The organism is Kitasatospora sp. NPDC088742, from assembly GCF_055584905.1.
This window is the reverse complement of the sequence record NZ_JBVJLD010000028.1, coordinates 1-56709: the sequence shown is the minus strand read 5'-3', so window position 1 is coordinate 56709 and position 56709 is coordinate 1. Positions and strand designations below refer to the sequence as shown.

47 protein-coding genes (1 of these 47 only partly in view) are annotated in these 56709 nt (G+C 71.9%); 21 read left to right on the top strand and 26 right to left on the bottom strand.

Features of this window, described 5'->3' with window-relative positions; genetic code table 11:
* Positions 1-290, top strand: partial view of a plasmid stabilization protein gene (locus tag ACZ6ZR_RS22040; RefSeq protein WP_465644746.1) — the 3' portion only. Its footprint begins 34 nt before the window's first position; only the last 290 of its 324 coding nucleotides appear in the window; the start codon falls outside the window, past its left edge; its stop codon occupies positions 288-290.
* 4 nt (positions 291-294) lie between these two features.
* On the opposite strand, the gene ACZ6ZR_RS22035 is transcribed toward ACZ6ZR_RS22040, so the two are convergent.
* From ACZ6ZR_RS22035 to ACZ6ZR_RS22025, 3 genes are all read right to left on the bottom strand, one after another.
* On the bottom strand, positions 295-588 hold the full coding sequence (locus ACZ6ZR_RS22035) for a hypothetical protein (protein WP_465644744.1): 294 nt from the start codon (positions 586-588) through the stop codon (positions 295-297).
* Between the two features lie 129 nt (positions 589-717).
* Positions 718-1158, bottom strand: a complete 441-nt coding sequence (locus tag ACZ6ZR_RS22030) for a hypothetical protein (protein WP_465644742.1) — start codon at positions 1156-1158, stop codon at positions 718-720.
* 115 nt (positions 1159-1273) lie between these two features.
* The gene (locus tag ACZ6ZR_RS22025) at positions 1274-1447 is read right to left on the bottom strand and encodes a DUF6479 family protein (protein ID WP_465644740.1); all 174 of its coding nucleotides are present in this window, start codon (positions 1445-1447) and stop codon (positions 1274-1276) included.
* Between the two features lie 114 nt (positions 1448-1561).
* Here ACZ6ZR_RS22025 and ACZ6ZR_RS22020 point away from each other — a divergent pair, with 114 nt between their 5' ends.
* Together ACZ6ZR_RS22020 and ACZ6ZR_RS22015 are read left to right on the top strand one after the other, a co-directional pair.
* Positions 1562-2224: a HemK2/MTQ2 family protein methyltransferase gene (locus tag ACZ6ZR_RS22020; protein WP_465644738.1), complete on the top strand. Its 663-nt coding sequence runs from the start codon at positions 1562-1564 to the stop codon at positions 2222-2224.
* A gap of 25 nt (positions 2225-2249) precedes the next feature.
* The gene (locus ACZ6ZR_RS22015) at positions 2250-2495 is read left to right on the top strand and encodes a CDGSH iron-sulfur domain-containing protein (protein ID WP_465644855.1); all 246 of its coding nucleotides are present in this window, start codon (positions 2250-2252) and stop codon (positions 2493-2495) included.
* 140 nt (positions 2496-2635) lie between these two features.
* Here ACZ6ZR_RS22015 and ACZ6ZR_RS22010 read toward each other — a convergent pair whose 3' ends face one another.
* From ACZ6ZR_RS22010 to ACZ6ZR_RS21995, 4 genes are all read right to left on the bottom strand, one after another.
* Positions 2636-3136, bottom strand: a complete 501-nt coding sequence (locus ACZ6ZR_RS22010; protein ID WP_465644736.1) for a hypothetical protein — start codon at positions 3134-3136, stop codon at positions 2636-2638.
* A 160-nt stretch (positions 3137-3296) separates the two neighbouring features.
* A complete protein-coding gene (locus ACZ6ZR_RS22005; RefSeq protein WP_465644735.1) occupies positions 3297-4289 on the bottom strand; it encodes a hypothetical protein in 993 nt (330 codons plus the stop codon).
* Positions 4290-4439: 150 nt separating this feature from the next.
* Positions 4440-5843 (bottom strand): non-reducing end alpha-L-arabinofuranosidase family hydrolase, encoded by a 1404-nt coding sequence (locus tag ACZ6ZR_RS22000; RefSeq protein ID WP_465644853.1) that lies wholly within the window; start codon positions 5841-5843, stop codon positions 4440-4442.
* A 148-nt stretch (positions 5844-5991) separates the two neighbouring features.
* On the bottom strand, positions 5992-7467 hold the full coding sequence (locus ACZ6ZR_RS21995; RefSeq protein WP_465644733.1) for a glycoside hydrolase family 10 protein: 1476 nt from the start codon (positions 7465-7467) through the stop codon (positions 5992-5994).
* Positions 7468-8047: 580 nt separating this feature from the next.
* Between ACZ6ZR_RS21995 and ACZ6ZR_RS21990 the strand changes: the two genes are divergently transcribed.
* The 6 genes from ACZ6ZR_RS21990 to ACZ6ZR_RS21965 all read left to right on the top strand — a co-directional run bounded on the left by ACZ6ZR_RS21990 (position 8048) and on the right by ACZ6ZR_RS21965 (position 15693).
* Complete coding sequence (locus ACZ6ZR_RS21990) at positions 8048-9394, top strand: extracellular catalytic domain type 1 short-chain-length polyhydroxyalkanoate depolymerase (RefSeq protein ID WP_465644731.1); 1347 nt, start codon at positions 8048-8050, stop codon at positions 9392-9394.
* A 267-nt stretch (positions 9395-9661) separates the two neighbouring features.
* A complete protein-coding gene (locus ACZ6ZR_RS21985) occupies positions 9662-10762 on the top strand; it encodes a sugar ABC transporter substrate-binding protein (RefSeq protein ID WP_465644729.1) in 1101 nt (366 codons plus the stop codon).
* Between the two features lie 82 nt (positions 10763-10844).
* Positions 10845-11624, top strand: a complete 780-nt coding sequence (locus ACZ6ZR_RS21980; RefSeq protein WP_465644727.1) for an ATP-binding cassette domain-containing protein — start codon at positions 10845-10847, stop codon at positions 11622-11624.
* Entirely contained in the window at positions 11621-12922 is a 1302-nt protein-coding gene (locus ACZ6ZR_RS21975; RefSeq protein WP_465644725.1) for a sugar ABC transporter permease, read from the top strand. The genes ACZ6ZR_RS21980 and ACZ6ZR_RS21975 overlap by 4 nt, the downstream gene beginning before the upstream one ends.
* A 12-nt stretch (positions 12923-12934) precedes the next feature.
* The gene (locus tag ACZ6ZR_RS21970) at positions 12935-14155 is read left to right on the top strand and encodes an ROK family protein (protein ID WP_465644723.1); all 1221 of its coding nucleotides are present in this window, start codon (positions 12935-12937) and stop codon (positions 14153-14155) included.
* 107 nt (positions 14156-14262) lie between these two features.
* Complete coding sequence (locus ACZ6ZR_RS21965) at positions 14263-15693, top strand: glycoside hydrolase family 43 protein (protein ID WP_465644721.1); 1431 nt, start codon at positions 14263-14265, stop codon at positions 15691-15693.
* 84 nt (positions 15694-15777) lie between these two features.
* Here ACZ6ZR_RS21965 and ACZ6ZR_RS21960 read toward each other — a convergent pair whose 3' ends face one another.
* From ACZ6ZR_RS21960 to ACZ6ZR_RS21925, 8 genes are all read right to left on the bottom strand, one after another.
* Complete coding sequence (locus tag ACZ6ZR_RS21960; RefSeq protein WP_465644719.1) at positions 15778-17484, bottom strand: ABC transporter substrate-binding protein; 1707 nt, start codon at positions 17482-17484, stop codon at positions 15778-15780.
* Between the two features lie 56 nt (positions 17485-17540).
* Entirely contained in the window at positions 17541-18566 is a 1026-nt protein-coding gene (locus ACZ6ZR_RS21955) for an ABC transporter ATP-binding protein (protein ID WP_465644717.1), read from the bottom strand.
* The gene (locus ACZ6ZR_RS21950; RefSeq protein WP_465644715.1) at positions 18563-19600 is read right to left on the bottom strand and encodes an ABC transporter ATP-binding protein; all 1038 of its coding nucleotides are present in this window, start codon (positions 19598-19600) and stop codon (positions 18563-18565) included. Before ACZ6ZR_RS21950 ends, ACZ6ZR_RS21955 begins: the two co-directional genes overlap by 4 nt.
* Positions 19597-20541 carry an ABC transporter permease gene (locus ACZ6ZR_RS21945; RefSeq protein ID WP_465644713.1) on the bottom strand — a complete coding sequence of 315 codons (945 nt, stop codon included), beginning with the start codon at positions 20539-20541 and terminating at the stop codon, positions 19597-19599. Before ACZ6ZR_RS21945 ends, ACZ6ZR_RS21950 begins: the two co-directional genes overlap by 4 nt.
* Before the next feature lie 2 nt (positions 20542-20543).
* On the bottom strand, positions 20544-21533 hold the full coding sequence (locus tag ACZ6ZR_RS21940; protein WP_465644711.1) for an ABC transporter permease: 990 nt from the start codon (positions 21531-21533) through the stop codon (positions 20544-20546).
* A 4-nt stretch (positions 21534-21537) separates the two neighbouring features.
* The gene (locus tag ACZ6ZR_RS21935; RefSeq protein WP_465644709.1) at positions 21538-22656 is read right to left on the bottom strand and encodes a LacI family DNA-binding transcriptional regulator; all 1119 of its coding nucleotides are present in this window, start codon (positions 22654-22656) and stop codon (positions 21538-21540) included.
* Positions 22657-22698: 42 nt separating this feature from the next.
* The gene (locus tag ACZ6ZR_RS21930) at positions 22699-24159 is read right to left on the bottom strand and encodes a GH1 family beta-glucosidase (RefSeq protein WP_465644707.1); all 1461 of its coding nucleotides are present in this window, start codon (positions 24157-24159) and stop codon (positions 22699-22701) included.
* Between the two features lie 235 nt (positions 24160-24394).
* Entirely contained in the window at positions 24395-25414 is a 1020-nt protein-coding gene (locus ACZ6ZR_RS21925; RefSeq protein ID WP_465644705.1) for a LacI family DNA-binding transcriptional regulator, read from the bottom strand.
* 262 nt (positions 25415-25676) lie between these two features.
* Between ACZ6ZR_RS21925 and ACZ6ZR_RS21920 the strand changes: the two genes are divergently transcribed.
* The 5 genes from ACZ6ZR_RS21920 to ACZ6ZR_RS21900 all read left to right on the top strand — a co-directional run bounded on the left by ACZ6ZR_RS21920 (position 25677) and on the right by ACZ6ZR_RS21900 (position 32188).
* Positions 25677-26648: a glycoside hydrolase family 6 protein gene (locus ACZ6ZR_RS21920; protein WP_465644703.1), complete on the top strand. Its 972-nt coding sequence runs from the start codon at positions 25677-25679 to the stop codon at positions 26646-26648.
* Positions 26649-26778: 130 nt separating this feature from the next.
* A complete protein-coding gene (locus tag ACZ6ZR_RS21915; RefSeq protein WP_465644701.1) occupies positions 26779-28062 on the top strand; it encodes a glycoside hydrolase family 6 protein in 1284 nt (427 codons plus the stop codon).
* 97 nt (positions 28063-28159) lie between these two features.
* Complete coding sequence (locus tag ACZ6ZR_RS21910; protein WP_465644699.1) at positions 28160-30769, top strand: RICIN domain-containing protein; 2610 nt, start codon at positions 28160-28162, stop codon at positions 30767-30769.
* A 103-nt stretch (positions 30770-30872) separates the two neighbouring features.
* Positions 30873-31403 carry a SigE family RNA polymerase sigma factor gene (locus tag ACZ6ZR_RS21905; RefSeq protein WP_465644697.1) on the top strand — a complete coding sequence of 177 codons (531 nt, stop codon included), beginning with the start codon at positions 30873-30875 and terminating at the stop codon, positions 31401-31403.
* Positions 31400-32188, top strand: coding sequence for a hypothetical protein (locus ACZ6ZR_RS21900; protein WP_465644695.1), 789 nt, complete (start codon positions 31400-31402; stop codon positions 32186-32188). Before ACZ6ZR_RS21905 ends, ACZ6ZR_RS21900 begins: the two co-directional genes overlap by 4 nt.
* A 49-nt stretch (positions 32189-32237) precedes the next feature.
* Here the strand turns inward: ACZ6ZR_RS21900 and ACZ6ZR_RS21895 are convergent, their stop codons facing one another.
* Both ACZ6ZR_RS21895 and ACZ6ZR_RS21890 read right to left on the bottom strand, forming a co-directional pair.
* Complete coding sequence (locus ACZ6ZR_RS21895; protein ID WP_465644693.1) at positions 32238-33719, bottom strand: glycoside hydrolase family 10 protein; 1482 nt, start codon at positions 33717-33719, stop codon at positions 32238-32240.
* Positions 33720-33846: 127 nt separating this feature from the next.
* Positions 33847-34914: a LacI family DNA-binding transcriptional regulator gene (locus tag ACZ6ZR_RS21890; RefSeq protein WP_465644691.1), complete on the bottom strand. Its 1068-nt coding sequence runs from the start codon at positions 34912-34914 to the stop codon at positions 33847-33849.
* Between the two features lie 183 nt (positions 34915-35097).
* Here ACZ6ZR_RS21890 and ACZ6ZR_RS21885 point away from each other — a divergent pair, with 183 nt between their 5' ends.
* From ACZ6ZR_RS21885 to ACZ6ZR_RS21865, 5 genes are all read left to right on the top strand, one after another.
* On the top strand, positions 35098-36390 hold the full coding sequence (locus ACZ6ZR_RS21885; RefSeq protein WP_465644689.1) for an ABC transporter substrate-binding protein: 1293 nt from the start codon (positions 35098-35100) through the stop codon (positions 36388-36390).
* Positions 36387-37283 (top strand): carbohydrate ABC transporter permease, encoded by an 897-nt coding sequence (locus ACZ6ZR_RS21880; RefSeq protein ID WP_465644687.1) that lies wholly within the window; start codon positions 36387-36389, stop codon positions 37281-37283. Before ACZ6ZR_RS21885 ends, ACZ6ZR_RS21880 begins: the two co-directional genes overlap by 4 nt.
* A gap of 35 nt (positions 37284-37318) precedes the next feature.
* Positions 37319-38137 (top strand): carbohydrate ABC transporter permease, encoded by an 819-nt coding sequence (locus ACZ6ZR_RS21875; protein ID WP_465644685.1) that lies wholly within the window; start codon positions 37319-37321, stop codon positions 38135-38137.
* Positions 38134-40566: a beta-xylosidase/alpha-l-arabinosidase gene (locus tag ACZ6ZR_RS21870; protein WP_465644683.1), complete on the top strand. Its 2433-nt coding sequence runs from the start codon at positions 38134-38136 to the stop codon at positions 40564-40566. The genes ACZ6ZR_RS21875 and ACZ6ZR_RS21870 overlap by 4 nt, the downstream gene beginning before the upstream one ends.
* A gap of 76 nt (positions 40567-40642) precedes the next feature.
* Positions 40643-41107 (top strand): hypothetical protein, encoded by a 465-nt coding sequence (locus ACZ6ZR_RS21865; RefSeq protein ID WP_465644681.1) that lies wholly within the window; start codon positions 40643-40645, stop codon positions 41105-41107.
* Between the two features lie 643 nt (positions 41108-41750).
* Here the strand turns inward: ACZ6ZR_RS21865 and ACZ6ZR_RS21860 are convergent.
* The 6 genes from ACZ6ZR_RS21860 to ACZ6ZR_RS21835 form a co-directional block, all read right to left on the bottom strand.
* Positions 41751-42314: a hypothetical protein gene (locus ACZ6ZR_RS21860; protein WP_465644679.1), complete on the bottom strand. Its 564-nt coding sequence runs from the start codon at positions 42312-42314 to the stop codon at positions 41751-41753.
* A 113-nt stretch (positions 42315-42427) separates the two neighbouring features.
* Positions 42428-44125 carry a glycoside hydrolase family 27 protein gene (locus tag ACZ6ZR_RS21855; RefSeq protein ID WP_465644677.1) on the bottom strand — a complete coding sequence of 566 codons (1698 nt, stop codon included), beginning with the start codon at positions 44123-44125 and terminating at the stop codon, positions 42428-42430.
* A gap of 201 nt (positions 44126-44326) precedes the next feature.
* Positions 44327-45271: an expansin EXLX1 family cellulose-binding protein gene (locus tag ACZ6ZR_RS21850; RefSeq protein WP_465644675.1), complete on the bottom strand. Its 945-nt coding sequence runs from the start codon at positions 45269-45271 to the stop codon at positions 44327-44329.
* Between the two features lie 209 nt (positions 45272-45480).
* The gene (locus ACZ6ZR_RS21845) at positions 45481-46365 is read right to left on the bottom strand and encodes a polysaccharide deacetylase family protein (protein ID WP_465644851.1); all 885 of its coding nucleotides are present in this window, start codon (positions 46363-46365) and stop codon (positions 45481-45483) included.
* 152 nt (positions 46366-46517) lie between these two features.
* Positions 46518-47513, bottom strand: a complete 996-nt coding sequence (locus tag ACZ6ZR_RS21840) for a glycoside hydrolase family 11 protein (protein WP_465644673.1) — start codon at positions 47511-47513, stop codon at positions 46518-46520.
* A 333-nt stretch (positions 47514-47846) separates the two neighbouring features.
* Positions 47847-48623, bottom strand: a complete 777-nt coding sequence (locus ACZ6ZR_RS21835; protein ID WP_465644671.1) for a helix-turn-helix domain-containing protein — start codon at positions 48621-48623, stop codon at positions 47847-47849.
* A 166-nt stretch (positions 48624-48789) separates the two neighbouring features.
* Between ACZ6ZR_RS21835 and ACZ6ZR_RS21830 the strand changes: the two genes are divergently transcribed.
* Both ACZ6ZR_RS21830 and ACZ6ZR_RS21825 read left to right on the top strand, forming a co-directional pair.
* Complete coding sequence (locus ACZ6ZR_RS21830) at positions 48790-49605, top strand: phytanoyl-CoA dioxygenase family protein (protein WP_465644669.1); 816 nt, start codon at positions 48790-48792, stop codon at positions 49603-49605.
* The gene (locus tag ACZ6ZR_RS21825) at positions 49602-49889 is read left to right on the top strand and encodes a hypothetical protein (RefSeq protein WP_465644667.1); all 288 of its coding nucleotides are present in this window, start codon (positions 49602-49604) and stop codon (positions 49887-49889) included. Before ACZ6ZR_RS21830 ends, ACZ6ZR_RS21825 begins: the two co-directional genes overlap by 4 nt.
* Before the next feature lie 160 nt (positions 49890-50049).
* On the opposite strand, the gene ACZ6ZR_RS21820 is transcribed toward ACZ6ZR_RS21825, so the two are convergent.
* The 3 genes from ACZ6ZR_RS21820 to ACZ6ZR_RS21810 all read right to left on the bottom strand — a co-directional run bounded on the left by ACZ6ZR_RS21820 (position 50050) and on the right by ACZ6ZR_RS21810 (position 56510).
* The gene (locus ACZ6ZR_RS21820; RefSeq protein ID WP_465644665.1) at positions 50050-51978 is read right to left on the bottom strand and encodes a phosphatase PAP2 family protein; all 1929 of its coding nucleotides are present in this window, start codon (positions 51976-51978) and stop codon (positions 50050-50052) included.
* A 33-nt stretch (positions 51979-52011) separates the two neighbouring features.
* Positions 52012-53361 carry a jacalin-like lectin gene (locus ACZ6ZR_RS21815; RefSeq protein WP_465644663.1) on the bottom strand — a complete coding sequence of 450 codons (1350 nt, stop codon included), beginning with the start codon at positions 53359-53361 and terminating at the stop codon, positions 52012-52014.
* Positions 53362-53780: 419 nt separating this feature from the next.
* Positions 53781-56510, bottom strand: coding sequence for a beta-L-arabinofuranosidase domain-containing protein (locus tag ACZ6ZR_RS21810; protein WP_465644661.1), 2730 nt, complete (start codon positions 56508-56510; stop codon positions 53781-53783).
* Between the last annotated feature and the right edge of the window lie 199 nt (positions 56511-56709).

Genomic DNA, 56709 nt, shown 5'->3' with positions numbered 1-56709 from the left:
AGTACGAGCACATCAAGGAGAGCGAGCTGAAGCGTGGTGTGAGCGAGGACAAGGCCGAGGAGATAGCCGCCCGGACGGTGAACAAGGAGCGGGCCCGGCACGGCGAGTCCAGGACCGCGAGCCGCTCCTCCACCCACGACATCTCCTCGGGGCGGCGCGGCGGTCTGCGCTCGCACAAGGGTGCCGGCGGCCGGACCTACGACCAGCTCTACAACGAGGCGAAGCAGCGCAACGTCAAGGGCCGGTCGAAGATGAACAAGGCTCAGCTCGAACGGGCCCTGGCGCACTGACCGTTCACCGCGCCGGCGGATCGCGGTGGTCGCCGCCCGGCCTTCCCCCGGCGAGGTGCAGCGGAACGGGGTGGGCACCGCCGCGCAGGTGGACGGTGCCGGGGTGGCGGTCGGTGCCGGGGTGGCGGTCGGTGCCGGGGGTGACCAGGGCGACGTCGCTCCAGGGCACCCAGCGGGCCCGCCGGGTCATCCGGCGGGCCAGCGCGGCGAGCAGCAGGGGGCGGTCGGCGGGGCGGTGGTCCAGGCAGAGCAGCCGGGCCGCCCACCCTTCCGCCGCGACCAGCCCGGTGAGGCGCAACCCTGGTAGCCCGCCCGGGAGTTCGGCCTCGGTCAGGCCGAGGTCGCTGACGTGGCCGACCGGCCGGCCGCGTCGAGGAGGGCGGCGCCGATCAGGTCGGCGGTGCGCAGCGCGTGGTGGCCCGAGTGGTCAGCGATCGGCATGGCCGGCTCCCGGGATGCGGTCGACGAGGTGGGTGCGGGTCCAGTCCTCCAGGGCGTGCACCCGGTCCGGGCCCGGGGTGCGGACCACGGCGGAACCGATGTGGGTGATCCGCTCCAGCGGGAGGCGCCCCGGCCCGGGCGCGCCGGAGAGCGAGAGCCGGGCGGCGGCGGCCCGGCACCACTGCCCGAGCCGGCCGCGCAGTCTGGGCCCGAGGGCCTGCGGTCCGACCAGGACGGCGGTCGCGTAGAGGTGGCCGTCCACGCCGGTGGTCACCGTCCGGGCGGCGGCCACCGCCGAGCCCAGGGTGTGGGCCGCCTTGTGCCGGTAGTCGTCGTCCGTCCGGGAGGAGCCGGCGCACGCCGCCGATCCGGCCAGCAGTACCACCGCCACCAGCGCCGCGGCCCGGTCGGTCGCCCGTCTGCTCACCGTCGCTCCCGCAGCACGAAGTAGAGGAACACGGCTGCCAGCAGCCCCAGTTGGCCCCAGGCCACCAGCAGCACCAGGCCTTGGTCCACCGCTTCTCGCCTCCGAGGCGCGTCGGTCAGGGTCGGCGGCGACGGCCGTGGAGGCCGGTGGGCGGCGGTTCGCGGTCCTTGCGGCGCTGGCCGAGGACGAAGGCCAGGATGATCACCGCGGCGATCAGCACTCCGGCCAGGATCAGCCAGAGCGGGCTGCCGCCCATGCCGGCGAGCTGGGTCTGTGTCGCGAAGTCCATGGCATCCATGGGGGGGCGCTTTTCCTGCTTGCCCGGTCCGAAACATCCACCTCCGAGGCCTCCGCCCCCGGGCAGCTCGTGGTTGGCACGGCCCGCCCGGGGCAGGCGCTGCGCATGAGACTGCTGACACCCCCCGGGGTCTACCCGCCGCAGGGCGACAGCGCCCTGCTCGCCCAGGCCATGGCCGAGGAGTTGGCCGGGCGCAGCCCCGAGCGGCGCGAGCTGCTCGAACTGGGCACCGGAAACGGCACCTTGGCCGTCGTAGCGGCCGCCCGTGGCGCCCGCGTCACCGCGGTGGACGTCTCCCGTCTGGCGCTGGCCACCGCCTGGTTCAACGCGCGGCTGCGCCGCCGCGCCATCCGCCTCCGGCACGGTGACCTGACCGCCCCCGTCCGCGGCCATGTATTCGACGTGGTCATCAGCAACCCCCCGTACGTCCCCGCCCCCGGCCCGGCCGCACCGGCGCACGGACCGGCCCGGGCCTGGGACGCGGGCCCGGACGGCCGGCTGCTGCTGGACCGGATCTGCCGTCAGGCCCCCGAACTGCTGGCACCCGGCGGAGTCCTCCTGCTGGTGCAGTCCTCCCTGGCCGCCCCGGCCGCCACCGTCGCCGCCCTCCGCCGCGCCGGCCTGGACACCACCGTGGTGGCCCGCTGTCGGCAGGAGTTCGGCCCCGTGATGACCGCCCGGGCCGGCTGGTTCGAACGGCGGGGCCTGATCCCCGCCGGTTCGCGAGAGGAGGAACTGGTGGTGATCCGCGGTGCCCGCCGGACCTGACGCCACCCCGGCCGGCGCCACTCCGATCGGTGCCGCCTCGGAGCGCGGCCGGGCGACCGTGCGCGTCCGTCCGACCGAGCACGGCCCGATCCTGGTGGAAGGCCCGGTGGAGGTCGTCCTGCCCGACGGCAGCACCTCGCGCTCGGACCGACCCGTGGTCGCCCTCTGCGCCTGCCGACGCAGCAGGCACTACCCGTTCTGCGACACCAGCCACCGCCGGCACTCCCACGGCCCGTCCGCCGCTCCCTCCACCGACGCTCCGGCACGGTGAGCCGGGCGGCGTCGTCCTGACGCTCCGTCACGCCGCCCCGAGCGACCTACCCGTGCTCGGTGGATCGGATGAATGTCCCTGACCACGACCGGGCCTACCACGGCGCCGGCGTCATCGGACCGCCTCCGGGCGACGGGTCGTCAGGCGCGCCAGGGGGCGGTGGGGAACTGGTTGCTGCAGGGCCAGACGCAGGCGACGTCGCCCGGCTCGTAGAGGCCGGCGTCGCTCTCGTAGTTGTCTCCGCCGGAGAAGTAGACCTCGGGGACCCAGCCCCACTGGCCGTTGTCGGCGAGGGTGCTGGCCCACCAGTTGTTGACGCCGCCGCTGAGGCTGACGGTGGCGCCCTGCTTCTCGTAGACGAACCAGTTCGCGGAACCGCCGACCACCAGGTTGCCGACGATGCCACTGCCCAGGTCACGGCTGGCGTACACGGGGACGTTGCCGCGCCAGAGCGGGCAGTACGTGACGGTCACGCTGGAGGTGTAGCCGTTGTACGGGTTGGTGAGGTTGCGCTGGGTCGGGCTGTGGCAGGGGCTGCCGTCGTACGCTGCGGCGCCGGGCGCGGAGACCAGGACGGCGGCGAAGGCGGCCAGGCCGGTGACGGCCGCCGTGAGGCTCTTGCGGATGCGGGACGTGGACACGGGTGTGGTTCCCCCTCGTTCGTGGCTGGGTGGCGCCGGGCCGGACGGGCCCGGTGACGGGGACCAGACAACCGCATGCCGGGCCGCGTTCCCGCCGGTCAGCGGCCCATCGGACAATTGACGGTCAATCATCGGACAATCCCGGAACACCCGGATCCGGTCAGTGCGCGAACGGCGCGCACGCCCTCGGGTAGGAGCTCGCGGCGGCCGCGTACGGCAGGCAGGCGCCGTGCTCGGGCGCGTACGCGAGCAGGTGCCCCCGGACCACCTCGGTGTACGCGCGCAGCCGTTGCGGCACGCCGTTCTCCTGCTGCACCACCCAGGTCGCGGTACGGTACGCGGCCGCCAGGTTCATCACCGGGTCCCCGGCGACGCCCTCCAACTGCGGGGAGAGGGTGCAGAGCATCCGGCCGAGCGCCAGGATCGAGGTCCGCTCGTCGAAGGGCGGCACCGGCACCCGGCGCTGCTCGTCCTCGGGCAGGTAGTAGCGGAGCACCCGAGGGGTCCAGCGGGCGATGCCGTACTCGTCGTGGGCCGGGTCGTGCAGGCCCGGGTCGAAGCCGCTCTCGGTCTTGAGGATCGCGGCGACCAGCGCGGGCGAGACCTGCGGCGCCGCGCAGAGCGTGCCGGCCCGGACGATCAGCCCCCGGTAACGGTCGGGCACGTCGGTGCCGAGCCGCAGCCAGCGCCGGTGGTCCTGCGTGTCGGAGTCCGGCGACTGCGAGGCGGCGCAGGTGAGCAGCAGCACGGCCGCCGCCACCAAGGCGCCGAACCGGCGCAGCAGGGTGGACTGCCACCGGGTCGGCCCGTGGCCGACCGGCTCGGGCACGACCACGCGCTCGGGCTCCGGCACCTGCTCGGGCTCCTCGGCTGACGCCCCGTCAGGCCGGGCCGCCACCGCCAGCGCGAGCCGACGCCGCTCCCACTCCTCGGCGTCGCCGCCGCAGGCGTCGACGTACGCGGCCAGCACCGCCCGGCTCGGCGCCTTGTGGCCGGCCGCCGCGGCGGCCAGTGTGGAGGCGGCGTAGTGGGTGACCCGGGCCAGCTCCTGGTAGGAGGGCGAACCGGCCGTACGGCGCAGCTCCCTCAGGTCGAAGGCGAACCGGGCGAGCGGTCCGCTGCCCGGATCCAGCGGGGCCTCTCGGCGTCCCATGTTGTGCGTCCCCCTCGAACGATCACCGGCTGAAACCGTGCCGATTGTCCGATGAACGTCAACAAATGTCCATTTGGCTTCCGCTACGAGGACCGAACGCAGGGAGCCCCGGCCGGGTCGGCCGGGGCTCCCTGGTGGGGCGGGTGGGCGTCAGCGCTGCAGGGTCAGCACGCCCGGGCGCCACGGGAGTTGGTCGTAGGGGCCGGTCGCGGAGGGGTTCTTGCCCTGGTAGAGGAGTTGGAGGTTGCAGGGGTCGACGGTCATGGTCTGGTCGGGGTTGGAGCGGATCAGGTCACCGTGGCTGATGTCGTTGGTCCAGCCGGCGCCGCTGTTGGCCTTGCCCGCGAAGGGGTTGCTCTCGCTGGCGGCCTGCGGGTTCCAGGTGCCGTTCAGGCTGGTGGCGGTGAAGGAGCGGAAGTAGCGCTGCTCGTTGGCGCCGCGGGCCTCGACGATCATGAGGTACTGGTTCTGGCCCTTGACCTTGTAGACCTGCGGGGCCTCGAACAGGTTCTTGTCCGTGTCGCTCATGACAGTGGTGTAGGAGGAGCCGAAGTTGCCCGGGAAGTTCCCGATCGGCATGCTCGCCCGGTAGATCTTGCCGTTGTCACCGGCGAAGAACAGGTACATGTTCTGGTCGTCGGCGATCAGCGTCTGGTCGATCGGGCCGGTGCCGGAGCCGGTGATGCTGCCGGTGAACAGCGGCTGCGGGGCGGACCAGCCGTTGGGGTTGGTCGGGTCACTGGAGGTGCGGTAGATGAACGGCCACGCACCCCACTGGTACGCCAGCACCCAGATGTTCTTCGGCGCGAAGTAGAACAGCGTCGGCGCCACCGCCGCCTGGCTCATCCCGCTCTGACCGGTGGAGGCCATGTCGGACCAGTTGGTGAACGGGCTGAACATCATCGAACCGTACGAGGACCCGTTGACGTTCGACGCGTAGACCAGGTGCTTGCCGTTCACCACGACGCTGGTGAAGTCCTTCACCGAGGCCCAGCCGTTGGCCGGCTGCGCCAGCACGCCGGACGAGGACCAGCGGTAGCTCGACGGGAGGGCGCAGTTGCCACCGGTCGGGGTGGGCGTCGGGGTCGGGGTCGGGCCGCCGCCCCCGGTCAGGCCGGTCCACTTCTGGTTGCTGCCGCCGTTGCAGTTCCAGAGCTGCACCGCCGTGCCGTTGGCCGTGCCGGCGGCGGAGACGTCGAGGCAGAGCCCGGACTCCACGCCGACCACCGTGCCGTCGGTGTTCACCCGCCACTGCTGGTTCGTGCCGCCGGTGCAGGACCAGATCTGTACCCGGGTGCCGGCCGTGGTGGCGTGGTTGGGGACGTCCAGGCACTTGTTGCCGTAGACCGTCAGCTGGTTGGTGGACGTCGAGGTCCACTGCTGGTTGGTGCCGCCCGAGCAGTCGTAGATCTGCAGCTGCGCGCCGTCGGTCTGGCTGATGTTGATCACGTCAAGGCACCGGCTGGAGCCCGCGCCGCGCAGTGCGCCGGTGGTGGCGGCCTGGGCCGGGCTGGCGACCAGCGTCGCCGCCAGTGCCGCCGCGCCCGAGATCATGGCGGTCAGGATCACGGTCAGCCGCCTGCGGCCGGAATGTCGTCGGTGCACAAGGACCTCCTCTGGTAAGGGATTCGGGACGTTCGTTCAGCTCATGAGCTGGTGGGCGAGCGGGCCGGTGCCGAGGGCCGGCACCGGCCCGCGCGGGTCAACTCTTGAAGTTCCAGTGCTGGTTGGCGCCGCCGTTGGAGTCCCAGACCTGGACGGGAGCACCGTTGCCGGTCTGCCCGCCCGGGATCTCCAGGGCCCGGCCGCTCGAGGCGTTGGTCAGCGTGTAGGAGCCGTCGCCGTTGCGGGCGGCCTTCCAGTGCTGGTTGGCACCGTTGTTGGCGTCCCAGACCTGCATCCTGGTCCCGTTGGCCGCCTGGCCGCCCGGCTGGTCCAGCACCCGGCCGCTGGCGATGTTGGTCAGCGTGTAGGAGCCGTCGGAGTTCTGGTCGGCGCGCCAACGCTGGTTGGAGGAACCGCCGTTGGAGTCCCAGACCTGGAGCTGGGTGCCGTTGCCGTTCTGGCCGGAGGGCAGGTCGAGCACCCGCCCGGCGGCCACGTCGGTCAGCGTGTAGACGGTGCCGGAGACGATGCCACCGCTCGGCGGCGTGGTGCCGCCACCGCCGAGGGCGGCCAGGGTCGCGCCGTAGGCGGCCTTCTTGTTGCCGTTGTTGTCGAACAGCAGCGGGTTCTCACCGCCGCGCCAGGAGTCGCTGTCCCGGATGCCCCAGACCGTGATGCCGGTGCAACGGGCCACCGCCAGGCAGGCCTTGACGGTGTTGGCGTACTGGTTGGCGCCGGCCTGGGCGATGTCCAGCTCGGTGATCTGGACGTCCACGCCGAGCTCGGCGAAGCTGGAGATCGTGGTCTGGTAGTTGGACGGCGGGCCGCCGGCGCCGAAGTGGCTCTGCAGGCCGACGCAGTCGATCGGCACGCCACGGGACTTGAAGTCCTTGACCATCCGGTAGACGCCCTGGGTCTTGGCGTCGGTCCAGTTGTCGATGTTGTAGTCGTTGTAGCAGAGCTTGGCCGCCGGGTCGGCAGCCCGGGCGGTGCGGAACGCCTCCTCGATGAAGCCGTCGCCCAGCACGTCCTGGAAGACCGAGCTGCGGTGCCGGCCGCTGGGGCCGTCCTCGAACGCCTCGTTGACCACGTCCCAGGCGTAGATCTTGCCCTTGTAGTGGGCCGCCTCGGTGGTGATGTGGTTGTTCATCACGCCGCGCAGGGTGTTCGCGTCGCGGATCGAGCTGACCCAGGTGGGCAGTTGGGAGTGCCAGACCAGGGTGTGGCCGCGCATCCGCTGGCCGTTGGCGGTGGCCTGGCTGACGACCCGGTCGCCCGCGCCGAAGTTGAAGTTGCCGCGGGACGGCTCGACGGCGTCCCACTTCATCTCGTTCTCCGGGGTGACCATGCTGAACTCACGGCCGAGGATGCCGGTGTAGGTCGAGTCGCCGAGCCGGCCGGCGGCCACCGCGGTGCCGAAGTACCGGCCGGAGTCGGCCGCCGCGGTGCCGAGCGTGGTCCCGGCGGCGTGGGCCGTCGGGCCCACGGCGACCACCGGGATCGCGAGGGCGGCCAGGCAGGCGGCCGTTGTCAGGGAATTGCGGAGACGGGATTTCCTGTCGAACCGTGGCATGACGGATCGCTCCTAAGGAGTGGGGGAAGTCTGAATTGCGGTGGGGGTCGACAATTCGACTGTTAGCGCTAACAATTGACGGCTCAACGCGGCCCTGACCGACATGCCCAGGTGAAGCGCCGTCAACGCGTGGTGGGGATTCTTCCGCCGTGCGCCGGAGCGGGGTGGAGTGGCGGCGCGGCGGTATTGCAGAACCGATCTGCCGACAACGGTCCGGATCCGCGAGCCAGTTGCTGCGAGTGGTGGTGGCCCGCGGCTGCTCGGACTTGTCGACGGCGCCAGTGTTGGGCCGCGCTTGACGGGCTGTCAACACTTTCGACCCAGGTTTCGTAACTTCCGCTCGGCGCCGATCACGTATCCGCAGGCCAGGAGCGTGAAAGCCGGTGCGGGGCAACGGGGTTGATCGGCTTCCCGTTAGGCCTTCGAAAGTTTCGAAGGCGACGGGAGCGCGGCCGCGGCAAGCCCGTCCGCGCCAACTCGGCCCCGTGGCCGGTGATTTGAGCATGCGTCGGTATTGCTTTCACGGTGACGGCGCCTCACCATAATCAACGCTCAAAACAAATCCGGCCGGAGAGGTCCCATGTCCCGATTCCGCTCTCTCAAATCCCGTCTGATCACCCTCATTGCCGCAGCCGGTCTCACGCTCGGCCTGGGCATACCGGCCGCCACCCCGGCGGCCGCGGCCTCGCTCACCCAGATCACCGGATTCGGCAGCAATCCGACCGGCCTGGCCATGCACCTCTACGTGCCGGGCAACGTCAAGTCCAACCCGCCGATCCTGCTGGCGCTGCACGGCTGTCAGGGCAGCGGCCCGTACCTGTACTCGAGCACCGACTTCGCCGCACAGGCCGACCAGTACGGCTTCCTGGTGATCTACCCGTCGACGCCCAGCCAGCAGTGCTGGGACGTCTCCTCCGACCAGGCCCTGACCCGGGGCGGCGGGAGCGACCCGGTCGGGCTGATGTCGATGATCACCTACGTCGAGCAGCACTACGGCGGCAACCCCAACGCCGTGTACGTGACCGGCCAGTCGTCCGGCGGGATGATGACCAACGTGATGCTCGCGGACTACCCGGACGTGTTCAAGGCGGGCGCGGCGTTCATGGGCGTGCCGCACCGCTGCTTCTACACCGGAAGCGTCCGCGGCTGGAACGGCGACTGCGCCGGCGGCCGGGTGTCGAAGACCCCGCAACAGTGGGGCACCCTGGTCCGCAACTCCTACCCCGGCTACACCGGCGCGCGGCCGCGGATGCAGCTCTGGTACGGCACCAACGACACCATCCTCAGCCCCAACAACCTGGGCGAGCAGATCAAGCAGTGGACGGACGTGCTCGGCGTGAGCCAGACCCCGTCCTCCACCGACTCCCCCGCCGCCAACTGGACCCGCACCCGGTACAACAACGGCTCCGGCACCACCCAGGTCGAGGCCTACAGCCTGGCCGGCCTCGGGCACGAACTGCCGGTCAAGGGCACCGCGATGGTCTCCCAGGCCATCCGCTTCCTGGGCCTGGACGCCGCCGCGCCCGGCGGCGGCACCAAGGGCGCGCTGCGCGCGGTCGACGCGGGCAAGTGCCTGACCGACCCCAGCACCACGCTCGGCACCCAGCAGCAGATCTTCGGCTGCAACGGCGCCGCCAACCAGACCTGGACCAGGACCGCGTCCAACGAGCTGACCGTGACCGTGAACGGCACCACTCTCTGCCTGGACGCCAACGCCAAGGGCACAGCCAACGGCACCAAGGCGGTGGTCTGGTCCTGCAACGGACAGCCCAACCAGCAGTGGCAGTTCAACGCGAACGGCACCGTCACCGGCGTGCAGTCGGGCCTCTGCCTGGACGTGGCCGGCCTGGCCACCGCCGACGGCACCGCGGTCCAGCTCTGGGGCTGCAGTGGCGGCCGCAACCAGCAGTGGACGCTCGGCGCCTGACGCACCGGGACGCCGACGCACGGAGGCACTGAGGCACTGAGGCACTGAGGAGCTGACGTACCGACGCACTGAGGACCTGACGCACTGAGCACGTCCGCGCGGGCCGGCCGGGGGGCTGGTCTGCGCGGACGTGCGTCCGGGGTGTCCGGCCGGCACCGGCGGTGACTCGATCGTTACCCGCAGGGCCTGCCGCGAGGTCTTGGCGGGCCCCTGCGCAAGCCGTATGTTGTCGCGCACAACAAACCCACCTCGAAAGGACCCTGCCCGATGCGCAAGGGGCTCCTGTTCGCCACCGCCGCCCTGTCCGCGGCCGTGCTCTCCACCCTCACCGCCTGCGGTTCCTCCGGCTCCGGCTCCGACACCGGCTCCACCAGCGCCAAGAAGCCGAAGATCGGCGTGATCCTGCCGGACAGCAAGTCCTCCGTCCGCTGGGAGGGTGCGGACCGCCCCTACCTCGCGGCCGCCTTCAAGGCCGCGGGCGTGGACTACGACATCCAGAACGCCGAGAACGACAAGCAGGCCTTCCAGACCATCGCCGACCAGATGATCACCAGCGGCGTGAACGTGCTGATCATCGTCAACCTGGACAGCGGCACCGGCAAGGCCGTCCTCGACAAGGCCAAGGCCCAGGGCGTGGCCACCATCGACTACGACCGGCTCACCCTCGGCGGCTCCGCCCAGTACTACGTCAGCTTCGACAACGTCCAGGTCGGCAAGCTCCAGGGCGAGGGCCTGACGAAGTGTCTGACCGACATGGGCGCCAAGAACCCCGTGATCGCGGAGCTCAACGGCTCCCCCACGGACAACAACGCCACCCTGTTCGCCAACGGCTACAACGGCGTGCTGGACCCGAAGTACGCCTCCGGGGAGTTCCAGAAGGGCCCCAACCAGTCGGTGCCCGACTGGGACGGCGCCCAGGCGCAGACCATCTTCGAGCAGATGTACACCAGCAAGCCGGACATCGCCGGGGTGCTCGCCGCCAACGACACGCTCGCCAACTCGGCCATCGCCGTGCTGCGCAAGAACCACCGCAACGGGCAGGTGCCGATCACCGGCCAGGACGCCAGCGTCCAGGGCCTGCAGAGCATCCTCGCGGGCGACCAGTGCATGACCGTCTACAAGGCCGTGAAGAAGGAGGCTGACGCGGTGTCAGCCCTCGCGGTCGAGCTGGCGGCCGGCAAGAAGAGCCAGCCCGGCGCCACCGTCCACGACCCGACCGGCAACCGGGACGTTCCGTCGGTGCTGCTGGCACCCCAAGCCGTCTTCAAGGCCGACATCCAGTCCGTGCTCACCGACGGGTACGTCACCAGGGCGCAGCTGTGCACCGCCGACTACGAGGCGCTCTGCACCAAGGCCGGCCTCAAGTAGCGCGCCGCGGAGCAGCCGTACTCGTGGGCCCCGGGCACCGCCGGCCCGGGGCCCGCCCCGCCAATCCCCAGGAGCCACACCCATGACAGACACCCCGATCCTCGAACTGCGCGGGATCGACAAGAGCTTCGGCGCCGTCCAGGTCCTGCACGACGTCGCGCTCACCGCCCACGCCGGGGAGGTCACCGCCCTGGTCGGTGACAACGGCGCGGGCAAGTCGACGCTGGTCAAGTGCATCGGCGGGATCCACTCCACCGACGCGGGCGAGTACCTCTTCGAGGGCCGGCCGGTCCAGGTGCACAGCCCCCGGGACGCCGCCGAGCTCGGCGTGGAGATCGTCTACCAGGACCTCGCGCTCTGCGACAACCTCGACATCGTCCAGAACATGTTCCTGGGCCGGGAGAAGCGCCGCGGCCTGGTGCTGGACGACTCGACCATGGAGGAGATGGCCGCCGCGACCCTCGCCGGGCTCTCCGTACGCACCGTCAAGTCCCTTCGCCAGAAGGTCTCCAGCCTCTCCGGCGGGCAGCGCCAGACCGTGGCCATCGCCAAGGCGGTGCTCTGGAACAGCAAGCTGGTGGTCCTCGACGAGCCCACCGCCGCGCTGGGCGTGGCGCAGACCGCGCAGGTGCTGGAGCTGGTCCGCCGGCTGGCCGACAACGGGCTGGCCGTGGTGCTCATCTCGCACAACATGAACGACGTCTTCGCGGTCTCCGACCGGATCGCCGCGCTCTACCTCGGCCGGATGGCCGCCCAGGTCAAGGCCTCCGACGTGACGCACTCCCAGGTCGTCGAACTGATCACCTCGGGCCGCAGCGGCAGCCCGGGCCCGCAGCACACCCCCAACGGAGCCGCCGCATGACCGCCGCCCTCGCCCCCGGGAAGCCCGACCGGCCCGACCGTCCGGACCGGTCCGCCGACGCCGCGTCCACCGGCCCCGCACCGGGCGGCCCCGCGGCCAACGGCCTGGGTGCGGCCGGCCGCGGCTACCTCGACCGGCTGCGCGCCGGCGAGCTCGGTGCGCTGCCCGCCGTCGCCGGCCTGGTCGTGCTCTGCGTGTTCTTCGCCGTGCTGCGCCCGGTCTTCCTCTCCAACCTGAACTTCGCCAACCTGCTCACCCAGAGCGCGGGCAGCATCGCCATCGCCATGGGGCTGGTCTTCGTCCTGCTGCTCGGCGAGATCGACCTCTCCGCCGGGTACGCCAGCGGTGTCTGCGCCGCGGTCCTGGCCATCCTGCTGACCGACCACGGCTGGCCCTGGTACGCGGCGGTGGCCGCCGCCGTGCTGACCGGCGCGGCGATCGGACTGCTGATCGGGACGCTGGTCGCCAAGGTCGGCATCCCCTCCTTCGTGGTGACGCTGGCCGCCTTCCTCGGCTTCCAGGGCATCGTGCTGATCCTGCTGAAGGAGGGCACCAACGTCTCGGTCAAGGACCCGACGATCCTGGCCGTCGCCAACGACAACCTCAGCCCCGCCCTCGGCTGGCTCCTGCTGGCCGCCTCGGTGGTCGCCCACGCGGTCGTGCAGCTGCGCCGCAGCCGGGACCGGCGCGGCCGGGGCCTGGCCGGCACGCCGGCCTCGCTGCTCGTCCTGCGGACCGGCGCGGTCGTGGCGCTCGGCGGGGTGGCGGTGTTCCTGCTCAACCAGGAGCGCAGCCGCAACATCGTGGTCAGCTCCCTCAAGGGCGTGCCCGTCGTGGTGCCGGTGATCGGGGCCCTGCTGCTGCTCGGCACGCTGGTCCTGCAGCGGACCGGCTTCGGTCTGCACATCTACGCCGTGGGCGGCAGCCCCGAGGCCGCCCGGCGGGCCGGCATCAACGTCGCCTTCATCCGTACCGCCGCCTTCGTCATCTGCTCCTGCCTGGCGGCCGTCGGCGGCATCATCGCCGCCTCCCGGGGCAACTCGGTGGACCCCAACACCGGTGGCAGCAATGTCCTGTTGCTCGCCGTCGGCAGTGCGGTGATCGGCGGCACCAGCCTGTTCGGCGGCCGCGGCCGGGTGGTCGACGCGGTGCTCGGCGGCCTGGTGGTGGCGGTGATCCAGAACGGGATGGGCCTGATGGGGTACAGCTCGGGGGTCAAGTACGCTGTCACGGGATCGGTTCTGCTGGTGGCCGCCGGAGTGGACGCCATGTCCCGCCGCCGCTCAGCCCGACGATGAAGGTCGCCCGTCATGAAAGCCGGTCCTTCCCAGGACGAGGTCCGCCAGCACAACCTGGGCGCCCTGCTGCGTCTGGTCCACTTCGACGGGCCCATCTCCCGTGCGGAGCTGGCGACCAGACTGGGCCTCAACCGCAGCACCATCCTGGGACTGGCGGGCGACCTGGCCGCCGCCGGCCTGGTCCACGAGGAGCTGCCGCAGGAGACCCGCCGGGCCGGGCGGCCCTCACTGGTCGTCAAACCGGAGTCCGCGCGGGTGCACGTGCTGGCGGTGGACCTGGGCGTGGAGCGGCTGGCCGCCGGGCTGATCGGACTGGGCGGCGTCCTCCTGGACCGGCGCGAGTGCCCGTGGCCCGACGGGCACCCGCAGGACCCGGACCGGGTGGCCGCCGTCCTCGCGGGGCTCGCCCGGGAGATGCTGGACCGCACACCGCAGGGCAGTTCGTGCGTCGGGGTCGGAGTCGCGGTGCGCGGCATCGTCCGCCACCCCGACGGACTGATCGGTCTCACCCCCAACATGGGGTGGAAGGGCGTCGACTTCGCCGGGGCGTTCGCCGCCCGGCTCGGCCTGGACGTCCCGGTCCTGGTCGGGAACGAGGCCAACCTCGGCGCGCTCGCCGAGCACCGGCGCGGCATCGGCCGCGGCAGCCGGAACCTGGTCTACCTGCACGGCGAGATCGGCATCGGCGCCGGGGTGGTCAGCGAGGGTGAACTCCTGCGCGGCGAACGGGGATACGCCGGGGAGATCGGCCACATGACGGTCAATCCGTTCCAGGGGCGGCCGTGCGGCTGCGGCTCCCGCGGCTGCCTGGAGGCTGAGGCCGGCGAGCGCGCCCTGCTGGAGGCGGCCGGGCGGGACGGCCGGGCCACCGGGGCCGAGGCGGTCCGGTCGGTGGTCACCGCCGCGGCCCTCGGGGACGTCACCGCGCGGGCGGCCCTGCACCAGGTCGGGGACTGGCTGGGGATCGGCATCGCGAACCTGGTCAACCTCTTCGACCCGGACCTGGTGATCCTCGGCGGCACCCTGCGGGACGTCTTCCTCGGCTCCGCCGCGCAGGTGCGCAGCCGGATCAACACCAACGCGCTGGCCGCGGTGCGCGAGCATCTGCGGCTGCGGGTCAGCGAGTTGGGCGACGACACCGTGCTGATCGGCGCCGCCGAGCTGGCGTTCTCGGAGCTGCTGGCCCGGCCGCTGGAGACGCTCGCCCGCGCCTCTGGCCCCGCCTCGCCCTGATACCGATATGGACAACGTCGGTCCGGGCTCTTGCCCTTCGAATTGTTAACGCTAACAATCTCCTCCATCAACCGGGACCACCCCACCCGGAACGACAGGAGATGTCCATGTCCGCGCTCCGCGCACGGCTGTCGGCGACGCTGCTCGCCCTCTGCCTCCTCTTCACCGGCCTCGCGCTGGCCCTCCCCCAGCGGGCCGCCGCCGCCGAACCCGGCTACCTGATGGTCCACTTCATCGGGGAAGGCTCGACCGGCCAGCAGACGTACTTCTCGCACAGCACCGACGGAGTGCACTGGAACGACCTCAACGGCAGCGGCATGGCGCTGCGTTCCACCGTCGGCACCGGCGGGGTGCGCGACCAGGCGCTGGTCCGCTCCCCCGACGGCTCCAAGTACTGGATCATCGCCACCGACCTGTGCATCGGCTGCGGTCAGAACTGGGACCAGGCCGTCAACAACGCCAGCCGCAACCTGGTGGTGTGGGAGTCCACCGACCTGGTCACCTGGTCCCAGCCCTGGCTGGTCAACGTGGCCGGCGCCATCCCCGACGGGCGCAACGCCTGGGCCCCGGAGGCGATCTGGGACCCGGCCACCAACTCCTACGTCCTGTACTGGGCGACCAACGCCACCCTCGACGGCGTGCTGAAGCACCGGATCTACTACGCCCGCACCACCGACTTCCGCACCGTCACCACGCCGCAGCTCTACATCGACCGCCCGGGCACCCAGAACATCATCGACACCCAGATCATCGAGGTGCCCTCCGGCACCGGCCCCTACCGCTACGTCCGGGCCTCCGGCGACGGCCAGATCACCCTTGAGGGCAGCAACTCGATCCTCGGCACCTGGACCACCATCGGCAACCTCTCCGGCATCGGCCTCACCGGCTCCCAGGTCGAGGGCCCGATGTGGATGAAGTTCAACGGCAGCAACAAGTGGGGCCTGTACCTGGACCAGTACGCCACCAGCGGCGGCTACATGCCGGTCCTCACCACCGACCCGTCCAACCCGGCCGCCTACCAGAAGCAGGCCGCCGGCAGCTACACCATGGGCGTCAACAAGAAGCGGCACGGCTGGATCCTCAACCTGACCGCCGCCGAGGAGAGCCGCGTCCTCGCCCGCTGGACCAACACCCCGGCCAACCGGCTCCAGTCCTTCAACTTCCAGGACCGGTACGTGCGGCACGCCAACTTCGACGCGCGGATCGACCAGAACGTCACCAGCGACGACGCCAGGTTCCGCCTGCGCCCCGGCCTCGCGGGCACCGGCACCGTCTCCTTCGAATCGGTGAACTTCCCCGGCTACTTCCTGCGCCACTCCAACTACGACTTCGCGCTGGTCTACAACGACGGCAGTGGCCAGTTCGCCCAGGACGCCACCTTCCGCCAGGTCGCCGGCCTGGCCGACCCCAGCTGGTCCTCCTTCCAGTCCTACAACCACCCCGACCACTACATCCGGCACTACGCCTACGAGTTGAAGCTCGACCCGGTCACCACCGCGACCGCCCGCGGTGACGCCACCTTCCGCGTCACCACCTGACCGCAGCGCGACGGCTCCGCCGCTGGTTCCCCGCCCCGATGGGCGGGGAACCAGCGGCGTCCGTGCTCCGTGCCGGTACGACCGTCAGCCGCGCGGGGTCAGGCGCAGGATGATGTACTCGTAGGCCTGGCTGTTCGGCGAGGGGTTGATGTAGGGGTCGCTCTCGGTCGGCCACCCGGTGAAGTTGGTGTCGTTGTACTGGTACCAGGCCGCGCCGTAGAAGACCGGGACGGCGGGGACGTCCTCGGACATGATCTGCTGGAGGGTGTTCAGCGCGGCCTGCTCGACCTCGGCGCCGTCGGCGTTCTGGAAGGCCTTGACGGCGTCGCGGGCCTTGGGGGTGTCGTACTTGCTGAAGTCGCCGGCCGCCACCTGGCCGGTCTCGGCGCCCAGGCTCGGGTCCAGCACGTACTGCAGGCGCTGGAACGGGGTGCCGCCCTGGCCCCAGTGGATGGCGGCCTCGTACTTGCCGGTGGTGATGGCGGTGTTCCAGCTGTTGAAGTCGAAGGCGCCGTTGGCGCTGACCTCGAAGCCCAGCGCGTTCAGGTCCTTGGCCATCGCCTGCGCCGTGCACCAGTAGTCGGTGAACGAGTTCGGGTCGATGATGGTGAACTTGACGGTCTGTCCGCCCTTGGTCCACTTGCCACTGCCGTCCTTGGCCCAACCGGCCCCGGTGAGCAGCGAGTTGACGGCGGCAGGGTCCGCCTCCGGCTTGAGGTCGCCCACCAGCGCGGGGGTGACCGACTTCTGGTCGGCCGGGAGCAGCAGGCCGCCGGAGGAGGTGGCGGGCAGCGCGTAGTCGGTCTCGCACTGGCCGGAGTAGGCGCGGCGGTTGAGGCCGGCGCTGACCGCCTTGCGGACGGCCGGGTCGGCGAGCGCGGTGGCGGTGGAGCTCTTGGTGTTGAGGAAGAGCGAGACCGTGTTGGAGGCCGGGTAGTAGGGCGCCTTGGCCTGGAACAGGTGGTGGTGCTCGGGGTTCTTGCCGACGAAGGCGGTCTGGACGTTGCTGATGTTGTTGCCGGTGAGGTCGATCTCGCCCTTGCTCAGGGCCAGCGTGGCGGCCTCGTTGGTGGCGTAGGCCGGGAAGGAGATCCGCTTGACCTTGGGGGTCTCGCGGAACTGCGGGTTGACCTTGAAGGTGACGTTCTGCGCGGTGAACTTCTCGACCAGGTAGGGGCCGGTGCCGATGGCCTGGTCTGCCTTGATGACTGCGCTGGCGGGGCTGCTGACGGTGGACCAGATGTGCTTGGGCACGATCAGCTGGTTGCCGATGCCGACGAAGTTGGCCTTCTGCGGGCCGTCGAACTCCAGCAGCACGGTGGTGGCGTCGGGGGTGCTGATGCTGGCCGGCAGCGGCGTGCCGCCGGTGTTGGTGGCCGGGTTGGCCTTGAGCATCTCGAAGGTGAACTTCACGTCCTCGGAGGTGAAGGGCTTGCCGTCGCTGAACTTGACGCCCGACTCGAGGGTCAGCTTGAGGGTCTTGTTGCCGTTGGACCAGTCGGCGGACTTGGCCAGCCACGGGATGGGGGGCTGGTCGGCCTTGAGGGTGTTGAACTGGAACAGCGGCTCGAAGACCAGCGAGCGGGCGTTGGCGGCCGAGACGAAGGAGTTGCTGTCGAAGGGGTTGTAGTTCTCGGTGAAGGAGGGGACGGGGGTGGACTCGACCACCAGGGTCTGGTCCCCAGCGGCCTTGTCGCCGGAGGCCGAGCCGCTGGACCCGGTGCAGGCGGCGGTGGCGAGGCCGATCGCGGCGACCAGGGCGAGGGCTCTCAGGGAGGTGGTTCGGCGCATGGTGGTGTGCTCCTGGATTCCGGTGAACAGGTGAAGGGGGATCAGAAGAGGGAGGACTACGTGGGCTTGAGCAGCCAGCAGGCGGCGACCTGGCCGTCCCCGGCCGGCAGGGCCGGGGGCGCGGTCTCGGCGCAGACCGGCATCGCCAGCGGGCAGCGCGGGTGGAACCGGCAGCCGCTCGGCGGGTCGATCAGGCTGGGCGGGGCGCCCCGTCCGCGCAGCACCACCGACTCGCGGCGGTGCGGGTCGGGCGCGGCGGACAGCAGCAGCTGGGTGTAGGGGTGGGCGGGGGCGTCGGTGATCCGCTCGGCCGGGCCGGACTCGACGACCTGGCCGGCGTACATCACCACCACGGTGTCGGCCAGGTAGCGGGCCGAGGCGATGTCGTGGGTGACGTAGAGGATCGCCAACTGCTCCTGCTCGCGCAGTTCGTCGAGCAGGTTGAGCACGCCGAGGCGGATCGAGACGTCCAGCATGGAGACCGGTTCGTCGGCCAGCAGCACCCGGGGCCGGACGGCCAGGCCGCGGGCGATGGCGACGCGCTGGCGCTGGCCGCCGGAGAGCTCGTGCGGGTACTTGTCGAGGTAGCGGCCGGCCGGGCTCAGGTTCACCCGTTCGAGCAACTCGGCTGCCACGGAGTCGAGTTCGTCCCCGCGCAGCCCGCGGTGCAGCTTGAGCGGGCGCTCCAGGTGGTGGCGGACCCTGTGCACGCCGTTGAGCGAGGAGAACGGGTCCTGGAGGACCAGGTGCACCTGGCCGGCGTAGTCGCGCCGGTCCCGGCCGCGCTCCCCCACCGGCCGTCCGTCCAGCAGGAGTTCGCCGGAGGTGGGGGTGATCAGCCGGGTGAGCAGCCGGGCCAGGGTGGACTTCCCGGAGCCGGATTCGCCGACCACGGCGGTGACGGTGCCCTGGGGCAGTGCCAGCGAGATGTCCTCGACGGCGTGCACCACCCGCCCGCGGCGCAGTCCGTCGTGGACCGGGAAGTGCTTGGTCAGGCGCCGGGCCTCCAGCGCGGGGGTGCCCGGGCGGTCCGGGCCGTGCACCACGGGGGTGGTCCCGGTGGTCGTCTCGGGGATGGTCACAGGGTGCTCCCGAGGACTCGGGCGAGCGGTGCGGGGACGGCCTGGCCGTCCTGGTGCAGCCAGCAGGCTGCCGAGCGGTGGTCGGACTCCCCGGCGGGGACGGTAAGTTGCGGGGTCTCCTCGGCGCAGCGCTCCAGTGCGAACGGGCAGCGCGGGTGGAAGGCGCAGCCGGCCGGCAGCGCGGTGAGCGCGGGCGGCGCCCCGGGGATGCCCTCCATCCGGACCCGCTCGCCGTGCAGGGAGGGGAAGGAGTTCAGCAGCCCGAGCGTGTAGGGGTGCCGGGGTGCGTGGAACAGCCCTTGGGCGTCCGCGAGTTCGACGATCCGCCCGGCGTACATGATGGCGATGGTGTCGGCCAGTTCGATCAGCAGCGACAGGTCGTGGGTGATGAACACGATGGCGAAGCCGAGGCGGTCCTTGAGCTGCATCAGCTCTTCCAGGATCTCCCGCTGGGTCACCACGTCCAGGGCGGTGGTCGGTTCGTCCATGATGACCACCCGGGGCTCCAGGGCCAGCGCCATCGCGATCATCACGCGCTGGCGCATGCCGCCGGAGAGCTCGTGCGGGTAGCTGCGCAGGCGCTCCTCGCCGATGCCGACCAGGCGGAGCAACTCGACCGCCCGCTCCCGCCGTTGGGCTGCCGTCAGCTGGGCCCGGTGGGCCCGCAGCGCGTCGGTGAGCTGGGCGTCGATCCGGGCGACCGGGTTGAGCGCGTGCATGGCGCTCTGGAACACCACCGAGATCTGGTCCCAGCGGATCCGGCGCAGCGCGGCGGCGTCCGCCTCCAGCAGGTCGAGGACGCCGTCGGGGCCGTGGAAGCGGACCTCGCCGCCGGTGATCACACCGGGGGCCCGCAGCAGCCGGGTGACGGCGTAGGCCAGGGTGGACTTCCCGGAGCCGGATTCGCCTGCCAGGCCGAGGACTTCACCGCGGCGCAGGGTGAGGGTGGCGTCGGTGACGGCGCGCACCCCGGTCGCGCCGAGGCCGTAGTCGACGCACAGGTCGCGGACTTCGAGGACGGGCTCGCCGGTCACGGCTTGGCCTCCTTCGGGGACTTGAGTACGGGCGCGGGCACGGAATTGAGCACGGGGGTGAGGCCGAGCCGGAACTTCACGCCGCGGGCCCGGCCGGTGCGGGCCGAGGTCAGCCGGGGGTTGATCACCTCGTCGATGCCGAAGTTGACCAGGGCCAGCGCGATGCCGACCAGGGCGACGGCCAGGGCCGGCGGCAGGTACCACCACCAGTAGCCGTTGACCGCGGCGCCGGAGGACTGGGCCTCGTTGAGCACGGTGCCCCAGGTGACGGCAGCGGGGCTGATGACGCCGAGCCAGGCCAGCGCGGTGTAGGTGCCGATGCCGTAGATGACGGTGAAGATGAACGCCGAGGCCAGGATCGGCAGCAGGTTCGGCACCACCTCGAACAGGATGATCCGCCAGGTCCGTTCGCCGATCACCCGGGCGGCCTCGACGTAGTCGGCGCCGCGCAGGGCGAGGGTCTGGGCGCGGAGCACCCTGGCTCCCCAGGCCCAGGCGGTGAGGGCGATGACCGAGCCGATCAGCAGCGGGTTGGAGGTCTCCTCGGGCGGCAGCGGCTTCATGATCACCATCAGGATCAGCAGGCCGGGCAGCGCCAGGAAGATGTTGGCCAGGGCGGAGAGCAGGTCGTCCAGCAGCCCCCCGACGAACCCGGCGGTGACGCCCACCAGGACGGAGAGCACGCAGGCCAGCAGCCCGGCCAGGAAGGAGATCAGCAGGGTGTCCCGGCCGCCGGCCAGCAGCCGGGAGAACAGGTCGTGCTGCTGCTGGTCGGTGCCGAGCCAGAACCGGCCCGACGGCGCCAGCGGCACGCCGCTGATCCGGTCGGCCTGCCAGTCGGCCGAGTGCGGCGCGAGCAGCGGCCCGACCAGGGCGAGCAGCAGCAGGAGCGCCAGCAGGCCGAGGCCGACCAGCACCTTGGGGGAGCGCAGCGGACGCATCGTCAGCCCTCCTTGCGGGCGCGCGGGTCGAGGGCGACGTAGGCGAGGTCGGCGAGCAGGTTCACGGCCAGCACGGTGAACACGACGACCAGCAGGATGCCCTGGAGCAGTGGGTAGTCCCCGGTGAGGATCGCCTGGTAGATCTGCCAGCCGACGCCGGGATAGGTGAAGACGATCTCGGTGACCAGCGAGCCGGTCACCACCAGGCTGATCGACAGCGCGAAGTTGGAGATGGTCGGCAGGATCGCGTTGCGCGCCGCCACCGCGGCCACCCGCCACTGCGGCAGGCCCTTGGCGGCGGCGACCAGGACGTAGTCCTCGTCCATCGTGGTGACCATCATGTTGCGCATCCCGACGATCCAGCCGGCCAGCGAGGCGAGCGCCACGGTGAGCGCCGGCAGCGCGCCGTGCTCGACCACGCTGCTGACGAAGGGTCCGTTCCAACCCGGCGTCAGATGGGCGTTGCGGCCGATGTCGTAGCCGTTCTGGTAGGGGAAGACGCCGCCGAAGTAGCCGAGGGTCATCATCACCAGGAAGGCCAGGATGAAGTAGGGCACCGACTGGAAGAAGGTGGCGGCCGGCAGCAGTCCGTCCAGCAGGCCGTTGCGCTTCCAGCCGACCACGATGCCGGCCAGGGTGCCGACCACGAAGGCCAGCATGGTGGCGGTGCCGACCAGGCCGAGCGTCCAGGGCAGGGTGTCGCCGAGGATCGAGGTGACCGGCGCGGACTGCGAGGTGGACAGGCCCAGGTCGCCCTGGAGCAGGTGGCCGAGGTAGCTCAGGTACTGGGAAGGGAGGCTCTGGTCGGAGCCGGTGCCGTACTGGGCCTCCAGGGCCTTGATCGCGGCCGGGTCGAGGTTGGCGCCGCGCAGTTTGGACAGCGCGTTCTGGAGGGCACTGCCGGGCAGCAGCCGGGCCAGGCAGAAGTTCAGGGTCACCGCGGCGAGACCGGCCAGCAGGTAGAAGCCGAGGCGGCGCAGCAGGGTGCGCATGCCGTCACCCCCTTTCGTCGGTCGCGCGCCACTGGCGCGGGACGGTGAGCTTGGCCTGGCAGCCGCAGGACTCCCGGCGGACCAGCGTGGCGGGGAGCAGGACGTCGCCCGGTGGAGCGGTGGGTGACGGGTGGTCAGCTGTGATCATCGAGTGGAGTACCTCGAAGGCTTGGGCGCCGATCCGCTGGACGGGCTGGCGCACGGTGGTCAGCCGGAGGTGGCGCGCGAAGGGCAGGTCGTCGAAGCCGGTCACCGCGACGTCCTCGGGGACGCGCAGGCCGTGCTCGGTCAGGGCGTGCACCACGCCGAGGGCGGTCTGGTCGTTGGCGCAGGCGATGGCGCGGGGCGGGGCGGCTCCCCGGGCCAGCAGCCCGCGGACCAGCTCGGCCCCGCGCCCGGCCGAGTAGTCGCCCTGCCAGTCGGGGCCGGTGAGCACCTCGGCCCCCAGCTTGCGGGCCTGGGTGGTGAAGGCGTGGGAGCGGGCCAGGTTGTCCGGGCTGTCCGGGTGGCCGGCCAGGTAGGCCAGCCGCCGGTAGCCGTGGTCCTGGACCAGATGGCGGGTCAGTTCCCGCATGCCGGCCGCGCTGTCGCTGCCGATGTTGGCGGCGGCCGCGCCCGGCGGGCCGGCCAGGGTGACCACGGGGAGGTTGCGGGCGATGGCGGCGATCTGGCCGGGCGGGAGCACCCGGTCGTGCAGGATCAGGCCGTCGCACTTGCCGGCGACGGTGGCGATCCGGGCCGCCGAGGCGCGTTCGCTGATGTCGAGGGAGCACACCAGCAGGTCGAACTCGCTGTGCTGGGCCGCGATCTCGATGCCGCGGTTGACCTGGTCACCGAAGAGCAGGCTCTCCTGCTCCCCGGCGAACGGGCGGCCGTCGTCGGTGCCGTGCACCCGGCGCAGCACCACTCCGATCACCCGCTTGAGCCGGGTGCTCAGGGCGCGGGCGGCGCCGTCCGGCACGAAGCCGAGCTCGGCCACCGCCCGCTCCACCCGCTCCCGGGTGGCCGGGAGCGGGTTGCCGCGCCCGTTCAGCACCCGGGAGACCGAGGCGATGGAGACGCCGGCGTGCCGGGCCACGTGGTAGATCGTCGGTGCGGGCTCGGACCTGGTCCGGGGGTTCATCGGTGCCTCCGGCCGGTGGGTGGGGTGCGCACTGACCGGCCGTCAGGAGAGCGTGCGCGGGATGGCCCCGCCGCGGCTCGCCCGGCCGTACCAGTACGCGCTGTCCTTGGGGGTGCGCAGCTGGGTGGGGAAGTCGACGTGCACCATGCCGAACCGCTTCGCGTAGCCGTAGGCCCACTCGAAGTTGTCCAGCAGCGACCAGAGGAAGTACCCGGCCACCGGGGCTCCGGCCTCGATCGCCTCGTGAACGGCCGTCAGGTGCTGGTGCACGTAGGCGATCCGCTCCTGGTCGTTCACCTCGCCCTCGGGGGTGACGTAGTCCTCGCAGGCCATGCCGTTCTCGGTGACGATGACCGGCAGGCCGGGCCGCTCCCGCTGGATGCGGTCGATCAGGTCGCGCAGGCCGGTGGGGTCGATGGTCCAGTTCATCGCCGTGACCTCGCCGGGGGGCTGGTGGAAGGCCACCTGCTCGGAGCCGGGCCAGGGCGAGTGCTCGCCGCTGCCGTGCGCGTCGGTGCGGGAGGCGCCGCTGCCGGAGACCACGGCGGGGGTGTAGTAGTTGAGGCCGAGCTGGTCGATCGGGGCGCTGATGGCGGCCAGGTCGCCGGGCCGGACCAGCTGGTCCCAGTCGACCAGGTGCGCGGTGTCCTGCATCAGGTCGGCGTCGTACTCGCCGCGGAACAGCGGGCTCAGGAAGATCCGGTTGGCGACGGCGTCGATCCGGCGGACGGCCTCGTGGTCCTCGGGGGTGTCGGTCAGCGGGCGCAGCTGGTGCAGGTTGAGCGAGACCGAGAGCTGGGCCGTCCCGGGCAGGGCGGCCCGCAGCGCGGCGACGCCCCGGCCGTGGGCGAGGTTGAGGTGGTGGGCCGCGCGCAGCGCGTCGCCCGGGTCGGTCCGGCCGGGGGCGTGCACGCCGGAGCCGTAGCCGAGGAAGGCCGAGCACCAGGGCTCGTTCAGCGTGGTCCAGTACTGCACCCGGTCGGCCAGCGCCTCGGCCACCTGGGCCGCGTACTCGCCGAACCGCTCGGCGGTGTCCCGGGCCGGCCAGCCGCCCTCGGTCTCCAACTGCTGGGGCAGGTCCCAGTGGTAGAGGGTGGCGACCGGGGTGATGCCGGCCGCGAGCAGTTCGTCGGCGAGGCGCCGGTAGAAGTCCAGGCCGGTCCGCAGGGCCGGGCCCCGGCCGGTGGGCTGGATTCGCGGCCAGGCGACGGAGAAGCGGTAGGCGCCGAGGCCGAGCTTCTTCATCAGGGCCACGTCCTCGCGCCACCGGTGGTAGTGGTCGACCGCGATGTCGCCGGTGTCACCGCGGTGCACCCGGCCCGGGGTGTGGCTGAAGGTGTCCCAGATCGACAGGGCGCGCCCGTCCTCGAGGACGGCGCCCTCGATCTGGTACGCGGAGGTGGCGCTGCCCCAGAGGAAGCCCGGGGGGAAGTGCCGGAGTGCGTCGGTGCCTTCCGGCCGGTGGGCCGGAGCGGCCGCGGTGAGCTGGGTCGAGCTGGTCATGCGGGAGCGCTCCCATGCTGTGGGGACGGGTGGCCCGTGGCGCCGCCGGGACGGGCGGGCCGGGCTCGACGAGTGACGTTCCCTCGGTAGCTGGAAGCGCTTCCAGAGGGGCTTGACCGGAAGTTTCGGGCGCATTGCCGTGCGGTGTCAAGGCTTGAAGCCAGGCCGGGCGATCACGAATTGGAAGCGCTTCCAGCGATGGCCCCGGGTGCCGGGTGCCGGGTGCGGCACTGGCTCACAGCCCTGGGGCGGACTCCCGCACCGTCAGCCGGGTGGGGAGGATCAGCGGGCTCGGGTCCTGGCCCTCCACCACGCTGATCAGCATCCTGGCCATCTCGTGCCCGAGCGCCCGCACCGGCTGGTGCACCGTGGTCAGCGGCGGGCTGGCGTGCCGGGCACTGGCCAGGTCGTTGAAGCCGATCACCGCGATGTCCCCGGGCACCCGCAGGCCGCGCTCGCGCAGGGTGCGCAGGGCCCCGATGGCCATCGCGTCGGAGGCCGCGAACACCGCGTCGGGAGTGGGCTCCAGTGCGAGCAGCCGGTCCATCGCGGCGGCTCCGCCGTCCTCGCTGAAGTGCCCCGGCTCGACCGCGAGCAGCGGCAGGCCGGCCAGCCTGAGGCCCTCGGCGAAGCCCTGTTCGCGGGCCACCGAGGCCCTGGCGTCCGGCTGCCCGGTGATCATGACGGGGCGTCTGCGGCCGGAGCTGACGAAGTGCTCGGCGGCCAGCCGCCCTCCGCCCCGGTTGTCCGCGTCCACGTACCACTTCGGCTCCCCGGCCAGCGGGAGCCCGCCGAAGACCACCGGCAGCTCGGCCTGCTCGCCGAGTCTCGCCAACGGGTCGTCACCGCGCAGCGCCATCAGCATGACCCCGTCGGCCCGGCGCGAGCGCAGCAGCCGCTCGAACCGCTCCCGGCCGCGCGGGGTGTTGGCGAGCAGCAGGATCAGCTCCAGGTCGGTGGGCTCCAGCGCGGTGCTGACGCCGACGATGACCTCGGCGAAGAACGGGTCGGCGAACAGGCCCGGTTCGTCGCTGGAGACGGCCAGCACCACCGCGCCGACCCGGCGGGTGGCCAGCGCCTGCGCGGCCGGGTTGGGCACGAACCCCAGCTCCCTGACCGCCCGTTGGACCGCCTCCCGCTTGGCCCGGCTGACGTGCGGGGCGTTGTTGATCGCCCGGGAGGCCGCCGTCCGCGACACGCCGGCTCGTTCGGCCACCTCGTCGAGGGTCGGCATGCGCTTGGCTGACGGCTCCATGGGAGGGCCTGCTCCTTCGGGCTCGGACGGACCGCGGACAGGACCATGATTCCACGTCCCTCCCGGGCTCCGGGGCCGCACGGCGGCAGAGATCCGGTAGCGCTTCCAACCTATCGCGGCAGAACGGAGGATCATGACTGTGCCGTGTTCAACCTCTTGACACAGGGTGGCGGCAAACCCAATCATCCCATCAACGCGGTCCGGACCCGCGGCAAAACTGGAAGCGCTTCCACTTCTCCGCCCCCACCCATCGGAGGAAACCATGCGCACGTCCGTACGAACGGGCTCCGCCCTGCTGGCCGGGATGCTGGCCACCGGCCTCGCCCTGATCACCGCAGGGCCGGCGCACGCCGCCGACCCCACCGGCATGACCAGCGGCTTCTACACCGACCCCGACAACTCCGCACTGCGCTGGGCCAACGCCAACCCCGGCGACGGCCGCGCCTCGGTGATCCGCACCTCCATCGGCAACGTCCCGGCCGCCCGCTGGTTCGGGAACTGGAGCGGTGACATCGGCTCGGCCGCCGGCTCCTACGTCGGCCGCGCCGACTCGGTGGACAAGCTGCCGATCCTGGTCGCGTACAACATCCCCAACCGGGACATCTGCGGCGGCCAGTCCGGCGGCGGCGCCGGCAGCAAGGCCGCCTACGACAGCTGGATCGCGGCCTTCGCCGGCGGCATCGGCAACCGGCCGGCGCTGGTGGTACTGGAGCCCGACGCGCTCGGCCACGAGAGCTGCATGACGCCGGCTCAGGTCGGCGAGCGCAACGCCATGCTGCGCAACGCCATCGCCCAGTTCAAGGCCAAGGCCCCCAACACCTGGGTCTACCTGGACGCCGGCAACCCCGGCTGGGTGGCCGCCAACACCATGGCCCAGCAGCTCAACGCGGCCGGGGTCGCCGACGCGCACGGCTTCTCGCTGAACGTCTCCAACTACTACTACACCGGCGAGAACTCCTCCTACGGCAACTCCGTCAACTCCGCGCTCTCCGCCTACGGCTACACCAAGCCGTTCGTGGTCGACAGCAGCCGCAGCGGCAACGGCTCCAACGGCCAGTGGTGCAACCCGGCCGGCCGGAAGACCGGCCCGGCCACCCAGCGCGGCGGCGGCGCCGAGATGCTGCTCTGGATCAAGATCCCCGGCGAGTCCGACGGCAACTGCGGCGTCGGCGGCGGCTCCTCGGCCGGGCAGTTCCTGCCCGAGGTCGCCTACAAGATGATCTACGGCTACTGATCCACCCATCAGTATGCCGGCCCCGCCCCGACCCCGGGCCGACCCCCACGCGGCCCCGGGCCGGGGCACCCCCTCCGCCCCGCTCCCCCACCCGGCGCCCACCGACCGCCTCCCCTATCGAAGGAACCCCGTGCGCACCTCCCTGTACCGCTCCGCGCTGGCCACCGGCGCGCTCACGCTGCTGGTCGGCGCGGTCGCCCCGGCCACCGCCCAGGCCGGCACCGCGGCCGCCTCCCACACCCTCCCGGCGAACGCCCGGTTCTACGTCGACCCGAACAGCGACGCGACCCGCCAGGCCGTCAGCGACCTGTGGCGCGGGGACTTCGAGGGCGCCAAGTCGATGGCCAAGCTCGCCAGTTGGCCGGAGGCCGCGTGGTTCACCGACGGCACCCCGGCCCAGGTCGAGGCCAAGGTCCGCGACCTGGTGCGGCGCGCCGAGCGGACCGGGACGGTGCCGGTCCTGGTGGCCTACAACATCCCGCTGCGCGACTGCTCGCAGTACTCCTCCGGCGGCGCGCAGTCGGACGCCGAGTACAAGGCCTGGATCGACGCCTTCGCCCGCGGCCTCGGCCGCAGCAAGGCGGTGGTGATCCTGGAGCCGGACGGCCTGGCCAACCTGCCCTCCGACTGCGGGCCCGACAGCGACCCCACCGGCACCGTGACGGCCGGCCGGATCGGCGACCTCAACCACGCGGTGGACGCGCTGGCCAAGCAGCCGAACAGCGTGGTCTACCTGGACGCCGGCAACAGCCACTGGCGCTCCGTCGGCGACATCTCCAACCGCCTGATCCAGGCCGGGGTCGCCCGCACCCAGGGCTTCTCGCTCAACGTCTCCAACTATCTGGCCACCAACCTCGGTACGCACTACGGCACTTGGGTCTCCCAGTGCCTCTGGTTCGCCACCAAGGGCCCGGACTGGGCCAAGGGCCACGCCGACTGGTGCGCCGGCCAGTACTACTCCCCCGCCGCCCCCAACGACGGGCAGCCGGGCAACGCGGTGAACGTGGACGACTTCTCCACCTGGCACTGGACCGACGACTGGTTCCAGCAGAACGTCGGCACCCCGCCGGTCGCCGAGCTGACCCACCTGGTGGTCGACACCAGCCGCAACGGCCGGGGCTCCTGGACCCCGCCGCCCGGCAAGTACAGCGGCGACCCGCAGGTCTGGTGCAACGCCCCCGGCAGCGGCATCGGCAACCGCCCGACCGCGAACACCGGAGTCCCGCTGGTCGACGCCTACCTGTGGATCAAGACCGTCGGCCAGTCCGACGGCGAGTGCAACCGCGGCATCCCCGGCGGCACCGTCGACCCGGAGTACGGCATCGTCGACCCCAAGGCCGGCGCCTGGTGGCCCGCGCAGGCCAAGTCCCTGGTCCGCAACGCCGTCCCGGCCCTGGAGTTCAACCTGCGCTGAGCCCTCCCGAAAAAATCTTTTCCCGAACGACGGCAACCTTCCTCGGCACCGCGGCAACTGACGGGTGACCAGACACCGAGGCAAGGAGCTGCTCCCGATGAACGAGACCGACCCCACCACGCGCGGACGCAAGCCGCGCGGCCGCCACCGCCGTCGCCGGACGGCGGTGGCGCTGGCGTTGGGCGTGCCCGGTGTGCTCGGGCCGTACCTGCTGTTCGTCCAGGCCGACTCGGAGGCCGCCGTGGTGGATCCGGGCGCCTACTACGAGGTGGTGTCCGTCCGCAGCGACAAGGCGCTGGCCGTGCCCGGGGCCGACCCGGCGGACGGAGCCTGGGTCAGGCAGCAGGGCCGGACGGACGGCGCCGCCGGCCAGCAGTGGCAGCTGAAGCAGGTCGGGGGCGGCTTCTACGAGCTGGTGAACCGCAGCTCCGGCAAGGTGCTCGGGGTCCGGGGCGCCTCCACCGCCCCGGTCGCCGCGATCGAGCAGCAGACCGACCGCAACACCGCCGCGCAGCAGTGGCGGATGGAGGACGTGGGCGGGTCGGCGGTCAAGTTCGTCTCCCGCAGCAGCGGCCTGGCGCTGGACGTGTGGGGCGGCTCCAGCGCCGACGGCGTGCCGCTGATCCAGTACGCCTACAAGGGCAGCACCAACCAGCAGTGGCGGCTGGTGAAGGTCGGCGGCACCGGCGGGTACACCTGGAACAACGCGCAGATCGTCGGCGGCGGCTTCGTCACCGGCCTGGTCTTCAACCCCGCCCGCAAGGACCTGCTGTACGCGCGCACCGACATCGGCGGCGCCTACCGCTGGGACGCCACGGCCGAGCGGTGGACACCGCTGACCGACTGGATCGGCGACTTCAACCTGCTCGGCATCGACAGCCTGGCCACCGACCCGGTCGACCCCGACCGCCTCTACCTGGCCAGCGGCCTCTACACCAACGACTGGGTGGGGAACGGCGCACTGCTGCGCTCCACCGACCAGGGGCGGACCTTCCAGCGCACCGACCTGCCGTTCAAGCTGGGCGGCAACGAGGACGGCCGCTCGATGGGCGAGCGGCTGATGGTGGACCCGTCCGACCACCGCGTCCTCTACCTGGGCACCCGGAAGAACGGGCTCTGGCGCTCCACCGACTTCGGGGTGACGTGGGCTCAGGTCACCGGCTTCCCGGTCAAGGACGGCGCGAGCAGCGGGGCCGGGGTCTCCTTCGTGACCTTCGGCCCGGCCGACAGCCGGACCATCTACGTCGGCGTGGCCGACAGGACCACCTCGCTCTACCGCTCCACCGACAACGGCGCCACCTGGCAGGCGGTGCCCGGCCAGCCGAAGGGGCAGATTCCGCACCACGGGGTGCTGGCCGGTGACGGCTCGCTCTACCTGACCTACTCCAACGGCCTGGGCCCGAACGGGGTGACCGCCGGTTCGGTCTGGAAGCACACCCCGTCCAGCGGTGCCTGGAAGGACATCTCGCCGTCCAGCGGGAACTACGGCTTCGCCGGGCTGGCGGTCGACCGGGACCACCCGGGGACGGTGATGGTCACCACGCTGGACCGCTGGTGGCCCTCGGACGAGGTGTACCGGACCACCGACGGCGGCGGCTCCTGGAAGGCGCTCGGCGCCACCTCGGTCCGGGACGCCTCGGCCGCTCCGTACGTGGGCACCCACATCGGCCACTGGATGGGCTCGCTGGCGATCGACCCGTTCGACTCCGGGCACGTGATCTACGGCACCGGCTCGGGCCTGTGGGGCAGCCGGGACGTGACGGCGGCGGACCGGGGCGGGCAGACGCACTGGACCATCCCGGCCAAGGGGCTGGAGGAGACCGCGGTGCTCGGCCTGGCCAAGCCGCCCGGCCAGCCGCTGCTCAGCGCGCTCGGCGACGTCAGCGGCTTCCGGCACGAGGACCTCACCAAGGTGCCCTCCGGCCCGCTCTCCGGACCGCAGTTCACCAACACCACCGGCATCGACTTCGCCCAGGCCAAGCCGGAGTTCGCGGTCCGGGTCGGGCTCGGCGGCGAGCAGCACGGCGCCTGGTCCTCCGACGGCGGGGCCGGCTGGAAGCCGTTCGGCGGCACCCCCTCGGCCGACGCGGGCGGCGGTTCGGCGGCGGTCTCGGCGGACGGCGCCACCGTGGTGTGGACCCCGCAGGGCCGGACGCCGTCGTACTCCACCGACCGGGGCACCAGGTGGTCGGCGGTCTCCGGCCTGCCCAAGGACGCGGTCGTGGTGGCCGACCGGGCGGACGCGCGCCTCTTCTACTCCCTCAGCGGCGGCACCCTCTACGCCAGCACCGACGGCGGCCACAGCTTCGCCGTCCGGGCCACCGGTCTGACGGGCGGTCAGCTCAGGGCCGTCCCGGGCGTCTCCGGCGACCTGTGGATCGCGGGCGGGGACCGGGGGCTGCTGCACTCCACCGACGGCGGTGCGCACTTCACCAAGGCGGCCGAGGTGCAACGGGCCGCCGGCGTCGGTTTCGGCAAGGCCGCCCCGGGCGCCCGCTACCAGGCGATCTACCTCAGCGGCACCGTGAAGGGCGTCACCGGGCTGTTCCGCTCCACCGACGGGGGCTCGACCTGGCTCCGGATCAACGACGACCGGCACCAGTTCGGCGGCACCACCATCAGCGAGATCACCGGTGACCCGGACGTCTTCGGCCGGGTCTACCTGGGCGGCACCGGCCGCGGCGTGGTGTACGGCGACCAGTCCTGAACCGTCCGGCCGGTGGGCTGCGTGCGGCGCCGCCCACCGGCCCTGGTACGCTGCGGGGCTTGTTGAAATATGTACATTCGTAGGGAGAGGGCGACCGAGGGAGATGCTCCCCGATGACGCGTCCACGGAGTTCCACGACTTCTTCGAACGCCACCATGCCGAACTGGCCCGTCTCGCGCACATGTTGACCGGCGAGGCGGACGCGGCCGACGACCTGGCCGCCGACGCCCTGCTGGCCCTGTGGCAGCGCTGGGACCGGCTGCGCAGCGCCGACCACCCGCTCGCCTACGCCCGGGGGGTGGTGGCCAACATGGCCCGCGAGCGCATCCGCGGCGCGGTGCGCGAACGCCGCCGGATCGCGCTGTTCTGGTCCCGCCACCCCGAGACGACGTCCGGCACGGACGTGGCGGCGGTGCTGGACGTGCGGAGCGCACTGGCCCGGCTGCCGTTCCGCAAGCGGGCCTGCGTGGTGCTGAGGCACGCCTTCGACCTGCCGGAGCGGGACACGGCTGCGGTGCTCGGCGTCTCGGTCGGTACGGTGAAGAGCCAGACCTCGAAGGGGATGGCTGAGTTGGAGCGGCTGCTCGGAGCACGAGCGGCCGGGGAACTGGTGGCAGGAAGGAGGCATCGGTGAACCAGGATTCGGTGAACCAGGACACCACCCGGCAGCTGCGGGAAGCCGGTTGGGCCCACCAGCCGGACCGCGCAAGGATGTTGGCCCGGATCGAGCGCGGGATGGCCGCCGGGCAGGCCGGCCCCGCGGTCCGCCACGCCCGGCCCGCCCGGCGGTGGCCCCGGGTCGCGCTGGCCACCCTGGCGAGCGCGGGCGTGCTGGCGACCGGCGGTCTGGCCGTCGCCGCCATCGTCCGGACGCCGCCGCCGGAGCCGCCGGCCGTCGCCCCGGTCGACCCGGCCCCGACGGTCAGCCCGAGCCCGACGCCGACCCCGACGCCGACCGAGCGCGCGACTGCCGCGGCCCCGAGCAGCACCCCGAGCAGCCCGCGCCCGACGCCGTCGGCGAGCAGCCGGGCCCAGAACGGGCCGCTCACCTCGTCCGGCTCGGTGAGCCGGGACAGCACGGTGTTCTGGGAGCAGAACGACCTCACCGTCAAGACCGGCCGGCCGCTCGGCTCGCTCACCGTGGAGCTGAGGATCGCGCAGACCGGCGGGGTGAAGGACACCGGCAACTGGCGGACCCTGCCGCCGGAGGACTTCACCTTCACCGTGCAGGAGAGCGGCGGCACCCTGGTCTACCGCTGGGTGCTCAAGCCCGGGCACACCGTGCCGGCCGGACAGCACATGTTCTCCGGGCAGTTCAACCACGTGACCGGCACCCGCAACGCCGCGGGCGACAGCTACCGGGTGGAGACCTCGGACGGCCCGGCGGCCGTCTGGGGCGGCTTCGGCCCGACGCACTGAGGGCCCGCACCCCGGGTGGGGGGTGCGGGCCGTCCGGCCTGACGGAGGCTCAGGCCGGGGTGCAGGAGACGCCGTTGAGGGTGAACCGGTCGGGCAGACCGGCGTTCCCGGTGTGGGTGGCCTGGTAGCCGAAGGAGGTGCCGGCGCCGGGGGCCAGGGTGCCGTTGTAGCTGAGGTTGGTCGCGGTGACCTGGCCGCCGGCCGGGGTGATGGCGGCGTTCCAGCTGTTGGTGACGGTCTGTCCGGCGGGCAGCGTGAAGGCCAGCGACCAGCCGTTGAGGGTGGCCGTGCCGGTGTTGGTGACGGTGATGTCGGTGGTCAGGCCGGTGTTCCAGGCGTTGGCCGTACCGGTGACCTTGCACGCCGCGCCACCCTGCGTGGGGGTCGGGGTGGGAGTCGGCGTGGGGGTCGCGGTCGGGGTCGGCGTGGGAGTCGGGGTCGGGGTGGAGGTGCCGTTGGCGAGCGCGTTCTGCGCGGCCGTGTAGGCGGGCTTGGGCTGGTAGTTGTTGTCGTACATGGTGCCGGCGCCCTCGCCGGGGAAGGTGCCCGGGATCCAGGAGTCCGCGTCGCCGACGTCCCACTGAGTGAGGCCCACGCAGCCGGTGACGGCCAGGCAGGTGGTGACCACCGAGGCGTAGTCGCCGGCCTGCTGGGCCAGGTTGGCGCTGGTCACCGGGAGCCGCATCCGGTCGTCCAGCTCGGTGATCGCCACGTCGAGGCCGAGGGCGGTGAAGCGCTGGAGGTTGGCCTTCAGCGAGGAGGGCACCTGGCCGGTGATGAAGTGGGCCTGGAAGCCGATGCCGTCCAGCGGCACGCCCTGCGACTTGAGGGACTTCGCCAGGTTGTACATGGCGTCGCTCTTCGCGTTCAGGCCCTCGATGTTGTAGTCGTTCAGGTAGAGCTTGACGCCCGGGTCCGCGGCCTTGGCGGCGCGCAGCGCCTCGGCCACGAAGCCGGTGCCCATCGACCGGTAGAAGGCGTCGTCGCGGAAGCTGCCGTCCTCGTTGAACATCTCGTTGACCACGTCCCAGGCGTAGAGCTTGCCCTTGTAGTGGCCGACCGTGTTCGCGATGTGGTTCTGCATCGCCGACTTGACCTGGTCGTTCGGCAGGTTGCTGACCCAGGACGGGAGTTGGCTGTGCCAGACCAGGGTGTGGCCGCGCGCCTTCATCGAGTTGGCCTGGGCGAAGGAGAGGATCCGGTCGCCGGGGCCGAAGTTGAAGTTGCCGCGGCTGGACTCGACCGTGTCCCACTTCATCTCGTTGGTGGGGGTGAGCATGCCGAACTGGCTGCCGGCGATCGCGGTGAGCGCCGGGTTGTTCAGGTCGCCCTGGCCGATGGCGGTCCCGAAGTAGATGCCCCTCGCCTCGGCGAGCGAGCGCAGGGTCGGGCCCGCCGCGTCGGCCTGGCCGGCCGGCAGCAGGGAGGCGGCGGCCAGGGCGGCCACCGCGGCGACGGTGACGGCGCCGAGGGCGCGCTTGGGGCGGGTGCGGGGGCGTGGGGTGCTGGGGTTGAGCGTCCGGAATGACACCGGCGTGGTCCCTTCTCTGTGGGGGTGGCAAAGAGACGGACGTGCGGTGGTGCGTGGAACGCTGAGGGTTGGGAGGGCCTGGGAAAGTCCGAAACTTTCGGGATCTCCGCCGATTCCAGCGGCGACCTTAGGGCCGCGCCGCCCCGCCGTCAACCGCCCCGGCCGACCCTCCGTCAACCGCCCCGCCGGAGCCGGGCGGCGGCGCCGTGCTGCTGCGCTCGACCAGGCTGGTGGCCAGGTCCACCCGGAGCGCGCTGGGTTTGGCACCCCGGGCCAGGTCGATGACCAGGCGCGCGGCCACCTCGGCCATCTCGGTCAGCGGCTGTCGGACGGTGGTCAGCGGCGGGCCCACCCAGCGGGCCAGCGGCAGGTCGTCGAAGCCCACCACGCTGAGGTCCTCCGGCACCCGGAGCCCCAGCTCACGGGCGGCCTCGTAGAGCCCGAGGGCCTGGAGGTCGTTCCCGGCGAACACGGCCGTCGGCCGGTCCGGCAGGCCGAGCAGCTCCAGCCCGATCCGGTGCCCGGCCTCGTGGTGGAAGTCGCCCTCGCGCACCAGCGCCGGGTCGTACCCGATGCCGGCCATGTCCAGCGCCGCCCGGTAGCCGTCCGCCCGGGCCCGGCTGCACATCATCCGGGCCGGGCCGCCGATCAGGCCGATCCTGCGGTGCCCGAGGTCGAGCAGGTGCCGGGTGGCGGCCAGACCGCCGTCCCAGTTGGTGGTGCCGACCGCCGGCACGCCCTGGCCCGGGTCCCCCGCCGGGTCCAGCACCACGAACGGGATGTCACGCCCGGTCAACTGCTCCTGCTGCGAACGGTCCAGGCCGGAGAGCACCAGCAGCACGCCGGTGGGGCGGCGGGCGAGCACCCCGTCCACCCAGGACTGACCCGGCGTCAGCCGCCCGGCGGACTCGGAGAGCACGATGCTCAGGCCCTCCTCGCGGGCCACGTTCTCGACGCCGCGGATCACCTCGGTGGCCCAGGCGCTGTCCAGTTCGTGGAAGACCAGGTCGAGCAGCGGGCTGGTGCGGCTCCCGCCGCGCCGCCGCCGGTAGCCGTGCTGCCGCAGCAGCTCCTCCACCCGCTCCCGCGTCGCCGGGGCGACATCGGCCCGGCCGTTCAGGACTTTCGAAACTGTCGGCGCCGATACGCCGGCCTCGTGCGCGATCTCGGCGAGGGTCGCCACTCTGGTCACCACGTCCTCCTGCACCGCCCGTGTCCGGGCGAACTCCGCTGCCGCCTCGGCCGTACCGCACGGATGCTAACCGTTCCCGAGGTTGAACCGAATCCCGTCGGAGCCCTTGACGGGGCGCCGAGCACGCACCTAGGTTTCCACAACATTCGGCACGTTCATCGCAACTTTCGCACGATGGGCAAGAGTATGGGAACCAGATTCACCGCGATCGCCGCCGTCACCGCACTGGTGCTGGGCACGGCCACCGCCTGCGGCTCGGGCGCCTCCTCCTCGGACGAGGGCTCCGGCTCGCTCCGGGTGATGGTCTACGGCGACGCCACCAACAAGGTCGAGAAGCAGCTCGTCGAGACCTTCAACAAGACCTCCAAGGTCAAGGTGGTGCTCGACACCGTCCCCGGCGCTGACTACCAGCAGAAGCTGCAGACGGTCATCAACACCCCGCAGGCCCCGGACATCTTCTTCAACTGGGGCGGCGGCTCGATCCAGCCGTTCGTCAAGGCCGGGCTGCTGCTCCCGCTGGACGACTTCATCGCCAAGGAGCCCGGCCTCAAGGACAACTTCCTCCCCTCGGTCTTCAACTCCGCGGTGGTGGAGGGAAAGCCGTACGGCATCCCGATGCGCGGCACCCAGCCGGTGCTGCTGTTCCACAACAAGAAGGTGCTGGCCGACGCCGGGCTGACCGCGCCGCAGACCTGGGACGAACTGGTCGCCGCCTGCAAGACCCTGAAGGCCAAGGGCATCACCCCGATCGCCCTCGGCGGCGCCGACCGGTGGCCCACCCTGATGTGGTTCGAGTACCTCTACGACCGGATCGCCGGCCCCGGCGTCTTCCAGAAGGCGGTCGAGGGCGACAAGTCCGCCTGGGCCGACGAGGGCAGCCGCAAGGCGCTGGCCGCGCTGCGCGAGCTGGTCGACTCCGGCGCCTTCGGCAGCAACTACGACTCGGTCAAGTTCACCGACGGCGGCTCCCCCGCGCTGGTGGCCAAGGGCAAGGCCGGCTTCGAGCTGATGGGCTCCTGGTACTACGCCACCCAGAACGACGGCAACCCGGAGTTCGCCAAGTCCGGCCTCGGCTACACCAACTTCCCGACCGTCAGCGGCGGCAAGGGCGACGCGGCCAACGTGGTCGGCAACACCAACAACTTCTACTCGGTGCTGAAGAAGACCAAGCAGCCCGAGGCCGCCGCCGCCTTCCTCAAGCTGATGTACTCGGACGAGTTCGTGAAGGCCCAGATGGCCGTCGGCAACCTGCCGACCACCACCAACACCGTCAACTTCCTGGACACCTCGGCCAGTCCGGCCTACTCCAAGTACCAGTACGAGCTGGTCAAGGCCGCGCCGTCGTTCCAGCTCTCCTGGGACCAGGCCTACCCGCCGAGCGCGCAGACCCCACTGCAGACCGCGATCCAGCAGTTCTTCAACGGCAAGCTCGACGCCGACGGCTTCATCAAGGCCATGCAGGCCTTGCCCGGCTCATGACGCAGACCCCGAAGTCCGGCGCGGGGGTGACCCGCCCCGGCTTCGTCTGGGCGGTGCCCGCCGCGCTGTTCTTCACCCTCTTCGCGATCGTGCCGCTGCTGGGGGTCGCGGTGCTCTCCTTCACCCACTGGGACGGAGTCAGCGATCCGCGCTTCAACGGCCTGGAGAACTGGACCGCGCTGCTGAACGACCCGGTGATGCTCCAGTCGGTCTGGATCACCCTGCTGCTCACCGTGCTCGGGGTGGCCACCCAGACCCCGATCGCGCTGCTGCTGGGCGTCTGGGCCGCCGGGCACCAGCGCAACCGGGCCGTGCTCTCGGCGATCTACTTCGTCCCGCTGCTGCTCTCCGCCACCGCCGTCTCGGTGGTCTGGCGGGCCGTGCTCGACCCGAACTTCGGGGTGCCGTCCCAGCTCACCTGGCTGTTCGGCGACGGCAACCTGCTCGGCAAGCAGGGCAGCGCGATCGCGGTGCTCACCTTCGTCGGCGTCTGGCAGTTCACCCCGCTGCACGCCCTGCTCTACCAGGGCGGCGCCCGGGCCGTGCCGCAGGTGCTCTACCAGGCCGCCGCGGTGGACGGGGCGGGCACCGTCCGGCAGTTCTTCCACATCACCCTGCCGCAGCTGCGCAACACCGTCATCACCTCCTCGGTGCTGATGGTGGTCGGCGGGCTCACCACCTTCGACACCGTGCTGATCCTCACCCAGGGCGGCCCCGGCACCGACACCACCGTCAGCGCCTTCCACATGTACCAGAAGGCCTTCAAGGGCTTCGAGTTCGGCGTCGGCTCGGCCATCGCGCTGGTGCTGGTGGTGATCGCCACCCTGGTCTCGCTGGCGGTGGTCCGGTTCACCGGCTACGACCGGATGCGCGGCACCACGGAAGGCCTCTGACCATGCGTCAACCTGCTCTGCGTCTTTCGCGTCCTGTGCGCCAGCGCCCCAACTACCTGGCCGGGCTGGGCTCGCTGCTCTGGCTGGCGGTGGTCGGCCTGCCGCTGTACGTGCTGGTGCTGGCCACCGTGCGCACCCGCGCCGACTACTCCACCGAGGGCCCGCTCAGCCTGCCGAAGCAGTGGACCGTCCAGAACTACCTGACCGACCTCTCCAACGGCTTCGGCCAGGACTTCCTGAACACCCTGGCCGTCACCGCCAGCGTGGTCGCCATCGTGCTGCTGGTCGTCCCGCCGCTCGCCTACGCGATCGTCAGGGCCCGCGGCCGGGCCACCGGCTGGGTGTTCCGGCTCTTCCTGCTCGGCCTGGCGATCCCCGCCCAGGCGGTGATCGTGCCGATGTTCTACCTGATCAGCAAGGCCGGCCTGTACGACCAGCTGATCGGGATCATCCTGCCCACCGCCGCCTTCTGCCTCCCGGTCTGCACCCTGGTGCTGACCGGGGCGATGCGCGAGATCAGCCCCGAGCTCTACGAGGCGATGGCGATGGACGGCGCCTCCCCCGCCCGGGTGTTCCGTCAGCTGGTGCTGCCGCTCTCCAAGGGCGGGCTCTCCTCCATCGTGGTCTTCGCCGCGCTCCAGTCCTGGAACGGCTTCCTGTTCCCGCTGATCCTCACCCAGTCCGACTCCACCAAGGTGATCACCCTCGGCCTCTACGAGTTCCAGACCGAGCACGGCGTCGACGTGCCCGGCCTGCTGAGCGCCGTGGTGCTGTCCACGCTCCCCGTCTTCGTCGTCTACCTGTTCGCCCGCCGCGCCCTGGTCCAGGGGCTGACGGGTGTCGGAGGGAAATGAGCACCACACAGCACCCCGCCCCCGCGTCCGCCTCCGCACCGGCATCCGCGTCGGCCCCCGGGCCGGCCCCCGCCTGGCGGGACACCACGCTCACTCCGGAGGCCCGGGCCGAGGCCCTGATCGCGGCGATGACCCTGCGCGAGAAGACCGCCCAGCTGATCGGCGTCTGGGTCGCCGCCGGCGAGGGCGGCGGCGAAGTCGCCCCGCACCAGCACGAGATGGCCGAACCGCTCGACCTGGACGAGCAACTCCCGTACGGTCTGGGTCAGTTGACCAGGCCCTTCGGCAGCGTCCCGGTCGATCCGGCGCTCGGCGCGCTCTCCCTGCTGCGCACCCAGCGCCGGATCGCCGCCGCCAACCGCTTCGGCATCCCGGCGCTGGCCCACGAGGAGTGCCTGGCCGGCTTCGCCGCCTGGGGCGCCACCGCCTACCCCGTGCCGCTCTCCTGGGGCGCCACCTTCAACCCGGAGCTGGTCCGGGCGATGGCCACCGCGATCGGCCGCGACATGCGCTCGGTCGGCGTGCACCAGGGCCTGGCCCCCGTCCTGGACGTGGTGCGCGACGCCCGCTGGGGCCGGGTCGAGGAGACCATCGGCGAGGACCCGTACCTGGTCGGCACCGTCGCCACCGCCTACGTGCGGGGCCTGGAGTCCGCCGGGATCGTCGCCACCCTCAAGCACTTCGCCGGGTACTCCGCCTCCCGCGCCGGCCGCAACCTGGCCCCCGTCTCGATGGGCCCGCGCGAGCGCGCCGACGTCATCCTGCCGCCGTTCGAGATGGCCCTGCGCGAGGGCCGCCCCCGCTCGGTGATGCACTCCTACACCGACACCGACGGCCTCCCCTCGGCCGCCGACCAGGCCCTGCTCACCGGCCTGCTACGGGACACCTGGGGCTTCACCGGCACCCTGGTGGCCGACTACTTCGGCATCGCCTTCCTCAAGACCCTGCACGGCGTCGCCGAGGACTGGTCCGAGGCCGCCGCACTGGCCCTCGCCAGCGGCGTGGACGTCGAACTCCCCACCGTGAAGACCTTCGGGCAGCCGCTGCTGGACGCCGTCGAGGCCGGCGCCGTCCCGGAGCGGCTGATCGACCGGGCGCTGCACCGGGTGCTGGTCCAGAAGGCCCAACTCGGGCTGCTGGACCCGGACTGGGACCCGGTGCCCGAGGTCCTGGCGGACACCGACCTGACCGCCCTGTCCGACCCGTCCGACCCGACCGGCTCCGAGGCCCTGCGCGGTCTGGTCGACCTCGACCGCCCGGGCAACCGCGCACTCGCCGCCGAACTCGCCGAGCAGGCCGTGGTGTTGCTGCGCAACGACGGCGCGCTGCCGCTGCGCGACCCGGCCCGGATCGCCCTGATCGGCCCCAACGCCGACGAGCCGACCGCCGTACTGGGCTGCTACGCCTTCCCGGTGCACGTCGGCAGCCAGCACCCGGCCGTTCCGCTGGGCATCGAACTCCCGACCCTGCGCGAGGCCTTGGCCGCCGAGTTCCCGGACTCCGCGCTGACCACCGTCACCGGGGTGAGCGTGGACGGCGACGACGCCGGCGGCATCGCCGAGGCCGTCCTGGCCGCCCGCGAGGCCGACGTGGTGGTCCTCGCCCTCGGCGACCGGGCCGGCCTGTTCGGCCGGGGCACCAGCGGCGAGGGCTGCGACGCCGAGTCCCTCCAACTCCCGGGCCTTCAGGGTCAGTTGCTCGACGCCCTGCTGGACTGCGGTACACCGGTGGTGGTCACCATGCTGGCCGGCCGGCCCTACGCACTGGGCCGCGCGGTCACCGAGGCGGCGGGCATCGTCCAGTGCTTCTTCCCCGGCGAGGCCGGCACCCAGGCCCTGGCCGGAGTCCTGAGCGGCCGGGTCAACCCGTCCGGCCGCCTGCCGGTCTCCGTCCCCGCCCACCCGAACGTCCAGCCCTCCACCTACCTGGCCGCCCGGCTGGCCCACGCGAACCCCGTCTCCAGCACCGACCCGACCCCCGCCTACGGCTTCGGACACGGGCTCGGCTACAGCGAGTTCGCATGGTCCGCCCTGGAGGTCACGACCGCCGAGACCACCACGGACGGCGCGTTCCGGCTCGCCTTCTCCCTGCACAACACCGGCGACCGGGCGGGCACGGAGGTGGTCCAGCTCTACCTCCACGACCCCGTGGCCAGCGTCGTCCAGCCCGTCCAACGCCTGGTCGGCTACCGCCGCATCGAGCTCGCCGCCGGCTCCGACTGCCACGTCGAGCTCGAACTCCCCGCCGACCTCGCCTCCTTCACCGGCCGCGAGAACCACCGGATCGTCGAACCGGGCGCCCTGGAACTACGGATCTCCGCCTCCAGCACCGACGCCCGCTTCACCGTCCCACTCCGCCTGACCGGCCCGGTCCGCACCGTCGACCACACCCGGCACCTCCACCCGGCCTTCACCGTCCAGGAGTTGTGAGCCCGGCAGTGCTGATGGAGAATCAGATCGCATGGTAACCATGGGAGTTTCCGGAGAACATTCGAAGGAGAACCACATGCGCACCACCCGAACGGCCGCCACCTCCACCGCACTCGCCGCCGCCGCTCTCGGCCTGGGCCTGCTGACCGCCGGCCCCGCCGCGGCCGCCGACGCCGGAAGCTGGCACGCCTACGGCAACACCAACCCGATCACCTCCAGCTCCAGCACCTGGCACTGCGCCGGCAGCAAAGCCGTCGCCTCCGACGTGATCGCGCAGGTCTGCGCGATCAGGTCGGCGGGCGGCGGCGCCGTCCAGAGCGCCGTGATCGTCCGCAACAACCGCTCCAGCCTCTTCTCCGTCCAGGCCGCCATGGACCTCTACAACTCCTCGGCCTCCCTCGGAAGTTGGGTCTGCTCCTCCTCCGGAGTCGGAGCCAACTCCTGGTCCGTCTGCTTCGGGAAGACCCTCTCCACCACGGCCGCCGTCGACTCCGTCGGCGCCGCCAACGGCGTCAACCTCGGCCTCTCCCCCAAGGTCTGACCCGCCCCCACGGTGGCGGGAACCCGTGCAGGTCCCTTCCCCCGCACCGCCCCGGTCGAGTGCCTGCTCGCGACATCGACGGCGGAGCCCGACGGCGGGGCCGGAACAGCCCCGTCTCACCTCCGCCCGGGCGATGGCTGTAGTAGCGAGCCGGCCGGCCCCCGCTCTCGAAGGTCCTGGCCTCCATGCCCAGCATCGCCCCCGCTACCCGCAGCTCCGGCTCCTCCATGACATCCGGCTGCGCGGGGAACTCGTGTGCTGCTGCGCCTCCCGGTGTGGCGGGCCATCTGGAGGAGGGCTGGCCGTGGGCCGGAGTAGCGCGGAGACCCGGCCGGACGGCCCGTCAGTCGGACCGCGGCGACCAGGAACGGCGCTGGGCAGGGCCGGGCGCCGGGTTGCCGGTCCGGGCCCGGCCCTGTGGTGGTTCAGCTCTTGCCGGCCAGGCGCCAGACCTGGTTCTTCTTGGTGGTCACGGCGCCGGCGGAGTCGCACGTTCAAGTCCCTTGTTAGCGCTAGCAATTCTGGGAACGAGCCGTACGCGGAACCGATCGGCCTGAGTGTCCCTCAGCATGTACAGGGCTAGCCAGAGTTCCGTCCGAAGAGGAGGCGGATGCTCCGCATCCACCTCCTCCCTCAGCGTCCCTCAGCGTCCGCGGAGCCGGACCGGACGGTCGCGGCGGTCCTCGACCGGGGTGGTCTTCGGGTCGGTGGCGGAGCGGATGGCGGCCAGCAGAGCGGGGAACTCGTGTGCTGCGGACCGGCCTTGGAAGGCGAGGCCGGGCTCCAGCGGGCTCCACCCGGTGTGGCGGGCGACCTGGACGTAGACCGAGCGCGGGCCGGAGTAGCGCGGGTACCCGGTCGGACGGCCCGTCAGGCGGACCACCGCGACCAGGTGGCCGACCGCGTTCCACCGCACCGTCAGCAGCGAGACCCCGGTCACCGACTCCCACGGGATGGTGGCCTCCGAGGGCCAGCCCGGCAGCCGGACCACCAGCCCCTCGGGCCCGACGGTCAGCCGCAGCGGCCGGACCACCGCGGCCACCATCACGGCGACCAGCACGCCCAGCGGCACCAGCAGGAACAGCATCGGCCCCGCCCCCGGCGCCAGCAGCGCGGCCACCGCACCGGCCAGCCACGCCGGTGCCGCCACCCAGGTCACCACCGTCACGAACAGCTGTGGCCGTAAGGTCAGTTGAGCATCCGTCATGGCGTGTCCCCCCGTAGTCGCCGTCGACACCCTCTCGGATACCCGTTCGGCGGACACCGCACGCGTCGGCGCCGGTCGGTCTGAGCCGGCCGGCGCCGACGGTGCGGAGCGGGTTACGGGAGGCCGGTCCACTTCTGGTTGTTCTGGCCGTTGCAGGTCCACAGGATGGCCTTGGTCCCGTTGGCGGTTCCCGCGTGGTCGGCGTCCAGGCACAGGCCGGCGTTGGCATTGCGGAGGGACCCGTCGGCCTGGGTGGTCCACTTCTGGTTGGCCTGGCCGTTGCAGGGCCAGATGATGACCTGGGTGCCCGCGGTGGTGCCCTGGTTGTAGGCGTCCAGGCACTTGTCGCCGTAGACGCGGATCTCGCCGCCCGCCCAGGAGGTCCACAGCTGGTTGGCGGAGGTGTGGCAGTCCCAGAGCAGCGTCGCCGACCCGGCCGCGGTGGCGGCGCGGTCCACGTCCAGGCAGCGGCCCGAGCCGGTGCCGCGCAGGCGTGCGGTGCTGGAGGCGACCGGGCTGCCGCCGGCCACCTTGAACACCGCGACACCGTGCGCCGGGACGCTCGCCGAGATCTGGCCGGAGGTGGTGGAGGTGCCGCCCGTCCACAGGTCGGTGAGGGTGAACGACCCTCCGGCGAGGCCGATCTGAGCGGCCGTCGTACCGACCGTCGCGGTGGTGCCGCCCCGGTTGAACAGGCCCACGGCGACCGAGCCGTCGGACAGCGGCTTGGCGAACACCTCGGTGTCGCCGTCGTCGCGCACCCGGCGCCCGCCCGCGCCGAGCGCGTCCTGGTTCACCGCCAGCAGGCGGGGGTTGCGCAGGACGTCGCTCACCTCGGCGGACATGGTGCGGATGTCGTTGCCCGCTATCAGGGGCGCCGAGAGCAGCGACCAGAGCGCGAAGTGGGAGCGGGACTCGGTGAGCGACAGCCCGGGGCGGCCGACCACCAGCATGTCGGGGTCGTTCCAGTGGCCGGGCCCCGACTGCGCGGCCAGCGGCGCGTCGACGTCGAGGACGTTGCCGACGCCCATCGGGTAGCTGTTGGTGTTGCCGTTCTGCCAGATGTCCAGCAGGTCCTCGGTGGTCCGCCAGAGGTCCGCGACCTGGCCCCAGTTGTACGCGGAGCCGGTGATGGCGTGGAAGCTGTTGGGGTTGATGCTGTAGACGATCGGGCGGCCGGTGGCGCGCAGGGAGTCGCGCATGAGGCTGAACTGCGCGACCTGCTGGTCCAGCGTGCCGGCCGAGGAGCACCAGTCGTACTTGAGGTAGTCCACGCCCCAGGAGGCGAACGAGGCGGCGTCCTGGGCCTCGTGGCCCTTGCTGCCGGTGGAGCCGGAGTAGGTGCCCACGCCCTGCGCGCAGGTCTTCTCGTTGGGCGCCTGGTAAATGCCGAACTTCAGGCCCTTGCCGTGGATGTAGTCCCCGAGCGCCTTCATCCCACCCGGGAACTTGGTCGGGTTGGCCCGGAGGTTGCCCGCGCCGTCACGCTGCGGGTCGAACCAGCAGTCGTCGACGACGACGTACTGGTAGCCGGCGGCCTTCATGCCCGAGGACACCATCGCGTCGGCGGCCTGGCGGACCTGCGACTCGTTGACGCCGCACCCGAAGCTGTTCCAACTGTTCCAGCCCAGCGGCGGAGTGGGCACGGCACTGCCCGCTGCAACGCTGCCCGCTGCGACGCCGGCCGGCGCGGCGCCGCCCGATGCGGCCTCGGCGGTCGCACCGGCTGTCGCGGTGGTGCAGGCGGCGAACAGCAGTGCGGCGGCCGCGAGATGACGCGGCCGCCGACCGTGGAGCCGTGTGGGAGCCATGGAGAGTTCCTTCCGGGACGGCGCCCGGCCTCCGGTACGGACCGGCGGCCGGGCGGGTTTCGGCGAGATTAACCACAGGTCACGAATTGAGCAAGGCCCTGAACAAATACAAGCCCCTTGGGACAGTGGGCAGTTGACGGAACGTCAAGTCAGCAGGCACTGTTGGTCTGGGCGCCCATCCGGTGCACGCCCCGCCGCGGCTCAGTGCGCCGCGAACTGCACCCCGGTCCGCTGGACCAGGTCCGGTTTGACCGCGATGCCGTCGACCGTCAGCTGCTCCCCGTAGATGTCGGTGATCCGGATCGAGCGGCCGCACCCGTCGCCGTCCTCCGCCAGGAAGTAGTTGAAGGAGGTCCGGGTCAGCACCCGCCAGCCCTTGGCCGCGCTCACCTCCAGCCGGGCGACCGGATTGCGGTGGTCGAGCACCTGGACGGCGCACCAGTACTGGCTCGACCCGGTCTTGTACCGGACCGACAGGTTGCCGACCGAGCCGGGGCTGAGCAGGCTCCAGGTGATCGGGAGGCGGCCCACCTTGAGGTCGGCCAGTTTGGCGAACGCCTCCTGGCTGAGGTCGAGTTGGCCCGGGGCGCAGGGCAGCGGGCACTCGTTGGTGATCCGCACGGTGATCGAGGCGCCGTTGGCCGCGCGCACCAGCACGTACGCGCCGCAGGCCCGCGAGGTCTCGTAGTCGGTGGTGTTCATCGCGGCCACCATCAGGTCCGCGGCCGGGCCGAACAGGCAGGCCCCGTTGCCGTCCTTGGCCTCGTAGGCGGTGGCCACACCCTGGTAGCTCGCCCCGGGCCTGATCCGTCCGCTCGACGGGGCCACGTTGCCGGTGGCCGACTGGGACGTGGCCGCCGAGGGCCGGGCCGAGGCGGAGCTCGGGCTCGGGCTCGGTGTGGCTTTCGGGCTCGAGCTCTGGCTGCCGGTCGGACTCGGCGTGCCGCTCGTGGTCGGACTCACCGGCGCGCTCGGGCTCTGGCTCGCACCATCCGCTGCCACAGGGGCAGTTGGCGACCCGGACGCCGCCACCCCCGTCCCGGTCCCGACGACGGGGGTGGCGGCGGCCGCGGCGGTCGGGCCGGTGTCGGTGGCGGGGCGCAGGGCCGCCACCGCGAGGCAGGCCAGCAGGCCCACCGTGCTCACGGCCGCCGTGGTGCCCAGCATCATCCTGCGTGAGCGCCTCCGCTGCCGTGCGGCCCGCCGCGTTCTCTGCGGCTCCGGCTGTGTGTCCGTCATGTCCGTTCCGTCCGTCCAGGGGAGATGGTGCTGCACTCCCCTGTTGCCGCGGCGGCCGGAAAGGTTGCCGAAGAGTTCGAAGAATTCTCCTACGGACTTCTCCGGATCGGGCAGGGTCAGGCCGTCCGGCAGCTGACGGCCGGCCAGGTGGTGTTGCCGTTGTGCTGGATCGTCAGGCCCCAGGCGTTGCCGCTGCCGTTGGGCTTGGCGACCAGGACCTGGCTGCTGGGGTAGGACGCGCTGACGTTCCAGGTGGCCAGCACCTTGGCGGGGGCCGGGACCTCCACCGTCACGGTCCAGTTGCTGGAGCCGCTGACCGCCACGTTGAGGTTGTACCGGTCGCCCCAGGACTGCCCCGCCGACAGGGTCGCGGTGCAGCCGCCGGGAGTGCCGCCGCCGGGGGCCACGGCCCGTCCGGTGGATGCGGAGATCATCCCCGCGCACAGCCCCTTGCCGGCCAGCAGCTGGGCGATCCGCGGGACGGCGGCCAGGGTGTTGGGGTAGCCGTCGTGCATCAGGATGACCTGACCGTTGGTCAGCCGTCCGGCGGCGGCGACGATCGCGTCGGTGCTCGCGTTGTCCCAGTCCCGCGAGTCGACGTCCCAGAGCATCTCGCGCAGGCCGAGCCTGGCCACGACCGCCTTGAGGTTGGCGTCGGTCGCGCCGTACGGCGGGCGGAACAGGGTGGGCGTTCCGCCCCCGGCCCGGGCGATCGCCCGCTGGGCCCGGGTGATCTCGGACTCCATCTGAGCCTGGCTCAGCTTGGTCATGTCCGGGTGGCTGTAGCTGTGGTTGGCCACCCACATGCCCGCGTCCACCTGGGCCTTGACCAGGGCCGGCCTGGCGTCGGCGAACTGGCCCTCGTTGAACATCGTGGCCCGCAGGCCGTTCTGCCGCAGCGAGTCCAGCAGGGTCTGCGCCCCGGTGGTCGGCCCGTCGTCGTAGGTGAGACCGACGTACCCGGCGGAGCAGGAGGCGGCCTGGGCGGGCGGGGTGCCCATGGCCACGGTGGAGGCGGCCGCGAGGGCGAGCACCGCGGCGCCGGTCAGCAGCGGCCGCAGCGCGCGGCCCAGCAACACACGGCCCAGCAGCACACGGCCCGGCAGCCCGCGCACCCGAACGCCCACCGGACGGCGCGTCAGAAGCCCGCGCATCAGGCGGCGCTGCACGAGACGGCGGGCCAGGTCCAGTTCCCGTTGGGTTGGACCGTCACCCCGAAGGTGTTGCCGTTGCCGTTCGGCGTGGCCACCATGGTCTGCCCGTTCGGGAAGCTGGTCGCGGTGTTCCAGGTGGACAGGACCTTCGCCGGGGACGGCACGTTCATCGTCACGGTCCAGTTGCTGGAGCCGCTGACCGCGACGTTGAGGTTGTAGCGGTCGCCCCAGGACTGGCCGGCCGAGAGGGTGGCGGAGCAGCTGCCCGGGCCCGGGCCGGGACCAGGGCCGGTCGAGCCGGAGTCCACGGTGATGTCGGAGCTGCCGCTGCTCTGGTAGCCCTCGGTCGCCAGGATCATGTAGTTCATGGTGCCGAGCTGCATGCCCGCCCGGGACCAGGCGTCGAAGTGGTTGCCGGTGGTGATGGTGCCGCCGGTCCGCTTGCTCTGCCGGACGCTCCAGTACTGGTTGAAGGTCTTGTTGCCCTCGATGGAGGGCGCGTTGTACCGGGTGGTCTGGTAGATGTCGTAGGTGCCGCCGTCGCTGGTGACGGTGCCCTTGAAGGTGCCGGTGGGGCGGTAGGTGCCCCAGTTGTCGACGATGTAGTACTCGACCAGCGGGTTGGTGGACCAGCCGTAGAGCGTCAGGTAGGCGTTGCCGGACGGGTTGAAGCTGCCGGAGTAGGTCACCGCGCGGCGGCTGCCGGTGGCCCAGCCCTTGCCTGCGACGAAGTTGCCGGTGTTGCTCCACCGGGTGCTGTAGTGGCCGCCGGCGCTCAGGTTCATGGAGACCGAGCCGGGGCTGTCGGTCCAGAACGAGTAGTAGTAGCCGTTGTCGGTGCCGGTCCGGTTGGAGGTCACCACGGTGTCGGCGTGGGCGGCCGAGACCGGGAGCGTCAGCGCGACGAGCAGCGCCATCAGCAGGGTGCAGGTGGTCCTGACGAACCGTCGGATGCCGCCGGGTCCCGGGGCCTCGGTTCGAACGATCGTGTCCATGTGCCTACTTCCTCTTCGTGTACGCCGTGGGGTGCGTGCGGCGCGGAGCGGGCCGGCTCGGGGCGGGATCGCTCAACGCGGTGAAGCGGCAAAACAGTTGAGAACACCGGGCCGTGGGGGCGGCGCCGATGACGACCAGTGTGCCCACCCGTCATCTGCTGTCAATACATTCGACACATGTGACGAAAGATTCGCATCGGCGTCGGAGGTCCGGAGACCGACAACAGGGCAGGCCAGTGCGGTCGGAGGCCGATCCAGCGGCCAGATTCAGCCGCGGGTGCGATCGAATCACCGTGGCGGGCCGATGAAATGCCACCGAAACTTTCGAAGCCTCTACGGCCGGGCGGCCCGGACACTTCGCGGGGACGCCCCGAGTTCGCGGCGGCAGGTCTTGTTGAACGCCTGGAGGTCCGGGATGCCGACCGAGGCGGCCACCGCCGGGATGGAGAGCGTGGTGGCCTGGAGGAAGTGCCGGGCCCGCTCCATCCGCCGGGACCGCAGGTAGCCGACCACCGTCTCGCCGGTGGCGGCCCGGAACAGCCGGGTCAGGTGGTTGTGCGAGACACCGACCTCCCGGGCGATCTCCGGTACCGCCAGCGGCTCGGACAGCCGCGCCTCGATCAGCGCCACCGCCGCCGTCACCGCCGGGTGCACGGCCACCGCGCTGCGCTCCTGCGGCGGACCGAGCCGGGCGGCCCGCCACAGCGCACCCCAGACCTCCGCCACGGCGCGGGCCGGGGTGTGCGGCCAGGCCGCCACGGCCTGGTTCAACTGGGCGGTGAGGAAAGAGAGTTCGGGACCGGCGGGCTGGATCACCGGGACGCTCGTCGGCGTGCCGGAGGCACGCAGCCGCAGGTGCGCGTACAGGTGCTCGGAGCGCCCCCGGTACCGGTAGCGGACCTCCGTGCCTGGCGGCACCAGGCTGACCCAGCCCGGGCGGATCAGGTGCGGCGTCCCGTCCACCGTCAAGTCGGCGTGGTAGCCGTAGAGATGGAACTGCCAGAGGTCCGGTAGCGAGAACACGTCCACCTGCCCGGCCGGCCCGTGCACGCTCCGCCCGACGGCGGCGAGCTCCGGGGGCTGGTCGAGGTGGACGGCGACCGTCTGCATGATCGAGTGTTCTACCACGTCCGCGCTCGCGCCGATCCGCAGGCCGTGACCCTGCGGCAGCCCGGCGAGGGGCAGGACGGCGGCGGCCGGGCAGGGTGAGAATCGACCAGTGGAGGGTGAGCACGTCCCACCCGGAGCGCCGCCGGGCACGCCTAGCGTGGCCGTCATGGAAAACAGCCAAGTACTGCTCGGCTCGGCGCAGATGGCGAGCTTCGTCGCTCGCGGGGCGCTGCGGCTGGACGCGGTGGTCCCGCCCGAGATGAACGCGGAGGGCCTGGCGGTGCTGGCGGACGACGTGCCGCCGGTGCCGTACGGGACGCCGGTGTCGGCCGCCTACCCGGAGGGGTCCTTCGTCCGGCGGCTGCTCGCGCTGCCGCAGGTCGCCGGGGCACTGCACAGCCTGGTGGGTCCGGAGCCGACGGTGGACCACCACTTCGTGCACACCCGCGAGCCGCACGGCGGCGAGGCCCAGCCGCTGCACGGGGACGCCGTCATCGACGTCCGGCCGGACGCCTTCGACGTCCAACTCATGTACTACCCGCAGGCGGTGACGCTGGAGATGGGCGGCACCCTGACCGTCCCGGGCAGCCACCTACGCCGGATCAACGAGTCGGACACCGGCCGCTACCAGAACCTGCGCGGTCAGGACCGGCTGGTCTGCCCGGCCGGGACGGTGGTGTTTCTGCACCACGGGATCTGGCACGGCGGCCGCCGCAACGACAGCGGCGTCCTCCGCTACATGTTCAAGATCCGCTTCAACCCGACGGTGCGCCAGCAGCGGCTCTGGGACACCTCGGACCTCCACGACCCGCAGGTGCGGCGGGAGTTGGACGCGGTCTTCCCCTGGTACGAGGGAGCCACCGGCCGGCTGGAGCGCTACAACCGCATCCTGCTCTGGCGCGAACTGACCGGTGACGACGGCTTCGACCTCGACCACTGGGTGACCAGGGTCTCCAACCGCCCGAAGGAGATGGCGATATGACCGACGGCACGGCCCGCCAGCAGGTACTGGTGCTCTACCTGGACACCTCCGCCCTGGACTCCTACGTACGGGGCTGGGCCCGCTACGACGGCACCGGACAGACCCAGCCGACCACCGGCGACAGCGACGAGCCGCCGTACGAGACGGGGGTGGCGGCGCTCCGGGACGGCTGGCGGCTGTTCCAGGCCTCGCAGTTGATCCCGCCGTACCCGGGCCACGAGTACGACGTGTCCTTCCTCAAGCACGAGTTCTTCTTCGAACGGATCGTCAGCACCCCGGCCTGACGGAGGCGCTACCGGATGTCCGGTAGGGGCTGTTCGGACCAGATCGTCTTGACCGCGCGCCTCGACCTGCGGACCGAGGCGTACGACCCCTCCTGACCGCCGGAAGTCCGAACGGCCCGCCGCACCGACGGGTGCGGCGGGCCGTGGGGGTGACGTGCCGTCAGGCGCGGGTCAGCCGGACGCGGAGGCCCTGGTGGGTGTAGAGCGGGAAGGCCCGGTAGCCCGGGGCGTCCACGCGGATGGTGGTGAAGCGGCCGCGGAGGGAGCGGCTGTCCACGACGGTCAGCTCCGTGTCGTGCTTCGGCGTCCAGCCGGCGAGGCGGAGGACCAGGGTGCTGTCGTCGGCCAGCGCCGCGCGGCCGGCCACCCGGAGGGCGGGGTCGCGGTCCTGGCGGAGCGTCACCTCCAGGGTGGCGCAGCCGGTCTGCGCGTAGTCGCCGTGCACCCGGACGCTGCCGCGCCGCTGGTCCAGGCGCAGGGTGCCGCCCGCCAAGCGGAGGTCGCCGCGCCCGAGGGCGTCCCGGGAGCCCGCCGTCAGGACGCCCTCGCGGACCACCGTCGCGCCGGTGTAGCGGTTGGTGCCGGTGAGGGTGAGGGCGCCGGTGCCGAGCTTGGTCAGGCCGCCGGCGCCGTCGATGTCGTTGCGCCAGCTGTCCGCCGCCGCGAAGCCGCCGCGGGCGGCGTACATGGTGACCCGGACGTCCCGGTCGAAGGTGCCGTAGCCGTCGGCGGCGGTGAACAGGTCGAGCCGGCCCCAGAGTTCGGGGCCGTCGAGCAGCGCGTGGCCGGAGGGAAGGGCGGTGCTGCGCAGCACCTCCCTGCGCTGGGCGGCGTCGAGGTAGGGCAGCCGGGTCTCCAGCAGCACCTCCGCGCCCTTGGGGACGGTCATCGGCACCGCGCGGCCGCGGCGCGGCAGCCCGTAGGTGAGCCGGTGCCGGACGGCCGCCGCGTTGGCCTCACGGTCCGCGTACGGGTCGGTGCCGGGGGCGGCCGAGTGCGCGCGGGCGTACAGGGTGTCGGCGGTGGAGCCGGTCCGGTCCTGGAAGTAGGCCAGTGCCTGGGCCCTTGCGGCGGCCTTGAGTTCGGCGTTGACCGGGTCGGCCAGGGTGGCGGCGGTCAGCGCGGTGGCCAGCGTGCGGCCGCTGATCACGTCGACCGGCGAGTGCATCCCGGCCACGATCCGGGTGTGGCCGAGCTCGAAGGCCCGGGCGACCAGCTCCTGGAAGCGCTCGGGCACCGCGTAGGCGAGCGCCAGGGCGGACATGTGCAGGGCGTTGGTGTGGCCGCTCGGGTAGCCGCCGTCCTCGGCCGGGGTGGTGCTGCGCTGGCGCAGCAGCTGCGGGGCGACGATCACCTCCGAGCGGTAGACCGGGTAGCCGTAGGCGTCCTTGGCCCCGGTGTCGACGACGGTGGAGTCCTCCGTCATCCGCCAGGGGCGCGGGTAGCGGTAGGCGGACTTGCTCGGGTTGCCGGAGGCGAAGGGGCCGCGCACCGTGTTCACCAGGCGTACCACCTGGCCGAGTTCGGAGTCGGGCGAGCCCGCGCCGAGCGAGGAGCCGGGCGGGGCGTCGGCCGGGACGGTCTCGTCGATCTTGGTCGCCGGGGTTCCGTCCGGAGCCGAGGTGATGCTGGTGACGGCCTTGGCGCCGGCCTTGTAGAGCTCAGCGAGCGGGCCGAGACCGGCGATCACCGAGTAGCTCTGGTGCTGGCGGTCGATGATGAACGCCAGCCGGGCCTCGGCGTCGGTGCGCGTGGCGGTGATCCGGGCGCAGTAGCGCATGTTGGCGCGCAGCAGGTCGGCCATCAGCGGGGAGCCGGTGTCCCAGGTGGGGCCGGTCTTCCAGACCTTGCTCATCCCGCCGAGGATGCGGACCGCCGCGTTGCCCTGGGGGGTGAGGTCGGCGGGGGTGTTGGTCCGGTAGGCGTCCACGAAGGGGGCGGGCGCGGTGGCGGCGGGCGCGGTGGCGGCGGCCGCCTTGGCCGGGTTGGCCAGCCAGCCGAAGGCGGTGGGGGCGGCGACCAGGGCGGCGGAGGCGCCGGTCGAGGCGCGCAGGAAGCCGCGCCGGTCCATTGTGTTGAGGTTCGTCATGGCCGTTCTCTGTTCTGGGGTCGGGGGGAGGTGTCAGCGGCGGGTGTAGAGCAGGCCGAGCTTGTCGACCTCGCCGCCCGCCCGGCCGGTGAACCCGGCGATCTGCCAGCCGTCCGGCGCGGTGCGGGTGACGCAGTCGCCGGTGGTGGTGCCGGCGGCCAGCGTGCGGCCCAGGTTGGTGGTGAACTGGGCGCGGAAGATCCGGGTGCGGCCGTTGTACGAACCCCGGCACAGCACGGCCGAGTTGAGGTACTCGCCGGTGCCGAGGGTGAGCGAGACGGCGGTGCCGCCGGTGCCGCCGTGGGTGAGCGCGGTGCCGTTCGCCAGGGTCAGGCCGACCTGGTCCAGCCGGGAGGCGCCGCGCAGGGTGAGCACGGTGGCCCGGGCGCCGGCCGGGACAGCGGGCAGGTCGTTGAAGTGGTCGCCGTGCGGGCCGCCGAACTGCTCGGAGCCGCGGTAGTCGGCGCTCTCGCTCCAGCTGAGACCGACCGCGACCGGGAAGTGGTCGGAGAGCATCTTGCCCTCGGCGTTCACGAAGTCGGCGTGCTTGTTGGTGTACGAGGTCGCGCTGAGCGAGAGCTGGCGGCTGCCCCGGTAGAGCACCTTGTCGACCACCTCGCAGGTGTCGGTGACCGCGTTCTCGTCGCAGAGCAGCGCCGGGGCGCCGGGTGCGGGGGCAACGCCTCCGCGCTCCAACTGCACCCAGGCGTCGGTGAGTTGGTTGGCGGCGGCGAAGGCGCCGATGGTGTCCTCGGCCCGGGTGTAGCGGGTGTTGGTGTCACCCATCACCAGCACCGCGTTCCCGGCCGAGTGGCTCTGCACGAAGGCGGAGAGCTGGGCCAGGTTGGCGGCCCGGGCGGTCAGGTCACCGGGCTCGGTCCCGGCGTCGGTGTGCAGGTTGTAGACGTCCAGGTAGGCGCCCTCGGCCAGCCGGGTCCGCAGGAAGGTGAAGCCCTTCGGGGTCAGGCAGTCGCCCGAGCCGATGTAGCAGGTGTCCCACTTGACCCGCTCGAAGTCGTCCGTGTCGTAGGGGAATTGGGAGAGGGTGTTGAGCCCGCTGCCGATCGCCGCTCCCCCGCTGGTGGGGGTCCGGTAGGGGTGCGTGGTGTCGGCGGCGTACAGCGCGGCGTGGTAGTTGAAGTCCTCCTCCACGTTCACGATCGCGTACGGGCCGAGCCGCTGGCCGATCGCGGTGGTGCTGGCCGCCCGGTCGGTGGAGGCGCTGGAGAGCACCTGGGGCAGTCCGGCCACGTTGTAGCTGAGCACCGTGAACGTGCCGGAGGCCGGGGCGGGGGCGGTCTCGGCGTGGGCGCCGGTGGTGGTGGCGAGGCCGAGGGTGGCGGCGAGCACCGTGGCGGCGAGGGCGCAGCGGGCAGCGGGCATGAGCGCTCCGATCAGGGAAGCTGGGGCGGTGACCGGAGGCTATGGGCGTGAACTTGTCCAGTCAACGGCGCCTCTGACGCCCGATCAGGCGCTGACCTGGGCTTTTACCAGTTCCCGCCCATCCCACCGGGAAAGGTTCTGTGAGCGTTAACAGGGCGTTCCCCTGCCCTACCCCAAAGGGCGCCCCGCCCGGATCGCTCCAGGTGGGACGCCCTCGGCGTCGGCGGCCGCCGTCAGTCCTGCCGGCTGCGGCGGGCGACCAGGGCGAGCAGCAGGCCGATCCCGGCCGCCAAGGTGGCGACCCCCGCCAGCAGCGGGCCGAACCGGCTCCGGACAGGGCGCGGTGCGATCCGAGGATTTTCATCCGGCGGTCTACCCGCCGCCCCCGGCCCGGCGGGCGGGGGCGGCCTGACGGCGGATCAGACGAAGCGCCAGAGGTGGTCGTTGGTGCCGTTGTCGTCCCAGAGCACGACCTGGGCACCGTTGGCGGTCGAGGCGCCGGAGACGCCGAGGACCCGCCCGCCGTTGGCGCACTGGATCTTGAAGGTGTCGCCACCCGCGTGCCGCAGGCGCCAGCGGTGGTCCGCGGCGCCGTTGTCGGCCCACTGGACCAGCCGGGAGCCGTTGGCGGTGGCGCCGTTCTCCACGCCGAGCACCTTGCCGCTGTTGGAATTGCGCAGCCGCAGGTAGCCGCCGGTGTCGACCACGGCGGTCCAGAGGTGGTCCCAGGTCCCGTTGTCGTCCCACTGGATGACCAGGCCGCCGTCGGCGGTGGACATGGCCTGCACGCCGAGCACCCGCCCGCTGGCCACGTTCTGGATCTTCCGGGCGCCGTCGGGCACGAACTGCCACTGGGCGGAGGCGGCCCCGCTGTCGGGCACCTGCACGGCGAAGGCGCCGTTGGAGGTGGAGGCGCCCGCGATGCCGAGCAGCTTGCCGCTGTTGGCGTTCTGGAGCTTGTGGTAGCCGTTGCCGGCGTCCACCACCGTCCAGCGGTGGTCGGCGGTGCCGCTGTCGGACCACTGGAGGACGGTGGCGTTGTCAGCGGTGGACATGTCCTTCACGCCGAGCACCTTGCCGCTGTTGGCGTTCCGCAGCCGCAGCGTGCTGCCGTCCACCACCGGGATCCAGTTGTGGTCGGCGGTGCCCGAGTCGTTCCACTGGAGGGCGAGGCCGCCGTCGGCGGTGGACATGTTCTGGATGCCGAGGACCAGGCCGCTGGCCGCGTTGAGCAGCCGGAAGCCGGTGCCGCCGGCGCCGGTGCGCCAGTAGACGGTGTAGTTGAAGCCCTGCGCCTCGTGGAACGGGCCGAGCCCGACCGACGCCCCGTCAGCCGTCGCGGTGAAGGCGAGCGCGGTGGTGCTGGTGCGGGTGATCGAGCTGGGGTCCAGCACCGGCAGGGCGGAGAGAGTGCTGCTGCCATAGTTGCCGGCCAGCACGGCGGGGCCGTAAGTCACCGCCGCCACGGCCGAGTTGTCGTTGGAGGCCTGCACCGTCACCTTCATCGGGAGCTTGAGGGTGACGGTGTCGCCGGAGGTCCAGGATCGGGTCAGGGTGGCGTAGCTGCCCGGGGTGGTGGTGATGGACTGGGCGGTGCCGTTGACGCTGACCGTGGCGCCGGTGGTCCAGGCGGGGATGCGCAGCCGCATCGACCAGCTGCCGCTCACCGAGCCGGCGACCTTGAAGGTGATGGTGTCCTCGGCCGGGTACGCGGTGGTCTGGGTGACGGTGATGCCGCGTTCGGTCCAGCTCAGCTCCGAGGGGACGTACAGGTTCACCGTCAGGGTGGTGCCGTCCTGGAAGTACACCGAGTCCATCAGCTTGGTGTTGGACTCGATGCCGGTGCCCTGGCAGCACCAGAAGGTGCCGTAGTCGGTGCTCCAGGTGCCGCCGCCCCAGGCCGGGCCCTTGCCCCGGCGGCCGCCCGGGTTGAGCGGGGTGAAGTAGGTGACGTGGCCGTGCGGGTCCGAAGGGTTCTGCGCGCCGATGACGTGGTTGAGCAGCGCCTTCTCGTAGAAGTCGAAGTAGTCCGCCCGGTCGGGGGTGAGTTGCCAGAGCTCCCGGGTCAGCTTGAGCATGTTGTAGGAGTTGCAGAGCTCACAGGTGTCGGAGACCAGCTGACCGGCTATCACGTTCGGGGCGCGGAAGTGCTCGGCCTGGCTGTTGCCGCCGATCGCGTAGGTGTGCGCGGAGGTGGTGATGGCCCAGGCGTTGGTGGCGATGTCGCGGTAGCGGGCGGCGCCGCCGGCCTTGTACTCGCGCGCGGCGCCGATCCACTTGGGCACCTGGGTGTTGGCGTGCAGCCCGTTCAACCGGTCCTGGTTGGCGGCCAGCGGATCGAAGACCGAGGCGTGGTCGAAGCGCTGGGCCACCGTCAGCCAGCGGCTGTCACCAGACTGCAGCGACAGGTCGGCCAGCACCTCGTTCATGCCGCCGAACTCGGTGCCCAGCACCGACTGCATGGTGGCGTAGCTCAGCGCGGCGGTGCGGCGGTCGGCCCAGCCGGCCAGGGCGAGCAGCACGTCCCGGGCCTGGGTGCTGCCCATCAGGCGCCAGACGTCGAGCAGGCCGGCCATGGTCTTGTGCACGCAGTAGTACGGCACGTTCCCGCCGGTCGAGCGCCCGGCCTCCAGGTTGGCGAAGTCGGACTCCGGGAAGCCGGAGAGGTAGCCGGCCGAGAAGCCCGCGGCGGCGTTGTTGGCCTGGCACTTGGCGAGTTCCGCCACCATCAGGTTGGCCTTGTCGCGGCAGGTGGTGTCGCCGAGCGCGGCGTAGGCCTGGGCCCAGGCGGAGAGGAAGTGGCCCTGCGCGTGGGTGCGGAACGGGAACGCGGGGTCGTCCCAACCGCCATTCGGGGAGGCCGCGTTGGTGGAGAGCTTGTGGTTCGCGCGGAAGTTGTAGAGCAGGCGGTCGACGTCCACGAAGCGGAGGTAGGCCAGGGTGCGGTTCTGGTTCTCCAGCCAGCGGCCGCCGGTGAGTCTGACCTGCCCGAGCCGGAACGGGAGGGTGGACACTCCGGCGTCGGCCGTGACCGGATCGGTCTCGGCCACGGCGGTGCCGGGGGCGAGCACCGGTCCGGCGGCGACGGCCACGGCCGCCGCACCGGTCACCTTGATGACAGTGCGGCGGCTGAAGGAGTGAGTCGGCATGGCGGACTCCCTGGTCCATGGGTGGGGGGCGCCGGGAGCCCAGAAACCGGGCCCTCCAAGCGTGTTACCAGAGTGTTAACGCTAACAATTGGCGTGTCAAGACTCCTAGTGCCGTGCCCGGCAAGGTTTGCCCCGTCGCGTCGTTCGGTGCGTGCTATCGGCGTGCCGGGCGAAGGCCCGTCGTAGCGGAGCTACCCGG

Bases quoted from the DNA above. Each gene is read 5' to 3' on its own strand.
- ACZ6ZR_RS21860 (WP_465644679.1), bottom strand. From the start codon at position 42,314: ATGACGGATGCTCAACTGACCTTACGGCCACAGCTGTTCGTGACGGTG.
- ACZ6ZR_RS21975 (WP_465644725.1), top strand. From the start codon at position 11,621: ATGACCGCCGCCCTCGCCCCCGGGAAGCCCGACCGGCCCGACCGTCCG.
- ACZ6ZR_RS21865 (WP_465644681.1), top strand. From the start codon at position 40,643: ATGCGCACCACCCGAACGGCCGCCACCTCCACCGCACTCGCCGCCGCC.
- ACZ6ZR_RS21960 (WP_465644719.1), bottom strand. From the start codon at position 17,484: ATGCGCCGAACCACCTCCCTGAGAGCCCTCGCCCTGGTCGCCGCGATC.
- ACZ6ZR_RS21810 (WP_465644661.1), bottom strand. From the start codon at position 56,510: ATGCCGACTCACTCCTTCAGCCGCCGCACTGTCATCAAGGTGACCGGT.
- ACZ6ZR_RS21905 (WP_465644697.1), top strand. From the start codon at position 30,873: ATGCTCCCCGATGACGCGTCCACGGAGTTCCACGACTTCTTCGAACGC.
- ACZ6ZR_RS21990 (WP_465644731.1), top strand. From the start codon at position 8,048: ATGTCCCGATTCCGCTCTCTCAAATCCCGTCTGATCACCCTCATTGCC.
- ACZ6ZR_RS21945 (WP_465644713.1), bottom strand. From the start codon at position 20,541: ATGCGTCCGCTGCGCTCCCCCAAGGTGCTGGTCGGCCTCGGCCTGCTG.
- ACZ6ZR_RS21995 (WP_465644733.1), bottom strand. From the start codon at position 7,467: ATGCCACGGTTCGACAGGAAATCCCGTCTCCGCAATTCCCTGACAACG.
- ACZ6ZR_RS21825 (WP_465644667.1), top strand. From the start codon at position 49,602: ATGACCGACGGCACGGCCCGCCAGCAGGTACTGGTGCTCTACCTGGAC.
- ACZ6ZR_RS21840 (WP_465644673.1), bottom strand. From the start codon at position 47,513: ATGGACACGATCGTTCGAACCGAGGCCCCGGGACCCGGCGGCATCCGA.
- ACZ6ZR_RS22000 (WP_465644853.1), bottom strand. From the start codon at position 5,843: ATGATCTCGGGCGCGGCGGCACTGGCGGCGACGCTGGTCGCCAGCCCG.
- ACZ6ZR_RS21855 (WP_465644677.1), bottom strand. From the start codon at position 44,125: ATGGCTCCCACACGGCTCCACGGTCGGCGGCCGCGTCATCTCGCGGCC.
- ACZ6ZR_RS21980 (WP_465644727.1), top strand. From the start codon at position 10,845: ATGACAGACACCCCGATCCTCGAACTGCGCGGGATCGACAAGAGCTTC.
- ACZ6ZR_RS21925 (WP_465644705.1), bottom strand. From the start codon at position 25,414: ATGGAGCCGTCAGCCAAGCGCATGCCGACCCTCGACGAGGTGGCCGAA.
- ACZ6ZR_RS21880 (WP_465644687.1), top strand. From the start codon at position 36,387: ATGACGCAGACCCCGAAGTCCGGCGCGGGGGTGACCCGCCCCGGCTTC.
- ACZ6ZR_RS21845 (WP_465644851.1), bottom strand. From the start codon at position 46,365: ATGGGCACCCCGCCCGCCCAGGCCGCCTCCTGCTCCGCCGGGTACGTC.
- ACZ6ZR_RS21970 (WP_465644723.1), top strand. From the start codon at position 12,935: ATGAAAGCCGGTCCTTCCCAGGACGAGGTCCGCCAGCACAACCTGGGC.
- ACZ6ZR_RS21985 (WP_465644729.1), top strand. From the start codon at position 9,662: ATGCGCAAGGGGCTCCTGTTCGCCACCGCCGCCCTGTCCGCGGCCGTG.
- ACZ6ZR_RS22020 (WP_465644738.1), top strand. From the start codon at position 1,562: ATGAGACTGCTGACACCCCCCGGGGTCTACCCGCCGCAGGGCGACAGC.
- ACZ6ZR_RS22005 (WP_465644735.1), bottom strand. From the start codon at position 4,289: ATGGGACGCCGAGAGGCCCCGCTGGATCCGGGCAGCGGACCGCTCGCC.
- ACZ6ZR_RS21835 (WP_465644671.1), bottom strand. From the start codon at position 48,623: ATGCAGACGGTCGCCGTCCACCTCGACCAGCCCCCGGAGCTCGCCGCC.
- ACZ6ZR_RS21935 (WP_465644709.1), bottom strand. From the start codon at position 22,656: ATGAACCCCCGGACCAGGTCCGAGCCCGCACCGACGATCTACCACGTG.
- ACZ6ZR_RS21830 (WP_465644669.1), top strand. From the start codon at position 48,790: ATGGAAAACAGCCAAGTACTGCTCGGCTCGGCGCAGATGGCGAGCTTC.
- ACZ6ZR_RS21885 (WP_465644689.1), top strand. From the start codon at position 35,098: ATGGGAACCAGATTCACCGCGATCGCCGCCGTCACCGCACTGGTGCTG.
- ACZ6ZR_RS21910 (WP_465644699.1), top strand. From the start codon at position 28,160: ATGAACGAGACCGACCCCACCACGCGCGGACGCAAGCCGCGCGGCCGC.
- ACZ6ZR_RS21965 (WP_465644721.1), top strand. From the start codon at position 14,263: ATGTCCGCGCTCCGCGCACGGCTGTCGGCGACGCTGCTCGCCCTCTGC.
- ACZ6ZR_RS21930 (WP_465644707.1), bottom strand. From the start codon at position 24,159: ATGACCAGCTCGACCCAGCTCACCGCGGCCGCTCCGGCCCACCGGCCG.
- ACZ6ZR_RS21815 (WP_465644663.1), bottom strand. From the start codon at position 53,361: ATGCCCGCTGCCCGCTGCGCCCTCGCCGCCACGGTGCTCGCCGCCACC.
- ACZ6ZR_RS21920 (WP_465644703.1), top strand. From the start codon at position 25,677: ATGCGCACGTCCGTACGAACGGGCTCCGCCCTGCTGGCCGGGATGCTG.
- ACZ6ZR_RS21870 (WP_465644683.1), top strand. From the start codon at position 38,134: ATGAGCACCACACAGCACCCCGCCCCCGCGTCCGCCTCCGCACCGGCA.
- ACZ6ZR_RS22025 (WP_465644740.1), bottom strand. From the start codon at position 1,447: ATGGACTTCGCGACACAGACCCAGCTCGCCGGCATGGGCGGCAGCCCG.
- ACZ6ZR_RS21940 (WP_465644711.1), bottom strand. From the start codon at position 21,533: ATGCGCACCCTGCTGCGCCGCCTCGGCTTCTACCTGCTGGCCGGTCTC.
- ACZ6ZR_RS21820 (WP_465644665.1), bottom strand. From the start codon at position 51,978: ATGACGAACCTCAACACAATGGACCGGCGCGGCTTCCTGCGCGCCTCG.